Origin of the sequence: Cytobacillus dafuensis, assembly GCF_007995155.1 — a bacterium.
GTDB lineage: Bacteria > Bacillota > Bacilli > Bacillales > Cytobacillaceae > Cytobacillus > Cytobacillus dafuensis.
In genome coordinates this window covers 2,592,393-2,650,063 of sequence record NZ_CP042593.1, presented here as the reverse complement: position 1 = coordinate 2,650,063, position 57,671 = coordinate 2,592,393, and the positions used below count along the sequence as shown (strand labels likewise).

Here is a 57,671-nt window from a genome sequence, read left to right as displayed (position 1 = left end):
CCAAGGGATTGGATTGAATGTAGCATCTTTTGAAATTTTATATTTTACAATGAAACCATTCACTAATGCATAAAAAACAAGTGGCAGTAGGAATAAATGTTTCATTAATAACCCTTGTCCATATGAAACCATCCACGAATCAATATACCCGTCCACCATTATATCCATTAAGAACACACCACTAAGAATTGTAGCAACTAAACAGCCAATAGCGACCTGTGAAAACCAGCTTAAAAATTCAAGCCAATTTTTATGATTGAGTGAACACCAGCCAATCATAAGTAAAACCCCAACCCAAATACTGACAGCTGCTAAATGAATAAAATCGCTAATAATTCCTATTATTGGATCAACAGCGCTTGCATGGCTTGACCAAGCAACTGTTAATATTAATCCAAATGTTAGAAATGCTCCTAATATAGAGAAAATGTTCTTTTCATTAGATTTCGCTAAGGCAATTAGTAGTATTAACACACTAGAACCGAGAAGGGTAAAATCCCATGCAGTCCCAACTGTATAGGTTGTTAAAACAATTTTTAACGATTCAAATAAACCTAAGCGTGGAGAAATATATAATATAATTTCTAGTATAGGAATAAATGCGAAAACAGGTAGCATAATGGCGCTAATAAGTAATAAGCGCTTTGGAATTCTAATATCAGGACGATATTTGCTTGGGACAAGTAAAAGGATAAAACTTCCTACTAAGACCGAAAAGCATAAATATAAAAGCGTCTGACTAATAATTACTAATATATTCATTTATTATTTCTTTCTTTTAGTTAGTAAGAAGAAACCACCTGCTACAATGATAACTAAAAGAACAATAAGAATAGCTGACATAGAAGATGATTCTTTCTCTTCTTTATCCGCTGAAGCTGCTTTTTCATGATCTTCTGTCGATTTCTCAACTGATTTAGTTGTTTCTGACGGTTCCTTTGTTACTTCTTCCACAGATTCAGGAACTGGCGCATTTACAGTAAATGAGAATTCACCTTCTAATGGGTGACCGTCTGCACTAATAATACTCCAATTTACTTGATATTCGTCATTTGGAAGTGGCTCAACAACAGTACCTGTTAATGTACCATCACCAATAATAATATCTTGTAGTTTAATTGCTTTTCCCTCTGTCGTTTTTACATCTATATAGCTACCCTGTTCAATTTTACCATCAAATTCAAGAACTATTTCTTTTAATGGTTCCGTTACAACCTCACCATCTGCTGGATTTGATCCCCCTATATGCGAGTGAGCAAACGCACTTGTAGAAATAGACATTGCTAGTAAAACTGCTGCTGCTGCGGTAAAAATACGTTTCAAAATAAATCCTCCTAGACTTCAATCTATAATATAAAATAAATATTACTATTTATTTTCATCGATTAGTATATTACAAAAATGTGAATTTTGTATGAAGCAACTTTTGTTAAATAAAGGTCATTTATCCCCCAACTACTGTATCAATTTGTATAATAAATGTTCCCGGAATTAGCGTTGGTGGAGTAAGTGACTTAAATTCATTCAGAAGAACTTAACGATCATTATAAAACTGCAAAATTAACTAAGTGGTGAATTTAATTAATTCTCGACACTAGGTACTCCTGGAAGTGAGAAATTAAAACAGGATGTTAGCGGTATCTATATTATGGCAGGGAGAAAGAATTTTTACTCCTGGGTTGAGAGGGAAATTTCATGAATGTTTTTTTGAAAATATGATTAAGACTCCAGTTTATTTTCTTATTCCAGAATAGGGCGACATTCTTGAAGAAGGCGTTCTTTTTGTATCGGGCCAGATTGTGGAGTAACTTTATATTACGTAGTAGAACAAAATGTGAAATTGTTGAAATAAAAAAATGCTCAATTTTAGAGCATCAAAATAGCAAAGTTTATTTAGATTGCTTTTCAAGTAATTCAATAATTTTATCTAATTTCTTGTTAATATCATCAGAAGTACTATAATTCACCTTACTATTAATAAGCAGCCTTCTAATAAAAAGAGTAAATGAAACAGCACCCAATAGCAGTAATGAAATTATTAGAGCTAGAAAAAGAGAACTAGCCATATACATAATTTTCTCACTCTCCTCATGGAAGATTATACCATAACGAGGGCGATTTAATGTATCGCATTTCAACGATACTATGCAATAGAGAATCGATATTCAACAATCGGGCGCTTTCCTAGAGAACAAGGATCAGCGCTTATTTTCATTTTAGGACCAAATCTGGAATGGGGGGAAAATGGGGAGTTACTCAAGTAAAACATTTTGTTTGAAAAAGGATAATTGTTATTGATCCGGTGAAAATAAGCCTAAAATAGTTAGGTTGATGTAAATGAATAAAAAGTTTTCTAATTTATTGTTAATATCAATTATTTTAATTTATGGAGTAAATAATGAAACTGTTTTTGCTAATTCTGTAAAAGAAGAAAAACCACCTAAAAGCGTTTGTATAGAAGAATTTGAAAAAGAATATCAAGAATTTAATAATAAGGTGTTAAAAGATATTGTTAAAAGCTTTAACTTAGATTTATCAGAGTATCAAGAATTTATATCTGATGACTTGATGTTAAAAGTAGGGGAGAAGCTTAATGACCATTCTGACAAGATGTCGCTACAGTCTTTATTTGTCGGAAGTAGTAATGGTTCAAGGCGACTATTTTTAAAGAGCGGCTTAGAAGGAAAAGAAGGTTATTTTCTTTATAAGAAAATTGATGGAAACAATGTTAAAAAGAAGTTAAGTAAAATTGGTGAAGTATGGGTCGTTATGTCAGTGGATGAAAAGAAGGCCAAAAAGATTCGAATTAAGCGATTCAACTGGGATAAATGCTCTGAAAATTAGAATATCCCAGTACATAAATATTTTTTCAATTAAAGGGCGCGTTTATCTAGGAACGCCTCTTTTCAATTTAAGGGCCAGATTATGAAATATGCCATATTGAGCTAGAGGAAGAGAGTTCATCAATGTTATTGTTATGAAATGAATTAAGATAAGTGTCTAAATTAGGTCGATAATGATTAATGGAGGTAGCTATGAAATACGAAATCATATTTTTCGATATTGATGATACATTATTTGACTTCAGTATGTCGGAAAGAGAAGCACTAAATAAAGCTTTTGTAGAGTTCGGATTGCCTACGGGCTTGGCGGAATATGAAGCCAACTACAAAGAGATTAGCAAGGTATTATGGAGAGATTTGGAACAGGAGCTTACTACTTTATCAGAACTGGGAGTAGAGAGATTTAGGAGATTGTTCCTTACGCATGAGCTTGAAATCAACGCAGATACCTTCAACAGTATTTATCTCGGATATTTGGGCAAGGAAACACATCTTGTACAGGGAGCCGTAGAATTATATGACAATCTTGCAGGCTGTCGGCTGGCCATTATAACAAACGGATTCACGGATGTGCAGACATCAAGAATCGGGCGCTCTCCTCTTTGTAATACTTTTGAGCATATTATTATTTCTGAAGAGGCTGGATTTCAGAAGCCCGGAAAGGGTATTTTCGATTATGCGTTTTCCAAACTACAGATTACAGATAAAACCAAAGTGTTGATCGTGGGTGATTCTTTGACCTCTGATGTTCAGGGAGGAATAAATTACGGGATTGATACCTGCTGGTTCAATCCGCATCTTAAGGAAAACAATACAGGAATTAAGCCAACGTATGAAATCTGTGAGTTGACGGATCTCATAAAGATTATAGGTAAGATGGATAGTTGAGAGATATTAAAGCAAACCGTTCAAGAGGTTGCATAGTTGCTTCAGTATTTCTACTTCCTTGTTGAACGAACTGTTTGATAAGCACAAGCTCCCTTCAACAGCCTAAATAATATTAATTCTCTTCTATAATCGGGCGCGTTTATTTAGGAACGCGTCTTTTTTATTTAAAGGGACAGATTATTGAATATCGCGTTAAATTGTAAAGCGTAGATTGTGAATAAATGTACTTAAACTAATGGAGCAGCTTAGTTGATAGATTGTGGTATAATTTAACATATAAAATTAAAAGGGGATGTTTAGAATTAGAAAAATAATAGCCTCAGTAATTTTAATGTTAATAATTTTATCTGGTTGTTCTTCTGAAGCAAGTCTAACAACGAGGAAAAAGTAACAGGAGTAGTAAATAATTATTTAGAGGCTTTAGAGTCAAAAGATATATTAGCACTGGTTAAATACTCCGACGATTTAAGATTTCCTGATAAAGAGGAACAAATGAAAGAGTATTCAAATATTGATGATGATATAACTAATACAAAATTAGTAGAGGTTAAACAAGTTAGTGAAACTGAATTCAAGGCTACGGTTGAAATTGTTTCTGATGGGAACTTGAATGAACTTACATTTCCAGTTCAAAAACAAAAAAAGGGTTGGAAAATTATCGTTGGACAAGACGTTTAAAAAATAAATTGTATCTTTATTGAACTAACCAGGGCTTTAGTTTAACAAGTAAAAAATAGTAATCACTATCTTGTTATTCCACAAAACCAGCCAATAGTTGTCAACATTTTTCAATAAAAATATAAAAAATATCATGTTATACTAAATTTGTGCATACCAAATAACCGTCCAAACACTATATTTGGAAGGTTCTGGACTACTTGGTTAAATTGTTAAATCAAGCTAAATCTAGGAAAGATGTTTTGTTTTTTAAAAGTGCATAAATCCAATGTAAGAGTTTGTTTGAACAAGCTATCACAGCTACTCTAAAAGGTTTTCCTTCTTCCCGTTTTTTATCATAAAACGCTCGTAATTTCTTATTACGAGGAAGGATCTCATCCGTTGTTTTCTGTTTGCGACAGTCACGAATAGCACATTTAACAGCCATATACAAAGCTTGACGTAGTCTGCTAGAGCCTCTTTTGGTAATTCGATTGTAAGTACCTTTGAATGTGCCAGATTCAAAGACACTTGGATCAAGACCAGCAAATGCGACTAGTTTCTTAGGGTGATTAAACCTTTCAATTTCCCCAATTTCAGAAATAATCGTGGCTGCGATTTTTTCACCGATACCGGGAATTGATCGGATAATCTTAGATTCTTCAATACTTTTTGCTAAAGCATCTATCTCATTTTCAAGCATGGATAGATGTTTTTTGTATTCAAAGAGCATATTAATATACATATCTAAGCTAAGGGCAAGACTAGAGTATAAAGCCTTCTGAAAAGGGTTTTGAGCTGCGGCAGTCATTAGCTTTTCAGCCTGTTTGTTTGCCCATTGTAGTGAACGAGTATTACAGAATTCTTTTATTTTAGTTGTTAATCTTTCAGTATCACCTTTCAAGACATCTTCTGAAGTAGGAAATGCTTGTAATGTTTTTAAAGAAACATCCGAATATAAGTCTCCAAAAACCTTACTATATTCAGGAAAAACTTGATCCAATACTGCCTGAAATTGTAGTTTGGTTTGTACAAACATGCCTGTAATATTATCGTGCTGTCTCGTAAGATGACGTAAGTTCATAAGTTGGATACCGCGCTTTTTATAAGGTTCTAAATCCTCTTTATAATACAGCTCGCAGAGGTGATTGGCATCAATGATATCTGTTTTTACCTTTCGCAAACTAGAACTTTTTGCTTTATAAGAGATTAGTGGATTTACGATAATGATTAAATAGCCTTTTTCCTCAAAATATTGAACAACCGGTGTGTGATAATGACCCGTTGATTCCATTACAAGAGGGGGACGTTCTCCTGAAATATCTTCTATTTCTTTAATAAAATCTAATAAACTAGCTAACCCATCAAGATCATGTTTTACTTTGAAACTTTTCCTGTAGGGCTTCTTTCTTTCCAAGTATGCTTGAATCTGACTTTCACCTTTTGCCACATCCAGACCAACGACTGGATTCATTAAAATTCCTCCTTCAAAAATATAATAGCCGGTAACCCCTAAATCCTCCTCATAGTGTCATAGCTTCGCTTGTTATACGAGATCATTGTCCCAACCAGCCTCAAACATGTTTCTACAAGTAGGGGGCGAACTGTTTTGCGGACGGGGTCTTAGCCCCACGGGCGCGAACGTTCTACCCTGGCTACCGTTATCATATATCGATATAAAAAATGGTCAACCAGAAATATTTTCTGGCTGACCTTATAATACGATCGGGCGCGATTGTGGAACAAAACAAGTAGAATATGATTAAAATTTTTTATAAGAACTATATTCAAATCTCCAAAAGAGTAATCCATTTTGATCAATCTATTTTTCAAAATGGATTATTTTAATTGCCTTAAAATACGGGTTCGAGCGGAGAATCTTCGAATACATCCCATAAAAAATTAATATTCAAAATTCTAGAAATGCAGATTTCACTGCACTGTCTTTTTTGCATCCAGGGAATCTATTGCAGAGCCGTTGAAACCTTTAACTATGAGCCATACTGCTAAAATCATTTCATTAGCTGCTACAGGTAGGGCCAATAGACCACCTAAAATAGAAATTTGTTCAATAACACCGAACATGACTAACAAGGCACAAATAAAAACACAAGTTGCCCCTGTCATACCCAAGATGGAGTTAAACCTGGGCACGAGCTTGGATTTATAAAATAGATAACTGTACATCATCGTATTGATACCCAGCATGAAAAGTGGCCCAAGCAGAAAGGTCCAGTCATGTACTGCTTTTAATAAAATACCTGAAGCTTGAAAAGAGGTGCTATCCGGGGCTCCTGCTGTTACAAATTCCCGGCTTAAGGTCAACAGGGACAGAACACTGATTACACCAACCGTAATGATAACCGCTTCAAGAAATCTGAAGCAAACATGCCAAAGAGCAATTGTTTCATTATATTTTCGTAAAATTGGAAACATGGCCGTTGCCGTACCAACCACTGAAACGACAAGAATTAACTCCATAAGCGCTCCCAGTATCACTTGGTTGGCATGTTCGCTACCTTTAATCAGGTAATCGGGACCGTTTAGGATGGGATCGTATAAAGTTAGACCTATTATTGCCGTTACGGCTGCAAGTATAAATAGTACTCCCACAATTTTTGCCGCTTTTTTGTTTGAATTCATTTTATCTCCGCCTTTTAATAAATTCATAAACGTTAAAGCTATTTCTTAAACTTTGGTGTTGTCCCCATAAAAGAATACCTCTTCTAAAGGTAAGTTAAAGGCATGAGCAATTCGAAAAGCCAGTTCTAAAGATGGGGAGTAGTTTCCCTTTTCGAGAGCCACAATCGTTTGTCTTGTTACTCCCACCTTGTCAGCCAACTGCTGCTGGGTCATTTCATCATGGTTGAATCGTAATTTTCGAATATGATTGCCGACAAGATTTTTGCCCACTCTTACACTCCTCTCCGATAGTGATAAAATTTCGTAATGGAGCCGGTCACATCGGAAATGAATCCTGAAATGATCAGGATAATGAACATTACCTGTAACGGCTGATAAATGATCAGTGATCCCATTGCAATAAGAAAGCCGAGGATAAACACAAAAAAAGAATTTCGGAACGCTTTCAACTCAATCAATTTATCCAGTTCATCCGCAAATTTAGGTTCCTTTTCTCTCGTCGTAATTCTAAAGACAATGTTAAAAATAATGCTGATAATGATGTGCGCAACTATGGAAACTAGAGTTAAGATGAGGACGAAGGATCCCAAATAGCGAAAGGTTTCAATCGACTCCAGACCCTCTTCAGGATACTGAGGGTACATGTACAAGCAATAAGATACGAAAATAAGTGTGGCACTGATCAATGATACGATACTTTTCTTTTCTTGATAGGTCATGACTTACACCTCCTGTATGGTCGATTTTACATCTTGTAATGCATTGTATTCATAATGTAAGGTAAAGTTTACAATAAGTTTTGTGAATTTTACATCAATTTATGAAAAATTTGTAAAAAAAACAGACCGATCCCCTATTAGGGAGTTTTCCGACCAGAGAAAATCAAGAAAATTGATGGAAAATGGGTACTGTCAGTAGCCAACTTAAATAATGCAAAAGAAAATTTGACTATTCACTATGCCATGCAGGATCAACAATCTATTATCCAAGTTTTTACAGCCACTGCAAACCCAACATCATTAAATCAAACATTTTCATTGGATGGGACATATGAAAATGAAAATACTTTTGCACATCGTATGAAAATCATAGATGAAAATGGAAATGAATATTATTCAGGTAGTGGGTTTAATATGGACATAAAGAATAATGAAACGATTATTTCAACGAACTTCCCAATAACATCTTATAAAATTCCAAAAACCTAAAACTAATTGTAGAGGGAATTGGTGTAGTGGAGCTGCTTAAAAAGTAAATATCAAACAATTTGTAATTAAATATTCTTCTCGAATTGATATTCAGCAATCGGGCCATTTAATGGAGGAAGAATATCAAGACAGAATAAATACTTATAGTAATGATAGTATGGTGTTTATGAAAGATTGCACTTGTTGAATAAGGGGTGTGAGCTATGCTGAGGAGATTAACTGGAATATTGACGAAGAAATTTTTTAAAGACGTAGATATAAACAGGACGCTAGATGTAGTTATAAATAGAACTCCGGAACCGTTATTATAAAACACTTCTCATGTATCATCAAAGGTAAGATAATCAAAGGAGTGTGAATATTTAGAATGAAAACGCATTTAATAACAAGTCAGGTGCCACGGACATCCCCGGGGCCAGGTGTTACAGTGATCGGGGTCCTGGTGGCTCTGTGGTGCATTGCGTTTGCGGTGGTCAATATCGTCTTCGAGGTCACAGACTATTTCGCAAGGGGTCCACTTGCCGAGTACACGGCCGGTATCACGGTGATGAACTGGCTTGTCGTTGGATTTAAGACATTGGGCGCGGCTGTGGCGTTGTTGTCGGTTGTGAACATCCAGAAACTTCACCTACCGGCCATCATGACCGTGTTGTTGTGGGGAGCTTTCGCCACGCTCGGCTTATATGCCCTGGGAAGCGTGACGCAGGCGCTGGGCATGATCTCCGGGTTTGCGGGCACTGCCGACCAAATCGATCTGGCAGGCATCGGCTACGTAATTATGTTCCTGTTGGCCGCTGCTGGCTTTGGTTTCCTGGCCGTCTCCTACTCGCGGCGGTACGGAACACGAAGAGGCTACGCCGTCCTCGGGGTGGTTGGCGCACCTGTGGTACTTGGTTTGATTCTGATAGCGGTCCCGAAGCTACTGTTTACCTTCGGACTCTTGCCTGCATACTGATGACCTTTACCATGGTGATTCCTTTGACTCTATCAATAGAAGAAATCCCAGATATTCAACCGATTCTTATCGGATCGAACCCTGAGACACAAATGATGAAATGATGAGTGTTAATGATTAAATGAATTGAATTAGTTGGAACGCCGTATGCGGTGAAAGTCGCACGTACGGTGTGAACAGGGGGAAAAGCCAGCGATAACTTCAAAGGCTTACCTATCTGTATCAGGAAGGGATTAATGCCCTTATTGTTATAAAGAAGCAGTTTAGTTTAAAAGGCGATTCAGAACTAATTTAGGATTATGATGCAATTCATATCAAAATGGGGGTATCCAGATGTTTGGAAAGTTTAATTTTGACTTAATTTATCGTGAACGAGATGATTTCACCCCTCTGGTGGTAATGATGTGTGGCGTGTCTGGTTCTGGGAAGACTACATTCTCACAATTATTAGAAAAAGAAGGTTTTGTACGTCTTTCTATTGATGAAGAAATATGGGCTACTAATGGTCGTTACGGGATTGATTTCCCAATTGAAAAGATTGAGGAATACAAGAAAGATGCAGAAAGAAAATTGCGCAATCATTTAATCAAGTTAATTCACGATAAACAACAGGTGGTAATTGACTTCAGTTTTTGGGATCGTATAAGAAGGGATCAATATAAACAACTTATTGAAAAGTCTGGCGGTAAATGGAAACTAATTTACTTACAAGTTCATCCTGATGATTTGCGTCAACGGTTAAAGATTCGAAATAAACGAATGGATGCTAATGCGTTTCCTATTACAGAAGAAATTTTAGCTTCTTATCTAAATGGTTTCCAAACACCAAAAGGTGAAGGAGAAATTGTAATTGAAAATTAGACCTATTAAATCATAACCATTTAGACTTACTTCAAATAGATAATAATATTTTTTCTACTTAAACTAACGGGGGCATTAGTAAAAATATATAGAGGATGATCCAATAATAATGAATATTCAAGTAAAGCTTCAAGCTATTATTGAAGAAATGGAGATACAGATTGAAGAGTCTCGGACATTTCTGAGTATTAAAACTGGCGAAATAATTGTAGTAACATCTGATGACTTAAGAGCTGCTGAAGATGAAGAACCATTCGATCATTTACCTGATTGGGAACAAGAAGAAAGAAAAATTGCTAATGATGTAGTGGAAAACTTCGAGAATTACAAGGAACTCCCAACAAAATATGAACTAAAAGAATATGAGATGTTGGAAGAATTTTGCCTAACTGTTAGTGATCAAAGAATACAAGATATATTATTAAGTGTAATTAAGGGTAAGGGCGCCTTTAGGAGGTTTAAGGACAAAATCATTGATTTTGAAATTGAGGACAAATGGTATTCTTATCGTGATGAACGATTTAAACAAATTGCGATTGAATGGTGTCTAGACAATAACATAAATTTTAGTGAATAATTAATTTTTAAAAATACAACGAGATCAATGACTTAATCAGGTGATTACTCTTTGTTCAACTACAGGGCAGGTTAGTTGAAGAAGGAATTTCTCTAAACTTGGAAGAATTTAAATTCAAAAATATGTTAAGGAGCTTGTGAATTATAAGGAATCCATTAGCAAAGGCGAAGTGAAGCTACGAGATATCACAGAGGAAGATCTTCCTATCTTTTTCGAACAACAACTAGATTCAACGGCGAACTATATGGCTGCCTTTACAGCTAAAGACCCCACTGATAAGGACGCATTTTTTGACCATTGGACAAAAATTGTCGCTGACGAGACTATCACAATTAAGACTATATTATTCAATGGCATTGTCACTGGACACGTCTCGAACTTTGAACAGTTCGGCGAACTTGAAGTAAGCTACTGGATTGGGAAGGAATATTGGGGTCATGGTATTGCAACTAAAGCGTTGTCAGAGTTTCTGGAGTATATTAAGGTACGCCCGCTCTATGCTCGTGCCGCTAAAGATAACCTCGCCTCCATTAGGGTATTGGAAAAATGCGGGTTTAAAATCATCTCTGAAGATAAGGGTTTTCCAACGCAAGAGGCAAGGATGTTGAAGAATTTAATTTGAAGCTCGAATCTTATGATAGGTAATTTAATACCGTAATACGATTGGAGCGGTTCTTGACTAAGAAACCTTCTGTTGTTTAACTACCATGAAAATAAGTTTCTTCAAGAATAGAAAAATGACAATACTTAAGAAGACCCTGCTCAATCGTTTAAAAAAAAGAGGAGAGCGTTAATTAATAAGTCTATGGAATAGGGTTGACTGGATTAAGGTCAGTATCAGTATTGACACTTCCTACCCATTTTCATTCTCTGTGGTACTGCGCTGACTTTGTGCTGCATGGATGGCTAACAAGTGCAAGAGTTGAAGATCCATTTGTAAGCCATGTGGATCTTTTCTTGTTGAGCTAACTGGCAGTATAGTTTAAGAAGAATTAGAACTTTCAAGGAGGAGTAATCCTTTTTCGTATGGAATTAATAGGTAAAAAGCTATTTTACTATTTACTTAAAAAGGGAGACATTATTTCTATGATAATTGAAACAGATATATCTCTAGAAGGAAATTCAATTTCTCTTATTCCTCTCGAGATGAAGTATAAGGAACTATTATTTGAAGCTTTAAAAAGTCCTGACGTATGGAAATATACCTGGCGAGAAGTTAACACAGTGGAGGATTTAGAACAAATAATAATGATAGCTGTTAACAATAAAAAGGACGGTAAACAAATACCTTTTATTGTTAAGGATAAACTGACAGGGCAAGTAATAGGTACAACTCGTATTGGCGATATTGATAAAGTAAATCGTAATGTGGAAATAGGTTGGACTTGGCTTTCTCCAGAAGTTTGGAAAACAAAGGTAAACACAGAATGTAAATCTTTATTACTTAAGTATTGTTTTGAAGAATTAAAAGTAATTCGCGTTCAATTTTCAGTTAGTGGACAAAACTTACGTTCTCAAAAAGCAGTTGAACGAATAGGGGCAACAAAAGAGGGAACTTTTCGTAAACATAGGGTAAAGGCAGACGGTACCATTCACGACAATATATTTTACAGTATTATCGATAGTGAATGGGAGTCAGTAAAAGAAAGATTGATATATTTATTAGAGAAAAAATACTGATTGTCTTACCTCTTCTTTATTAAATAATTCTATTGGGAAGATGCTTAATTGTGTTTAACTATCAACAGATTGTGAAGGGTTGTAATTAAACTAACGGGTGCTTTTCTTGTATATCGGAGCAGTCATTTTGCAAGTTGTTTATTGTGTTAACGGGGCCGTATTGTTCAATAATCAAAGGGAAACATTGAGAAAAAATAGGTGGAAAGTACATGAATAATTATCCCCAATTGACACCGTTAGGGAAATGAGGAAGGAATTTAAAAATAATTTAATGCAAAATTAGTGAAATGATTCTTTTCTTCACTGGCAATGCTGGTATCTTATTATTATTTTAATCGTCCCTTTGTTAATACTAGAATTTGAATACAGGATATTGCAAAATAACGGAACATAGGAGGTATGAAGTTTGAAGATCCAAAGAATAGATCATGTGGGTGTAATCGTAAATGATCTCTCTGCCGCTAAAGAGTTTTTTCTCGATTTTGGACTTGAGGTGAAAGGGGAATGGGAAATGGAAGGAGAGTTGATGGGATATGCAGTTGGGCTTAATAACGTTAAAGTAGCGTGTATAGGATTGGGAACGCCAGACGGTCAGACTTGGATAGAGCTAATTAAATTTTATTCGCCGTCAGATGAAAAAGATATTCAGCAACCTTTAGCAAATACACTGGGTATCCGACATATTGCATTTACTGTTGAAGATATTGAAGCTGTTGTTGCCAAGTTGAAAAAGAAGGGTACGGAAATTTTTAGTGAGATACAGCAATATGAAGAGAGTTATAAATTATGCTACGTTCGTGGTCCAGAGGGAATTATTTTGGAGTTGGCTGAGGAAATCAAATAAGTAATGTTAATTAATATGAAAGTACGACTCTTTGTTACTTTCTATTTTTTTAGTTTGTGAAGAAATGTACTTCAACTAACAGGGGCTTTAATTCAATAATGATCTTCAACAATCGGGCGCTATCCTGGAACACAAGGATAATCGCTTATTTTTTATTTAAGGGCCATTTAATGGAGGTAGAATATTAAGAAAAATAGAATCCTTATGGTACTGGTAGTAAGATTTTTGTGAAAGATTGTACTTAAACGATCGGTGCATTATAGTTCAATAAATTTTACAAAAAGGAGCGTCAAAATTGAAAAGAGTAACAAAGAAAACAATTGTATTAGGTTTTTCAATTCTTTGTAGCTTTTTAATTTACCTATCGTTTAATCCTGGGGAATATACTGAATTTGCTCAGCATTTAATGATGATTTCTTTAATTATATTTTTTCCATTAGCTATATCTTCATTTCTTGTTGCCAATAATTTTAAAGCATTTTGGATAGCAACCTTGTTTTTTATTATCGGTTTATTTTTTCTTTATCGTGGAATTTATTTCCGAGATTCATTTTCTATCTTGGATTATTTTTTTGCGAGTGATGTGATAATTAGAAGGGAAGGAAATACAGAAATTTATGGACATCCACTTTCTTATTTGTGGATAGAGAGCATGGTAATTTACTGTGTATTAAGCATTGCTGGGTTAATTATAGGTTATTTTGTAAAAAAAAGAATATAATGATTTCTTAAACTATAGCTTGCGTTTCTACAATAAGTGGAGAAGCTTTTTTACTAACCCATCTAATAGAAGCACATCAGTTGTTCCATTATAAGGTGCTTGAGCAAAACAAGGAGCTGTATTTGCGGCTCCTTTCTCTTGTTTTTCACTAACTGGATAGTTGAACAGGCAGGTATTTTCGGAAGGACATCGAAGTAATTATAATAGCTGATAAGGGGTGGGAGTGAGGCAACTTGTTTTATGATAGTATTGGCTCTGTTATTTATGCTTTATTAATTTGGTGGGGAGTGTTTCTCTTTTTTCAAAGAATAAATAATCGCTACCCAAAAGGTAACACTTGGAAAAAGGACATCATCTTAACATTTATCCAAAGTGTAGTAGTTACCTTAATTTTTCCACCTATAGTGGGTATTTTACTTAGAAACTAAATTAAATATCAAATAAAGTCAAAATGAGAAGATGTAAATAAATTATCAGATTTTTTTCCTTAAATGGCATTCTTTTTAAGCCAGCAGGCTTTATGAGAATACAATATTTCACCTAGCGGATCTTTAGTGGAAGAAATAATAACTGATTTTATGATGGAAATCATATTTGATTATTCTATTATCAAGCACAATTCTTGAATAGGGATTGTGCCTTTTTCAATAATAGGGCCAGATTGTGGAGTAACACTTATTAAACTTTGTTGTGCGAAAAAAGGATGGAGACAAGTCTCACGGACATTATTCCATTACAATTATTAGGTTCTTAAATTGCATAATTTAAATCATTTGATTGGCGACATTGATTAACTCCTTTCGAGAATTCTCATCATTAGGTAAACCAAAAATATGAATATGATATTCTATATCATCTATTTTAAAATAAAGATTTGATGACGAGTATTTACCAATAATACCATTTTTTAATTTCACTTCATCATAATATTTGGGTTGGGTATATATTGAAATTGTATGCTCTAATTTTCAAAATTATCGGATGATCCTGAATCGCTTCTTTCGAATTAGCACTAAAAGTGACCATTAACTTTTTTCCGTCATTTTCTAAATCTTCTATAATAGTTGGTTTATAACCATCGGTTTTAAAAGGTATCGTCTTGGGTAATTTTATTTTAAATGGCAACGCTGCTATGCCATCTTTTACAGATGATGCTTCATATTTGATGTATGTTTCATCCCCCTGTTCATCCCAAGCAGTATTTATAATTTTTAATTTAGATGGGTCAAAAGTTTTTTCTTTATAGCCTTTGAAACCATAGAGAATTAATAAAAGGAGAACTGAAATAAATATCAATTTTTTCACAAAAAAGCACTCCTTTATAATTTATTATTCGTAACGTAAAATATATTTGAATATTCATAATAATATTTATTTTATTATAACACAAAAAAATATTTAAAATTACCCAATCTGGCTAACCCCTATAATACGAATAGGTGCTAAGCCGAAGATAAATTAATTGATTTTAAGATGATTTTCATACCGAGATCATGTTTTAGTTATTCAATTAAAGGGCACAATTCTGTAGCAAGAATTGTGCTCTTTCTTTATGTTAAGGGCAGTATAGTCGAATAAGACAGTTGTTAAGGGAACACTAAAATGAGGTGAAAAAATGTTTAGACTTCATACAGTTGTATAACACTCGGCAGATATTAATTTTTATTCATAGAGATTTCAAGGAATGTACTTAATGTATTTATAGGAAACTCGAGCATTCACCCCGCTGATAAAGGGAAACCCAAAGGGCATATTAAGATTATATATAAAGTGGGGGGATTAAATTTGAGTACAAAAGAGAATGCGTTATCTATCTTCGCTTTAGGCGGCTTGAATGAAATCGGGAAAAATATGTATGCAATCGAATATTCAAACGATATCGTGATTATCGACTGTGGAAATAAGTTTCCAGATGCAAGTTTATTAGGAATTGATTTGATTATCCCTGATATGGCTTATTTAGTAGAAAATAAAGATAAAGTCAGTGCTTTAATTGTTACACATGGACATGAAGATCATATCGGAGGGATCCCGTTCTTTTTAAAAAAATTGAATGTACCCGTTTATGCTACACGCTTTACACTAGGATTAATTGAAATCAAATTAAAAGAACATAAACTTCTCAGAGAAAGCGAACTTGTTGAAATCAACTCAAACTCAAAATTGAAAATCGGAGAAATGAATGTAAGCTTTTTCAAAGTAACCCATAGTATTCCTGATTGCTTGGGAGTGATCTTTCACACACCAGAAGGGAATATTGTACATACGGGGGACTTCAAGTTCGATTTAACCCCTGCGAATAATGAGCATGCGGATATTCATAAAATGGCTGAAATTGGCAAAGAGGGGGTCTTGCTTCTATTGTCTGAGAGTACCAATGCAGAACGTCCTGGTTTGACCCCATCGGAACAAATGGTAGGTGAACATGTGGAGGCAACTTTCATGAAAGCCGACCGCAAAGTTATTGTTTCTACCTTTGCTTCAAATATTAGTCGTGTACAGCAAGTCGTAAATGCAGCACATAAAACAAATCGAAAACTTGCATTACTTGGGCGAAGTATGGTTAATGTTGTAGCGGTTGCTATAGAACGTGGTTATTTAACAGTTCCTGATGGAATGTTAATTGCCCCACATGAGATCAATGAAATGGCTCCTGAAAAGGTGGCTATTTTATGCACGGGGAGTCAAGGAGAACCATTGGCTGCTCTTGCCCGCCTGTCCACAGGAAACTTTCGCGGTGTCGACATTTTGCCTGAAGATACGGTTATCATTGCGGCAGGTCCAATACCTGGGAACGAACGTAATGTCACGAGTATCGTAGACAACTTATTTGCACTTGGAGCCAAAGTGATTTATGGATCAGGAAGTACATCCGGCATGCATGTTTCCGGCCATGGTTATCAAGAAGATTTAAAACTAATGCTTACATTAATGAAACCAAAATATTTTATTCCCATTCACGGTGAATTTAGAATGCTACACCATCACCGTTTGTTAGCTGAGTCCGTTGGAGTAGAGAAAGGAAACACGTTTATCATCAATAATGGCGATGTGGTCGAGATTGAAGATGGCATCGCCCGCCAAACCCGGACCGTACCAGTTGGAAATACATACGTGGACGGCGGGGATGTCGGGAATATTGGTGAATATGTATTACGGGACAGAAAACAGCTTTCTGAGGACGGAATGATCATGATTATTTTAACGATAAGCAAGGCGGAAAGAAAGTTGATGGCTGAACCCGAAACGATTTCTCGTGGATTTACAGATCAAGATTTTTCGGAGCTACGCAAAAACATCAATGAACTCACGGTAAACACAGTAAATGAGCTACAAGAAGAAAATAGAAACTCAAGGAATGTAATGAAAAAACAAATAAAAAAATCAATACGAGAATACGTATATACACATACTAAGAAAAATCCAATGATCGTTCCTATACTTATTGAAATTTAATAGCAGGGAAGTTTTATAAAATTGAATTAATTCGATTGATCTTCAACAAACTGGCGCTATCTTGGAAAAACAAGGATAAGCGCTCTTATTTCATTTTAGGGCCATTGTGGAGGAAACACGAATACGGTAAATGATGTCAAAGTAGTTATTATAATGGATAATCTATAAGACCTTCGTTAAGAAACGCTTTTAGATTTATGGAAGAATTGTTATATTGCTATAAAAAATAAGAAAAAAGAATAGGAACCTTTAATATAAGAATTGTACTTACAACAGTCACGGATATAACTTTAATTAAATCTTTTTTCAAGAAAACACCACCCATAACTTTTGTCGTTATTTTCGAAATTCCTAAAAATCTATAATGATAATACTATCACTGTTTGTAAAATATTCCTACTAGGAGTTGTCGTGGTTCCATAATCGGGTGCGTATATTTAGGTCCTTAATTGGATTTGTGTTTGTTGTTCAATGTGACCGAAAAAAGGAAACTCCTACCAAACCGGTCACAAAGAAGAGTTCAATGTGACCGAAAGATGGAAACTCCCACCAAATCGGTCACAAAGAATAGTTCAATGTGACCGGAAAATGGCAACCATCACCAAACCGGTCACAAAGAAGAGTTCAATGTGACCGGAAAATGGCAACCATCACCAAACCGGTCACAAAGAAGAGCAACGATATTAGGGCAAACAATTTTTAATTGGATATTGAAATGGCTAAGTATGGTCTTAAAGAATCTAATACGATTATCTTTTCTGAATTAATATGGTACTCTCCCAGTAAATTAATATACTCCCATCCTAATGGAGCCGTGTAGAAAGAATAATTTAGGTTTTTTGAATTTTTTGTGACTATGACAAATGTAACTATTAGAAGAGGAATTAATATGACATCTTAGAAATATTAAACAAAATAGTTATATGAAATGAGGAATTTAATTGAACTTTCCACAACTGAAAATCTCGCATATGATGCCTACAGTTCCGATCCTCCAAGGTGGAATGGGCGTCGGAATCTCATTAAGCAATCTAGCTTCAGCTGTAGCAAATGCTGGAGGTGTTGGAATTATATCTGGTACAGGAATTTCAGTTGAAGAAATGCGCACACATATTAGAAAAGCTAGAAGTCTCTTAAAGGATACAGGGTACATCGGAGTCAACGTATTGTTTGCCATGAATGATTTTGCCGAAAAAATGAAAGCTGCACTTGAAGAAAAAGTTGATTTCATTATTTCAGGTGCTGGAATTTCAAGAGACATGTATGCTTGGGGGAAACAAGCCGGAATTCCAGTTATATCAATTGTTTCTTCTGCTAAACTTGCAAAAATTTCTGAACGACTTGGTGCTGCTGCTGTTGTTGTTGAAGGTTTTGAAGCAGGAGGACATTTAGGAACTGACAGGCCACTTTTTGACATACTTCCTGAAGTTGTCGAAGCCGTTTCCGTCCCAGTTATTGCAGCAGGAGGAATTATGACTGGCTCTGATATTGCTAAAGCTCTTAGAATGGGTGCATCTGGTGTTCAAATGGGAACAAGATTTGTTGCAAGCGAGGAATGTGATGCCCCTCTGTCTTTTAAGCAAAAATATGTTAATGCTCGTAAGGAAGATACAATTTTAGTTAAAACGACTGTCGGCTTACAAGGAAGAGCAATTACCAATAATTTCACTGATTTAATTAGTGGATCAGAGAAACTAAAAATTACGAAATGCCATGATTGCCTTAAAAACTGCTCTTATCGTTTTTGTACGCTCGATTCCTTGGTTAAATCCGTAGAAGGTGATGTTGAAAATGGTCTCGTTTTTGCTGGTGCAAGAGTAGATGAAATCAAGGAGATCCTTCCCGTCCAAAAAATCATTGAAAATCTAAAAGTGGAATATCAAAAAGCAATGATGTAATAAGATCGTGGTGTTAGAAAAGGCATTCGCTAAAGGACTTTGCGAATGCCTTTTTTATTCATTGGATATTAGCACGACGATTTTTCGCTAATATACCAACATATAAAAGGATAGAACAAAGGATAGAAACAGCAGATAGGGTATAGATTGCACTGTAGCCAAACCAATGAGCGACTTGCCCGAATAAAATCGCTCCTATCCCGACACCTAGATCAAAGAAAGAGAAGAACGTCGCATTTGCCATACCTCTGCGATTGCTTGGGGTTTCTTTTACAGACCAAGCCTGTAATGCTGGTTGAACAGTACCGAAGCCTAGACCGTAAAGAATAGCTGCAGTGAAGAGAACGAAGCTATTTGGCAGCCATGCGAGTAACCCCATCGCAATAAAAATTAAGATGGTGCCAGGGATAAAAACGGCTTGATGCCCCTTCTGATCATAGATTTTTCCCGCAAATGTACGTGATACCATGAGTGCTAAAGCATACAGCAGAAAGTACCATTGAATGCCTTCCACACCTTCTTGGACTGAATAGAGGGGCAGGAAGGTAGCAATCCCTCCAAAAGTAACGGTTATGAAAAATAAGAGCAAGGATGGAGGCAGTGCGCTCTTTTCATAAAAATCCCATTTTTTAAACGATACAGATTTTGGTTCGACCTTTTTATAACGAATGAAAGAGGATAAAATAAATGCTACTAATCCTAAAACGGCACAAATTAAGAATAATTGCTTAAAGGTTAAAACTCCTGCTAAGGTAAGGCCTAACGATGGTCCGAAAGCTAAAGCTAAATTACCTGAAAGTCCGTAATAGCCCATTCCTTCACCGCGTCTACTTGCGGGGATGAGATCAGTTGCAATCGTACCAGTGGCAGTTGTAGAAAATCCCCAGCCTAACCCTTGTACAATTCGCATAATAAATAGAAATATTAAGCTATTCACAAAGCCAAAAGACCCGAGAGAAAGTACAAAAATGCCTAACCCTGTTAAGTAGACAAATCGCCGTCCTTTTGATTCCAATGCATGCCCAGCATAAGGTCTGAGGAGAAGTGCAGAGAACGTAAATATCCCTACGAAAATTCCAATTAATTGATCATTTCCTCCCAGCTCTTCTACAAACAGAGGTATCGTTGGTAAAGTCATTTGAAAACCTAGAAAAACAAAAAAATTGGACAGCACTATTAATGAAAAATCTTTTGTCCAAATTTTCTCTGAGCTTGCCTTTTTTTGTGGAGCATCTTTTGTTAACTGCTGACTCATTCAGATATCCTCCAGTTGGTAACTCTCTATTGTAAATATTTAGAGATGCTAAATATATTCTTTATTGTACATGAAATAGGGTGAAAATTCTAACTAGATGTTTCTCAGTTAGTTTAAATCACCAATATGGCTTTATATAATAACAGGGAGTTACCAAATGGTCTATTATTTCACATGAGCAGTTATTCTCAAAACTATGCGATTAGCACTTAATAGTGGAATGGTCTTAATCATCACTAAAGCGATCTAACATGGTTATTGCATCTACAAGGTGATTGTTAAAAATTTGTTTAGCGACTTGAAGTAAATCAATAATTTGTGGATCTCTTAAAGAATAGATAACACGATTTCCATCCTTTGTACCCGTTACGATATTTTTTGACCTTAGAATTGTAAGCTGTTGAGAAACGGCAGAGCCTTCACTCCCGGCTAAAGTTTGAATTTCGTTAACACTTTTTTCGCCATCAGCAAGAATCTCTAATATTCGAATTCGAAGTGGATGGGCTAAAGCCTTAAAGAAATCAGCCTTAAATTTTTGCATTTCAAGGTTCATTTTCTTAACCTCTCTTTTTATCATACATTTTATTTAGAATATACTTTTTCTTTAGAATGATGAACACCAGTGGAAAGGGAGTTACACTCCTTAAAGGCGAAATGCTTGCAGTCAAGGCATTTATTATTGTTCAGCATTGTAAGTGCGTAATCTAAGGCGACCCCAGTATGCTCGAAGAAATGTTCTTCACCAATTGCTTCATACAAGCCAGTTTTTTTCAAAACATTCATTGGCTGGCGTTTTAAACCAGAAATGATCACTATTCCATCCTTCATGAAATCATGGACGAAGCTTGAAAGGGATACTTCCCCAGTTGTATCCATAAATGGGACATTTCCCATTCTAAAAAGTATAATTCTAGGCTTTTCATTTATTGTATTTATGATTTTCTGTGAAAAGATTTGAGATGTTCCAAAAAATAACGGTCCATCTACATTAATGATACTAATTTGTGGACAATCTCGAGTGTCTGTTACAATATGTGCTCTCATTTTACCATTTTTACTTTTGTGGTCAGGTAGAGCTTTGACTGTGACTAATGAATCGCTCATACGTTTAGTAAATAACAAGATTGCTAATAAAAGACCTATTTCTACAGCAACTGTAATATTCATAAAAACTGTCAGTAAAAATGTAACAACAAGGACGATGGAATCTTCTGTTTTTGTTTTTAATAATTGAAAAAATACATGTCTTTCACTCATGTTCCACGCAACCACCATTAGAATTGGGGCCATACTTGCCAATGGAATGCTTGATGCATAAGGGCCAAAGATTATAAGGATGATTAATACAATCATACCATGAATAATGCCAGAGATTGGAGACATAGCTCCATTTCTTATATTTGTAGCAGTTCTGGCAATTGCACCTGTCGCGGGAATTCCACCAAATAATGGAGTAACAATATTGGCTAAACCCTGACCGATTAGCTCTCGGTTACTATTATGTTTACTCTTTGTCATTTCATCGGCCACAACTGCAGATAGCAATGATTCGATTGCTCCTAGAATGGCGATGACGAAAGCTGGACCTATCAAATTCACAATCTTATCAAAAGTGATTTCGGGTATTGAAAACTCTGGCAAGTTGCTTGATATTTCTCCATACGTCGAACCAATGGTAGGAACTTGTTCGGGGTAGAAAATGGTTGCAATGATAGTTGAAGCAAGTAACCCAATAAGTGAACCTGGTATTTTTCGGAAAAATTTCGGGGTTATGATAACAATTATTAGACAAATACAGGCTGTTAGCATGCTGTAAAAATTTACTGTATTAAAATGATTAATGATTTCAATCACGTTTTTATGAAATTTTTCATGTCTTTCAATATTTTCTAAGCCAAAAAAATTAGCGACTTGCCCAACAAAAATAGTAATAGCAATACCTGAAGTAAATCCTATCGTAATTGGCCTTGGGATATATTTAATAAGCGTTCCTAATCGAAAAACACCCATTAGGAAGAGCATCACACCTGCAAGTAAACCGGCAATTAATAGATTTTCATATCCATAAGTCATAACAATCCCAAATAATATTGGGATAAATGCACCTGTTGGTCCACCGATTTGATATTTAGATCCTCCGAATAATGAAATAATAATCCCTGCAATAATGGTCGTATAGATTCCATATTCAGGTTTGACCCCAGATGCTATGGCAAAGCCCATACCTAAAGGAATGGCAATAACCGCAACAACTAAACCAGACAGAAGGTCCTTTTGGAAGCTTTGTAAAGAATATCCTTTATACCGCCCCGTGAAAAACCATTTGCTAAACACATAAACCCCTTCTTTTCAAATAATTTAATTTTAGTATATTTGAATATTTGAATATAGTATGATAAAAATCTACTCCTTATTCTTAAATCTGTCAAAGTAATTTTATTAATAATTAGTTGATTAAAAGAGTTTAAGAACCAATTAAAAGCGAAAAAAGAAAAAAATTCATACAAAAATGAGGAACTAATTTACTACTTGAATAATTCAGGATATATTCTTATCTATATCAAATTTAAATTTTTATCGGAATCACCTTAAATATATATAACTGGACGAAGGAATAAATTGATGTTTAAATGAAGGCAAGAATGATGGTCTCTAAACCTTTAGAAGGGAGTTCTAATAATGGATCAATTCATGAAAAAGGCTATTCAATTAGCAGTAGAAAATGTGGAGCAGGGAGGACAGCCTTTCGGAGCTGTACTAGTAAGAAATGGCGAGGTGATCGCTGAAGGAGTAAATGAACTTCATATCCGTTTTGATGTCAGTGGCCATGCAGAATTATTGGCGATCAGAAGGGCACAAGAAATGCTGCAAACTTTGGATTTAGGTGATTGTACTATGTATGCAAGTGGTGAACCATGTGCCATGTGTTTAACTGCCATGTACTTTGCGGGTATTAAAAAAGTCTATTTTTCAGCAACGGTCGATGATGCAGAAAAAGTTGGTTTAGGATTGTCCAAAATGATTTATCTAGATCTCACTAAAGAGAGACACGATAGAAAAATTGATATGATTCACATGCCGAATAACCAAACTCAACCTGATCCCATGAAAAATTGGAAGGAAAAAGGGAGGAACTAATCTGAGGGGGATTTCTTTTTAGAAAGTGGCATGCAATTAACAGCAATATTGATGAAGGAACATTAAAATGTAGATGGGATTTTTCTTGTTAGTGATTTTATGGCATTAGGTACTTTAAAAGCATTAAAAACACTTAATATCCATGTGCCAAAAGATGTTGCTGTCATAGGCTTTGATGGAATAAAGCTAACTGAAATTGTTGAACCTGAAATCACTACCATTGAACAACCGATTTATAACATTGGTGCAGCTGCAACGGATAAGTTAATTAGACTGATTGAGATCGGCTTTGAAGATATACCGAATTTTGACTTAAATGCGCGGCTAGTCAAAAGAGAATCAACATTAGGATTCCTGCAAAAAAATAAATAAATGATTGGATCATATTTTAAAGTCCTGTGTTGATGGGGCAGTTGACAAACTAATAGGATTTAACAAGACCTGTGTAGAATTTAATTATTCTATATCTAAGAATGAATTCATATCCTATATGCCTAAATTTAACGGAGAAGCTGTAGATATTAGTGGAATGAGATAGAATTGTTTTTTTATGTATTATATCCACCTTATTACATTACTAAATACCAGCTAATCAAGCGTTAGGTGATATTCCACAATCGGGCCATTTAATTGAATAAAAAAGGATATTTCACGAAACAATTGAACTAATAATTAATGGCTCAGACTCCAACTTGAACAATAGGAGGTGTAACAAATGGTCGATCTTCCGTAATCCCCAAGTAATTCTGTTCAGTTCGGATGTAGTAAGAGCAGCTACGTTTTACGAGAGTCTGGGATTCACCGAGTCCTTTCGAGTGCCAAACGATGGCGAACCGATTCATATTGATTTGGTTCTCGATGACTATAGAATAGGCATCGCATCTGTTTCCTCTACGCGCGACGATCACAGCCTCGCCCACGTGTCTCATGGGCAGCTTGTTGCAGTGATTTTGTGGACGGATGACACTGCTGCCGCCTTTGAAACCGTCACCTCGAATGGTGCCAAAGCCCTGGTCTCACCGCATGAATGGCTCGGTCGGCTGCTCATTGCTTGGATTGCAGATCCGGACGGTAATCCAATTCAGATTGTGCAAAATCTCTGACGATGCACTGTCATCTCAGGCAACGGTTAGCATTCTTCATTGCAGTTCTCCCTATGCTAACGAAGCAAGACGATAAAATACAACAGCTTTCTGATCTAGGGTATTTTTGCAAATCAAAAAAAGGGAATAAGGAGTACTTCGTAAAAATTAAGGTGGTACTCCATGTTCTTATATCTCGTTCAAGGGATTCTACCGATCCTTAGCAATCGTGTGCTATTCCCTTACAAGGATTAGCGTCTATAAATTACATAGATGTATAAAATAAAATTCGCATTAGGACGATAATGCTAAACAGTTATTGATTTTAATGAATGTAATTATTTACTATATATAAAACTCTTTTCCTATAATAGTAAAAATACGCTATTATTTAAGTGTAACTTTTAATGGGAATGGGGTTTTAAAGGTGAAAAAAGAGAGTGATCATTTATATTTCATCGATAATATAAAAATAGCTTTAATTATGCTTGTAGTAGCTCACCATGCTGGACAAGCCTATGGACCAGGTGGTTGGTGGTATTTTTTGGATGATGAATCTATCAACTGGTTGGGTAGATTTTTCTCTGTAAATGCAGCATTTTTTATGAGTATGTTTTTCTTTTTATCAGCCTATTTTCTCCCTCAATCAATCGCGAGAAAAGGGCCGAAACGATTTTTAAAAGAACGATTTATTAGAATTGGTGTTCCATTACTACTGGGATTTCTCGTGATAATTCCTATTCTGATGTATTTATATTACATTAATTTCAGAGATTATGAACCCATCTCATTTTTTTCTTACTATGTTAATATATTTTTTGGACTTGGTAATGAACCTACGAATTGGTCTGGGCCATCATGGCCTGATATGCAATTTGGCCATTTATGGTTTTTAGAGCATTTACTTGTGTATGCGGTTGTGTTTTCGGTCTGGACCTTCTTTACATCTAAGAAATCCACAAAAAAATCTTATGGAAACATTAAGGTTTATCAGATTCTCTCCCTGTGGTTGGTCGTTAGTTTAGTGACTTTCATTACAAGGATATGGTTTCCTATTGATCATTGGTCAGCTTTCTTAGGATTTATTCAAACAGAATTTGCACATGTACCACAGTATGTGAGTTTCTTTTGTTTAGGCATTATGGCTTATCATCGCAAATGGTTTTTAACTTTGAGTGCGAGAGCAGGATACACCTGGCTTGCTATTGGAATATTTATAGTAACTATTTTGTATTTTGGAGGGAATACGGTATATCCTTTTCTTTTAAAGGGTGGTCAAAACTTCGGTTCGTTGGCTCGATCATTTATTGAGACGTTACTGTGTATTTCGCTTATTATTGGTCTTCTCATTTTATTTAGAGAAAAAATTAACGGCACTAATCGTTGGTCAAAGATGTTATCAAACAATGTATTTGTTGTTTATTTCATCCATGTCCCAGTAGTTGTCTTCTTCCAATATACATTGAATGACCTACCAATATCAGTCTGGGCTAAATTCCTTATAACAGCATTTTTAGGAATTATATTAAGCTTTTTGCTAAGTCATTTTGTATGGCGAAAGATTCCATACCTCAAAAAAATGATGTGAACGGAAATAATATTTAAATAAGTAAAAAGTCAAAAAGCCAGCAATAATGCTGGCTTTTATCTTAGTAGGAAGACGATATGCAGTAATCTTATTCAACAATCGGGCGCAATTCAGCAGCAAGAATTACGCTCTTTCTTTATGTATAGGGCCATTTAATGGAATTACACATCTAAATTAAAAAGGGGTTTTATTTTATATATGTGTTGGTTTGCGAAACATTGTACTTAGGCTAACGATGCAGTTTAGTGGAAGAAGGGTATCGAATAATACCCACTATTAATTTTCGGATTTTATTTATTCTTCCCATTTATCTATAAAAAAATAGACTATATTTCTATAGTCCATACTTCACCACTATACAAAAAAGCTAATGTTACTTATCTAATCGTTTTTACACTTTGTCGATATATGAAAACACAGCTTATTATTCCAAGTCCACCAAATAACAAAATCCATTTGTTATTGAAAAAAAATCCATACGCCAGAATTGCACTACCCATAATTCCACTTGAAAATGCACTGAATACTATGGATTTTTTAGTTGGTTTAGTGAATCGAATAGAGGTTCCCAGATTTTTATTTCCCCATTTACAAGCAGCATCCATTATCATATACATTTTATCTAACATCTTTTTCCCTCCCTTTTCTCCTAATTTTAAAATACGATGAAAAAAGCAAAAGTGTTAGACAGAGCACCCAAAAAAGCTAACAATGAAATTGATAAACAAACCATTCCGACAACCTTTTTCGTCTTCTGTTCTCTATTCTTTTTGGATATTAAAATTAACCCTGAAATTAGTAGGACGATCGCTACACTGATATTAAACACGATAAAGAAAGGTGCTGTTTCTTTAAGAAAGTCTATAATACTCCAAAATAAACTCATTGCTATCCCGCCTATTCTATATTTGAAATAGATCCTCTACTCAAAAACACTTGCTACCATCTGTTTAGTCATAAATTTAAAAGCAGCTAAATGATCACAATTCTTTGAAATCCCTTCTTTACTTGCAATACTTGAAAGAAGTACGGAGAAAATAGAAAAAGCTAAATTTTCGGGAACTTTTAATTTGAGATCTGCTCGCTTGATTGCAATACGAAAAAGATCATTACTATCAAATGTTAGTTTTTCTTTCATTTCCTCGGATAATTTACTATAAAATGATGTGAAATCGGTGGTTTTTACGTCATAAAGAAATGGTTTACTTTCGTATTCATAGTAAAGCTGAATTATTGCTGTTTCAAAGCCGGACTTTTCAGGGCGTTGTTTAATTCGCTCAATAAAATTTCCATAAATAGTTTCTTGAATGTCATACAAAACTTCAAAAAAAAGTTCTTCCTTACTTGAATAAAATTTATAAAAAGTACCTGTTGATATTTCAGCTTTCTCACACAATGCGCTAATACTTGTTTCTTTATAACCCTTAGAAATCCAAAATGCCATACACTCATCTTTCAATTTACGTTTAATAAGAATATTATCTTCTTCTGAAAAAACCTTTTTTCCTCTTGCCATAGGTGAACCCCCCTTTTTTATGAATATATAATACGAATATTCATGTAATATATTCATATATTACCATCAACATTGACTCTTAACAAGGGATTAAAGAATATATAATTTCCTTTTTTAGCTGTAGCTTTAAAACAAAGTCTAGGACCGATAACAGCTGAGGGCCATTAATTTGTACTTGAGTTAACAATCGAGGGTTGTTTTTCAGAAGTATTAGTTTAAATAAAGATGTCGTTCTTATTAAACTATCGGGCGCTTTAATGGAGCAACGAAAAAAGCCTAATTTCTCAATTTTAATACTGAGAAATTAGGCTTTTTAATATTAGAATTTCCTTAACGTTGTAAATATACGGTTCCTGACACTACCTCAAGTTGGATGTGCAAAATACCGTCAAAAGTGACACGTCCTTTTTGAACCAGAACGATCGTGTTCAGAAAAGGACGAGTTTTGGAACATAGATGGCAGATGTACAACCTAAAAATCTACGTAGTGAAAATTCATTGAAATTTACTATTAAAAATGTAAAGGAAGCACTTCATGAAATAACTCTTTTGAGTTTTCTGTCAGGAAAATGCAAGTAAGTTTTGATGATATTTGGTTTCTTTTATTAATCTAAAACGGGAGTATGATCGATCCAATGAATAAATTGCTGTAAATAACGCTGAAGATATCGTTGTGTTTTTTCGTCAGTAAGCACTTTCTGATCAGAGTCAATTTTTTGATGTACTTGCGAAATTAGTACTTTTTGAAACGGAAGAACATGAACTTGCATAGCTTCTAGTATTTGTCTGATTTGCATTTGAGAAGAAGCTGTGCCCAATCCTCCTGGAGTTGCTCCAAGTACTCCAACTGGCTTTCTATGTAGAACCGAAGACTTCGTTGGTCTTGAAGCCCAATCCAGCGCATTTTTTAATACACCCGGAATGCCAGAATTGTACTCTGGGCTTACGATGATGATACCGTCAACTTCTTCAACGGAAGACTTAAATAATGTTACAGACTCTGGATCACCGTCTACTTCTAAATCTTCATTAAATAAAGGAAGATCTTTTAGTTCGATCCAGCGAAATTTGATGGAATCATCCATGTCTATCAGCGCTTGAGCAATAATTCGATTATAAGAATCTTTTCTTAAGCTACCACAAATAAGGCCAATGCTTTTGGTCATTTCGATTTCCCCTTTCTTTTTCAAATCATTTTCATCATACTATAATCTATTAGGGGATAGGAAGGAATGCAGAAATGGAAGAAAAGAAAGTTACGTGGTTAGAGCTCTTTTATGATTTGCTATTTGTGGCAGCTGTAGCGACTGCAACTCATGTTTTACTTCATGTTGAAAAGGGATATATTCATCCAGAATATTTATTGAAGTTTGTCTTAATGTTTATCCCGATCTGGTGGGCTTGGGTAGGACAAACGATGTTTATTAATCGGTTTGGACAAGATTTTTTGCATCAACGCATCTTTATGATTCTTCAAATGTTGTTTGTCCTTATTATGACATCGAGCTTATCGGTTGATTTCGATCAATACTATCTCCCTTTTCTTATTGGCTATATTGGATTAAGAGCACTAACAGCGATCCAATATCTAGTTGTACGGAGTTTAGAAGAAGGGGATAGGAAAAAGGTAGCTCAATATTTAGGAACGCGTTTTTGGATTGGAATCATCATATCATGTTTCTCTATCTTATTTGATTCATGGATTCGATATAGCGTATTGTATGCAGGAATTTTTATTGATATTATTGTGCCATTTTTCGGACGTAAGTATTTGGTGAAAGCTTCGTCCAATACTGTTCATTTATTAGAACGTTTTGCTTCATTGACATTAATCCTTTTCGGAGAATCCGTCGTCAGCACCCTTTCTGTGCTACAGCCACAAAAAGGGGATTGGGATTCAATCTCATTTTCGATAATATCATTTATTCTAATCATTTCGATGTGGTGGCAGTATTTCGAAAATGTGGAAAAGAAAGTTGACAAATCGATCCAAACATCCGGCCAAACCATTATTTACGGTCATCTGTTTATTTTAATTTCTTTGAGCATGATTGCAGCTTCTATCAAGCTGTTGTTTTTACATGAGGTCCATTATTCATTTATGTTATATTTTGTATTTAGTTCTGTACTGCTCTACTTCATTGCAACTTCTATTGTTTTTCATCAATATAGGTACGAACAACACCGTTTGAAAATTTATCATTTAGGGTTATTCTTAGGGATTTTAACAGTCTTTTTTATTTTTAACTTGTTCATAGTTGTTCCAAACATAGTCATAATGGGGGAATTAACCTTGTTTTTTATCATTTATGCTAAATTAACAACCACTTAAATAAAATCCGGAAGTTTTATAATGGGGTTTATCTCCGAGAAATAAAAATTTTCAATGTTAGGGGTAGAGCTTCACAACTTTTTTATAAACATCGCAACTTTATTCCAAAGCTACAATTAAGAAACCCGGCTAATCTTCTCATGTGAAGGTATCTGGGTTTTAAAGTTAGGTGTGCAAAATAGCACTTAAAATATGCGCAAAATATCTCCTAAAGTGACAATGAAAAATACTAATAAAACTCAGTGTCTAAAATTTTTAAATTATAGAAGAGTTTTGGAACAAATAATAACTTATTATGGAATGTGTGCTTTTTTAATTTTGTTCAGCAATCGGGCCAGATTGTTGAATATCATTCTTTTATGAAAGGTTACCAAACGAGGGTTTGGGGACAAATATTAGAAAAATATAAAACGACTTGAATACTAATATTTCAAGTCGTTTTTGTATCTACAATCAAGTTAAAAGGCACGATATTTTTTTAAGCTAACAATATTTAATAAGGTGTACCTAAATCCAATAATAATTTGTGGGAGATATGAAAAAGTTTAACATTTTTTCTTTTTGCATTTTTTATTATCGGCGAATATTGCGATAAAGGTACCAGACAAAACAGTCATCCATAAAATGAGATCCATTTTTTCACCTCCAATCGTTAGTTTAATATACGTCCGATAATAAAAATAAGTTTGGGAAACACAGTAATAATTACCATTCAAAATGGGAACAAGTTACTTCGTTAATGAGGGAAATGTAATTGCGGATTATCGAGGAAAAATAAAAAGTTAATGTCACATTACGTCGACATTATACAGTAGCTTATTCCATTATAGGGCGCAATTCTGTAGCAAGAAATGTGCTTATTTTTTATGTAAAGGCCAGTTTAGTTCATAAGCAAAATGGATTTTTGATAATCTTAAATGGGGAATTTATTCAAAAATGGAACCCCAATTAGTTTCAAACGTATTAAAAATAAAGTAGCAAGTTAGATATATAAGAATACATGAACTGACTAACAGGGGGCGTGGTTACTAAATGAATAAATCAAGTAACGTTATTGGTATATTATCTATTCTTTTTTATCTTCTATTTCTATTTTTATATATTCAAGATATCATCAATGAATTTCTATTTTTATTTATATTGTTTATAAGCTTAATTATCTTGCTGATTATGTTTGTAGTGTTTCGAAAAAACCATGTTACTAAAAGGAAAATTGCAATTGTAACTTTCATCATCTTTGTATTGTTTTGCTATGAGATGCCACTAATAGGATACTACACATCACCCTCACACCTTGCTTACGCATATTCGGAACCCACTGAGGTATTAGAAGGTTCTGGAATCTATTCTATAGGGGTAAATCAATTAACCTTAGAAAATGAAAAAAGTAAACAAGCGGTTGAGGAACTTTTGACCAAACAACATGTAGATGTACTGTCCGTTATTGAAGTGAATAATAAAACTATATATGGTATTAAGAATAGACAAATATTAGAGTGGCTACATCTTCGAAAAGAACATTCACCAGAAGAGACGAAGGAGAATGTGGCTCTATATTTAGGACGTGAAGATGAATGGATTAAAAATTTCCTTAGTCGTAGCGATATTGGAGGAGATAGTTCAGGTCTTAGTCTAGCATTAAGTGGTCGAATCAAACAAGGTGATTTCCATAATCAATTACCCATTGCAGTTACTGGTTCAATTAATAAAAATGGTAACGTTTTTAGAGTTGGTAATATGAAAGAAAAAATACAAATTACCGAAAAAACTGGCATTCCTTTTATGATCATCCCAAGTGAAAATGCTGAAGAAGTAGCAGCAATACAAAAAGAAATAAAGGCAAACGTTGAAATTTTTGATGTGTCACATGTCGATGAAGCTGTTCAATTAATACACGATTTAAACGAAAAAACTTTAGATAACAATTAAAAGTATTAAAAGTAATAAGTACTAATTTCTTATTCAACAATCGTGCGCAATTCTTGAAGAGGAATTGTGCCTTTTTCAGTAATAGGGCGAGATTGTGGAGCAACACAGTTATGGTATTATACTAAAATTAGGAATATATTGTGAAGAAATGTACTTAAAGTAACGAAGCAGGTTAATTTAAGTACATTTCTTCACAAAGTAGAAAAAGCTGATCTTCCAAATTAGGAAAATCAGCTTTTTTATTACTCAAATGTACGTCCGGCTTGAAAATTGCACACTGAAGCGTTCATCCCATATACAGCCGCTGTATCCCATTTTCCCGGGGGATTATATATGCGTTTTCAAACATCAAATATACTTCTTTTAACATCAACAGTACTTTTTCTAACGTCTAACTATCAAACGATCACTTCGAAAAGGATTTTGATTAATTACAGCATTCTTTTTTAAATCGTAGTATTGTTCACTTTATGCCATTTATTTTTCTTAAATAAAAAAAGTTTACCCTTCCAGAAGGAACTTTTCAGGCATATTTTATTGTAGTCCAACGGTCTATGATTGAGCTAATTGTTTACCTCCAATAAGAAGGAGGAAACCGGAATTTTCCTCTTATTACATTGTTCAAAGTAATGCAAAAACGTCTAAATGGCTTAGGAGGTAGGGAGATGAAATTTAAGATTTTACCATCAAAAAATACAGAAGCATACGAATTGTTAAAGATTCAAAGAGAAGCGTTTTATTCCGATTTAATGAAATATAAGGATTACGATACAAATCCAGCAACTGAATCATTGGAATATTTTTTATTTAGAATGGAAAACTCATTGCATTATTCTATTTTTGTTGAAGATAAGCTTGCAGGCGGAATCTGCATTGTCATACAGACCTATACTCATTATTATTTGTTTTCGATTTTTCTTAGCTCTCGATTTCAAAACAAAGGTTTGGGTTCTAAAATAGTACAGGAGCTAGAAAGACGATTCCCTCATGTACGAAAGTGGTCGCTTCATACCCCAAAAGATGATCATCGAAATCGCCATTTTTATGAAAAACTCGGGTTTGAAAAAACAGGGCAGGAACCAATAAACCAGTACTTGACACTTATAAATTATGAAAAGAATATGCGGTAAATTTAGCCGTATTCATAATACTCCCTTTAGGATTGTCAGAAGAAGGATCACTGCATTTATTAAAATTAATTGATAAAGGCATACACGTAAAAGCAACAGGTTTTGGGCGTGTGGAACAGAATGTTGAAAATGCTTTAAAATCCATATATGAGACAAATCCTGATGCACTTATGTTTGGAACAGATTTTCCATCTACAAGAACAAAAAGATCTTTTGAGTATGGAGATATTGAATTGATTCAGCACCTATTTGATGAACAGGCTACCGATAAAATCCTGTACACGAATGCTTTAAAATGTATTTCTAGTAATTCAGCTTTAATTAGATTTAGAATGAAAATTGTAAAGTTTGTGAAGAAGTGTACTTAAAGTAACGGGGAGAATTTCTTCATTCTAACCAAAGAACTGGTAGAAAAGAGTTTTAATTAACAATTTTGATGATCTTGGGATAAAACTTGGTTTTAGTTATGACACATTGTGGTAATCCAGTAAATCGATCTGACTCTGTTCAATCCAATAAATCTAAACATTTGGTCATCCATAAAACTGTGGAGGTGATTACTACGAACAAGACAATTTACGATCACGCTGCTGAGATCACCCGAGATGTTATTAAAGCAAGAGGAGAGGCTATTGACGGAGATAAGGATATAATTGAAATCTTCCTAAGTGATCAAGCCGTTACCAACTTATATAAAAAAGTATTTAGAGGGCTAAATGAACAGTTATTTTTATATGAGAGTGCTGTGTGGAAGTATAATTTCCTCCCACCATCGAGCTGTTACCATCCTAATGTATTTCAAAAACAACAGTGGCCTGTCGTGTGAGGGGTAGAGCCCCTAACGAAAAGAAACGTGTGGATTTCATATTTGACCAAAACTTTAACATATCAGAAGAGATTGTGAATAAATGTACTTAAATTAAAGGGAACGCAAAGTTCAAGAGACCCCGTCCTTCTTGGCTTCTCTGGCATACAACTTGAATTAGTACTCATCTATGTTAACCAAAATGAATATCTATTGTTGAAACCACATTAACTAGGGAGGAATCTTCATGGGATACTTTGTTATTGTAGAGCCAGGTGTGAGCTTATATGTAGAAGATATTAACCCGGAAGGAAATAAGACCATCGTATTTTTACATGGCTGGCCGTTAAGCCATAAACAGTTTGAATATCAGTTTAATGTTCTTCCAGCTATGGGCTATCGCTGTATTGGTATAGACTGGAGGGGTTTTGGCAATTCAGATAAACCAATGAGCGGCTATACTTTTAACAGACTTGCAGATGATATCCGCACAATAGTTAGTACACTTCAAATAAACAATTTTACTCTTGTAGGTCACTCTACAGGCGGGGCTATCGCAATTCGTTATATGTCTCGTCACAACGGTTTTGGGGTATCAAGGCTTGTTCTTATTGATGCAGCAGCTCCAACTGGATTTACCGTAGAAACTGCTAATAACTTTCTAAAAGAAACCTTAAATGACCGGCCTAAAATGATGCAGGACGTAACAGATGGATTTTTCTTTCAGTATATAACTAAACCATTTTCGGACTGGTTTTTACAAATGGGATTACAAGCAGCAAGTTGGTCGACAGCTGCTATTATAACTACATTAAGAGATGAAAAGCTAAATGCGGATCTTCCAAAAATTAATGTCCCTACTTTAATCATTCACGGTATTCATGACAAAGTTATTCCATTTGCACAAGCTCAGGAACTAAATAAAAAAATAAGAAATTCACAGCTTGTTCCGTTTCAATATAGTGGTCATGGGGCTTTCTGGGAAGAGCGTGACAAGTTTAACCAAGTATTGACACAATTTACTTAGTTGAAACTTTGACCAAAATTCAAATAAACGGAGAACGTTAGCACAATAATAGAGTACACTTCACGGACATTAAAATATTTGCTGTAATTATTAGACTCGATACATTGTTGAAGTAAAAGATTTGTTTGTTCAACAAGCTATAGGGCTACAATTATAATCATTATCTTGATCTTCCGCAATCGGGCGCTTTTCTGTAACAAGGATCAGCGCTTATTTTCATTATAGGGCCATTTAATGTAGTAAGAATCTTAAACTAAATTTGATATTTATGTTAATGTTTGTATGGAGTTTATTAAAGATTGTACTTAAACAATTGTGGCAGTTCTATTAAACAAGAATCTTGTGTAAAGATTGATGTCCTCAAGAATATATAACATATAAAAAATGTAAAAACAGCATACTTAATCACTACGGATTTAGTATGCTGTCTTGCTTTGACCATCTAATTTTCTCCATAAAATGAAACTACTTGCCTTTAGATGCTTTTATTCAATTCGGCTTTAATATACTTTATCTCCATTAAAAATAGAGTTTTTGACAATAACATAATCTACGTGACGAATGGAATCTAAAGTGGTTCCACCAGCATATGAAATAGAAGATTGAAGATCTTGTTCCATTTCAGTTAACGTATCCTGTAAGGAACCTTTATGTTCAACGTACATTTTTTTACCTTCTACGTTCTTCTTTTCACCCTTTTGAAATTCAGAAGCAGAGCCAAAATATTCCTTAACAAACTTTCCGTCTTTTTCGATGGTTTCTCCTGGTGATTCTTCATGTCCGGCAAAAAGGGAACCAATCATGACCATCGATGCACCGAAACGGATTGATTTAGCTATATCACCGTGTGTACGTATTCCACCATCAGCAATAATCGGTTTACTTGCTGCCTTTGCACACCAACGAAGTGCTGCCAACTGCCAGCCCCCAGTCCCGAATCCAGTTTTTATTTTTGTGATACATACTTTACCAGGACCAATCCCAACTTTTGTCGCATCCGCACCGGCATTCTCAAGTTCTCGCACAGCTTCAGGAGTACCAACATTACCAGCAATGACAAAGCTCTTTGGTAGGTATTTTTTTATATGCTTAATCATATTAATGACAGCATTTGAATGACCATGTGCAATGTCGATCGTTATGAATTCAGGGGTAAGCTCTGCCTTTGCAAGCTCTTCAATGAAGTGATATTCTTCTTCCTTCACTCCAACACTTATGGAAGCGTAGAGACCTTTTGCCTGCATATCCTCTACAAATGACGGCCGTTTTTCTGGCTCAAAACGGTGCATAATATAAAAATAATTATTTTCTGCAAGATAAAGGGCTATCTTTTCATCAATGATTGTTTGCATATTGGCAGGCACAACAGGAAGTTTAAATTGACGGCCTCCTAGTGTTACAGTAGTATCACATTCAGAACGGCTGTTAACCACACATTTATTTGGAATTAACTGAATATCTTCATAATCAAATACATTTTCCATGATGCACACTCCTAAAAGAATAATTTTAATAGTAATATTCCTCAAAATCATAAAATAACAAAAAATCCTAACTAAAAATGGGTAGAGTAATCCCACCCATTCGTAGTTAGGATTTTTGGCTCCTAGTAGAAACTCTTAGACCATATTTCTAAGAATATACGAATGATGTTAAATAATTTATTTAAACACAATTTTGATTATAAACGAACTTTTATTATCTGTAAACGTATAATGTTCGGTTTTTGATAAAAAACTTGTTGGGTTTGAACGGTATCAACAAAAAAATCAGGTTTTCTTAAAAAGGGGAGAATATTAAAACAATTTATTTTATAATTTTTTGTTTTTCTAGAACATCAGCTAACTTATCATTATCAGAATCATTGATAGAAAATGATAAAAGTATTTTGTGAAAATCAAACTTAAATCTGCTGAAGAAGAATCCATTTTAATCATCTTTTATAAAAATGGATTCTTCTTATTTACCATAAAAAAGGGTTTGTATGGAATTCTTGATCAAACTTTATTTAACCGCAAACTCTTTAGAAGATTTTTCTTTAGTTTCTGGTATGACTAAATTTAATATTACGGTTGCCAAGGCTCCTACTGAGATCCCTGACGATAAAATATAATTTGCCCAATCAGGCGCACTGTATAAAACTTCCTTAGGCAAGAAAGTAACGGCCATTGTTAAAAGAATTGGAATTCCAATGACCATCATATTGCGGTCATCAATGACAATAGGTTGGATAACCTTCATACCGTTCGTTACAATTGCCACACACACGATACCAAAGATCCCATTGATCACTGGCTCAGGTATGCAAGTAATAGCCGTTGAGAGCTTAGGTACAAGGCCTAGACAAACAAGAATTAATCCGCTCGCCATAATCGCTAATCGACTCGCTACTCCTGTGATGGCAAGAAGTCCTGCATTAGAAGAATAACCTGTCATTGGTGTACTGCCAAAAATGGCACCTACAAAACAGCCAAGGCCTTCGCCAACAGAAGCACGATTCAATCGTTTTTCATCGAGCTCTTTACCTGTTACTGTTGAAACAACAAACCATGTTCCTGTTGTCTCAATTAAGATAATAAAATAAACAAAAACCATTGTTATAATAGCACTTACATTGAAAACCGGCTTACCAAATGGAAGGAATGAGGGCAAAGAGAACCAATCAGCCTGTTTGACTGGAGAAAAATCAACGCCACCAAAAAAGCTGGCAGTTAAAGTTCCAGCAATAATGGCAATAATGACAGACACTAAACGGAAAAAGGTACCGATTCCATGCGTTTTTCTGCCAAGAAGCATGCATATGATTAAAACCCCTGCAGAAACGCTCGCTACTATGATATTATCGCCGATATTTCCTGGAGCATGAAAAACATTATTCAGTCCTATTGGCATTAAAGCAATTCCAACAATAATAATGACCGTTCCTCCGACGAGTGGTGGAATAATCCTTTTAACGACCTTTGCAAACCATTTCAGCGGATAACCAATGAGAGCCACAATAATCGCGCCTGGAATTAAACTTCCAGCAATTGCTCCTAATCCAAGTTTTCCTCCAATTGCAGCAATCGCCCCGATTGGAACATACGAGGGTCCTTGCACAACAGGCAGCTTTATGCCAGCACCTGTCTGAATTAATGTCGCAATCCCTGTTGCCAAAAAACACATTTGGATGAAGAAAGAAGTATTTTCAGTTCCTAATGAAAGTAGTCCTGCGATGATGATTGGTGCGATATACAAATCCATTGCAAGCACATGCTGTGCTCCAAGAAGGAGCGCTTTTCCATAACTAATTTTATCATCAACGCCGATGATGATCCCGTTATTCGGTTTCTGTTCCAAAAGGTATTCCTCCTCAAATTTTCGCAATATTACTCTTTTCAACAGGATTATATTAAAAAAACAATCGTTTGTATATAAAAAACGAACATTTTTTTTATTTTATTATTTTTCGTTCGGATTTTGTGTTGACCAATTGATTATCTCTTATTACAATGAAATCAGATAATAAGAAAATGGTTGGAGGTATACAACTTGATACAAGACAAAGTTTTACTAAATGACTGGATTGTAGCTTGCCGTTCTGAGGATGTTAAAGATAAACCGATTCAGGTCGTTTTAATGGGAGAGCGTTTGGCAGTCTTTAGAAATAACGAAGGAGTTCACGCTTTTAAAGATTTATGTATTCATAGAGGAGCAGCACTTTCGCTAGGGGAAGTTAAGAATGATTGCCTTGTTTGTCCTTACCATGCTTGGGAGTACAACCATGAAGGCGAGTGTGTGAAAATTCCCCAGCTGCCAGAGGGTAGAGTGATTCCGAAAAAAGCGAAAGCTGAAAGCTATTCATGCATAGAAAAATATGGGTTTATCTGGGTGAACTTAGCCAATAATAAACCTGATTTATTCCAGTATAGTGAGATGGAGTCGAAGGAATTTCGTAATGTTATTTGGGGACCACAGGAAGTCAATGCAAAACCGCCAAGGATTATTGAAAACTTCCTTGATGTTGGCCATCTTGCAGTTGTTCACCTTGGATTTTTAGGAACAGAAACACATAGAGTGATAGAAGACTATAAAATAAATAATATAAACGGCAGGATCTATTCTGATGAAATTGCCATTTTTCAACCGGACCCCGATGGTTCAGGAAAGCCGAAATATGTTTATTATACGTATGAGATTGTTCGTCCTTTAACAGTAAAGTTTACGAAAAGAGATCGAGAAAATGACTCAGAAATGACGATTTTATTAACAGTTCGTCCTGTTGATGAAAATACATCAGTTGCATACGGAATCCTATCCTTTAATTATGATACTGGTACAACGGATGAAGAAATTATTCAGTTTCAAAATGAAATTTTTGCTCAGGACAAGCCAATCGTAGAAAACCAAAAACCAGAAGAGCTTCCGCTTGATTTACAAGTTGAGCTTTCACTTGTTTGTGACCGTATGAGTATTGCATATAGACAATATTTAAAGGAACTCGAAGTTAAATTAGGGACTGCTTAAAGAATGGAATGGGGACCAAATAATGAAACTTGGTCCCCATTATAAAGGCAATTCGTTTTCATTATTTCTGCACATTTCCTGATTGAGGACGAAAGAAGCCATGAACCAGATAAAATCCCCGAGACCTGTCCTGATTGAGGACGAAAGAGGCCACGTACCAGCTAAAATCCCCGAGACCTGTCCTGATTGAGGATGAAAGAAGCCATGAACCAGCTAAAATCCCCGAGACCTGTCCTGATTGAGGACGAAAGAAGCCATGAACCAGCTAAAATCCCCGAGACCTGTCCTGATTGAGGACGAAAGAGGCCACGAACCAACTAAAATCCCCGAGACCTGTCCTGATTGAGGATGAAAGAAGCCATGAACCAGCTAAAATCCCCGAGACCTGTCCTGATTGAGGATGAAAGAAGCCATGAACCAGCTAAAATCCCCGAGACCTGTCCTGATTGAGGACGAGAGAGGCCACGAACCAACAAATAACCCCTCGACCTGTCCACATTAAGCATGAATAAAGCCATCAACCAATCAAATACACCATCACCTATTTTCATTGAGAACGAAAAAAACCTCTAAGTACTTCTTTTTTTATTAGTTGAATTCTAAAAAGAAATACTTGTAAATTGTCACGGATTACTTACATAATTAAACCAAAGTAAATGAAATAGCTGATCGTGAATTTGCTATTATTGGGGGAATCAAAATGAATATATACAGAGAATTAGTTCAAAAACAGAGGGCATTTTTTTTACAAGGTAAAACGAAGGAAGTTTCTTTTCGGTTAAAGAATTTGGAAACATTACGAGAGTTGATTCGCTCGAATGAGCAAGAGCTGATGGAAGCCCTTAAAGTGGATTTAAATAAAAGTGAGTTTGATGCCTATTTAACCGAAATAGGTATTGTTTTAGAAGAGATTCGTTTTACAATAAAGAATCTTAAAAAATGGGCAAGGCCTAGAAAAGTAAAGACGAGTTTAGCAACCATCGGGTCAAAAAGCTATATTTATCCAGAGCCATATGGTGTTGCGCTAGTGATTTCTCCTTGGAATTATCCATTTCAATTGGCGATTGCGCCTTTAATTGGTGCAATGGCTGCCGGGAACTGCACGATATTGAAGCCATCTGAATTAACACCGAGAACATCTGCTATTCTAGGCAAAATAATTAGTGAAAATTTTCCAGAGGAGTATATTGCAGTTGTTGAAGGCGGCGTGGAAGTGAGCAACGCACTTTTAGAAGAAAAATTAGATTATATTTTCTTTACTGGCAGTGTATCCGTAGGTAAAGTCATCATGAATGCAGCAGCGAAAAATTTAACACCAATTACATTAGAACTCGGTGGAAAGAGTCCATGTATTATTGATAAAGATGCAAACTTGAAGTATGCCGCAAAAAGAATTGCTTGGGGGAAATTCATAAATGCTGGGCAGACATGTGTGGCCCCAGATTATTTATATATTCATAGTCAAATAAAGCAGCCTTTTCTAGAAGAATTAAGAAAAGCCATTCAAGAAATGTATGGGGAAACGATTTTCGAATCGGGTCATTATACAAGAATTGTGAGTGAGAGACATTTCAATAGACTCGTTGCGTTCCTTGATAACGGAAAAAAAATCTTTGGTGGGAGTTATAGTTTTGAAGCATTATCCATTGAACCAACCATTCTCGATCATATTACCTGGGATGACGAGATCATGGGTGAAGAAATTTTTGGACCAATTTTACCCGTTTTAGAATACAATGACCTTGAAATCATGATGAATGAAATAAAAGTCAGGCCAAAGCCGCTCGCCTTGTATATTTTTTCTGAGAATCAAGAGGTTCAAAACAAAATATTAAATGATATTTCTTTCGGTGGCGGCTGTATTAACGATTCTTGCTATCATTTAAGTTCCCCTTATTTACCTTTTGGAGGAGTAGGAGAAAGCGGGATCGGTTCTTACCATGGGAAGGGCAGCTTCGATGTCTTTTCACATGAGAAAAGTATATTAAAGCAGACAACGAGATTTGATCTGCCCTTTAGATACCCAAATACGAAAAATGCTTTAAAGTATGTAAAGATGTTCCTTAAATAAAAATAAAAGGTAAAAAATGATCATTTAATATTTGTCATATTATTGGTAAACTTGTATAGGAATTTATTGATTACTTTTTCCATTATATATATATAGAAAGGAGAGAAGAGAATGGAATATTTTATTGGGTTGGCTGTAAGTATAGCGTGTTGCGTGTATTTGGTTATTGATGCACCAAAGCATGGAAAAAGCCCTGTCTTATGGGGAATCCTCGGTTTTATCTTAGGACTACTTGGATTAGGGATATATTTAATTGCGACAGGCAGAAAAGTGCTAGGCTGGATTATTGTTGCATTATTTATTCTTTTTATCATCGTCATTATTATTCTAATTGTCTTATTTTTTTCATTATTTATGAGTTTTTCAGGTTTTTAATGAGTAAAATCCGCTTCCTTAATGGGAGCGGATTTTTTTTACCATACTAACCTACAAAACATATAAAAACACACAAAGGAAATGAGCCATGCTTCCCATCATAATAAAAATGTGAAAAATTTCATGAAAGCCAAAATATTTAAATTCTAGAAATTTAGGTTTAACAGCATAAATAACTCCACCAATTGTATATAGAATGCCACCTAGCAATAATAATAGGAGTCCTTCAGAGCTTAAAGTCTTGGATAGAGGTGAAAAGGCAAAAATGATGACCCAGCCTAGTGCAACATATAGGGCAGTTGAAAGCCATCTTGGACAGTTAAACCAGATCATTTTAAAGAAAACGCCAACTACCGCTACAATCGTAACGATTGAGAAGATCACCCAGCCTGTTACGCCATGTAAACTAATAAGACAAAACGGTGCGTACGATCCTGCGATTAAGACAAAGATCATGGAATGGTCTAAGCGTCTTAAGAATGCGATGACCTTGTCTTTTGCTATAACCATATGATAGGTCGCTGACGCTGAATATAGTAAAATCATACTGATACCGAATATCGCGACGGATGTAATCACTAGCGCTGATGTAGTTGTGGATGCAGCTTTAATGACCATGGAAAGAAGGCCAACAAAGGATAAAATAGCTCCAGCTAAGTGGGTAAGACCATTGATGGGTTCTCTAATATAAGTTGTCATCATCAATCCTCCTAATATGTCTGTATGTAGTTTTAATAACTACTTAAAATAATATAACCATTTCATTATGTAGTCAACATTTACACAAAACTTTTTTTCGAGTAAAATAATTAAAAAACTACAGAGGTTTATGTGTATGGAAAATCTTCAGAAAATAATTAATTCACTTAATTTAGAAAATCAAATTAGAATAGAAGACATCCCGCAAATTGATTTATATATGGATCAGGTTATCCAGCTGTTTGAAAATAAATTTAGCGGGTCGAAACGTAACGATGAGGATAAGGTACTCACCAAAACAATGATTAATAATTATGCGAAAGGGAAGCTATTTTTCCCTATTAATAATAAAAAATATTCAAAAGAGCATCTCATTCTCATAAGCCTTATTTATCAATTAAAAGGTGCTCTTTCGATTAATGACATTAAAGAAACTCTTTCTGGTATAAATGAGAGAGTAATGAATCGCGATATTAATATAGATCAATATTATGAAACCTTTCTTCATTTAACGAGTAAAAACAATGATGCTTTTAAAGAAGACATAGAGATAAAATTAAAAGAAGTAAAAGAAGAAGTGATGGAGCTAGAAGATAGCCATTCAGCAGAACTAGAAAATATCCTCATGATCGCTTCGCTTGCCCATATGAGTAATTTATATCGTCGAGCAGCAGAAAAGCTTGTTGATGAAATGGGCGATAATGGAGTAGAAAATAAATAGTAGAAACTTCAATTTGTAATCAATATAAGGCTCTGTTTTGTGTAACGGGTTCGGTTGATGGGGAGAAGAGTAATAATTTCAGTAAAAACGGAGTGCCATTCGCACTCCTTTTATTTCTAAAAAAACATTGTCATTAGCAATATTATTAGAACTTAATTATTTACTAAAAGATCCAGCAGTTTTTCTGACTTAATAATAAAAGTTTTCCAATCGTTACTGATGGTCATATCCATTCCAAAACCTACATTTTGAAGTTTTGATTGTAAATCTTCAAAATCATTTTTGTCACTCTGAGTTAATACATCAAACTTATACAATTCATCATGAGGGTATTGTCTTAATGCACTATTTAGACGCTCCATTGTCATTCGCTCATCGTTTGAAAGCCAGCCTGAGTATTTACCACTATTTGTTGCAACATCTAATCCATTTAAAACATCACCTAATTGAGTTGTAACGAGGTTGGGGTCAGACCAATCGTTCTTTTTTTGATGTTCTATTAAACCATCAAGTTCTACAAGTTTATATTGTACTTCTGTGTAAAATAATTCTTTATGAACTAAACTCATTTTTAAGTATCCAATAACCAAACAAACTATCAAAAGTGAGTTTACTACTAATGAAATAACAAAAATGGTTTTCTGTTTTTTACTCACTATACTCCTCCTTGTTTTTTATTTATATTAACATAAAAATTCCAATTCTCTTCAAAAAATAAGCCAGCTTCGTATTTAGCGAACTACCTCAGATAAATTATTTCTTTTAAATCCAACTTTTTATCGCAGATTAACTGGCAGTAAGACCCCCACTTCAAGGTTGCGAGAGAATTAAAGAAATTTAAGTGGGGGATCAACTGCCCGTAAAGGCCCGACGATGGACACGATGTCCTAGTCAGGCGAAAGCCACAGGACGTGGCGTTTTGAGCGTGATTGGTTCAACTAACCATCAGTGGGGGATGAAAGAAAACCCCCACTGATGGAAGTTTCACTTTATTTGTAATTCCCAATCGTTGTACGGGTTTAGCACAAGTATCAACAACACCGCATAAATTTACGAGGTTTTGTTATTTTTTATGCGTATTGATATGTTAATTAGTGTGTTAAATCTATCAAAGTGTAGATATAACAACAAAAAAGGGGACACCAATTCATATATGAATTGCGTCCCCAATTAGGCGGTTATTTATTGTTTTCTCACCGATAATCGAAGCTGTTCCGATTTGTGAAGGTTTTTATTGATTTTTTTAAACGATATCAATGCCTTTTAAAAATTTCGGAAACAAGTTCAAACGAACGAAGGCGATCGTCGTGATTAAAAATTTGAGCATTGATCATGAATTCATCTGCCATCGTTTCAATGAGAAAATGTTGCAGCTTATCTTTTACCATTTCTTGATTGCCAACAATGGAGGATCCCAGCTGTTTTTGAAGAAGTGCCTTCTCATACTCACTCCAAAGATTGTCCATATTATCAACTGGTGGCTTTAATTGACCAGGAGTATTGCGAATCAGACCAAGAAACTGCTGCTGCATCGAGGTTGCAAGCCATTTTGCTTTTTCATCTGTATCTGCTGCAATCACATTAACTCCTACCATGGCATAAGGTTTCTCCAGAATACTTGATGGCCGGAAGCTGCGACGATATAAGCTGAGTGCAGGTAATGTGTTTTCTGGTGAAAAATGACTTGCAAAAGCAAATGGAAGCCCAAGCTGACCAGCGAGCTGCGCACTGTATCCGCTTGAACCAAGCAGCCAAATCGGAATTTTCAATCCCTCACCAGGGACTGCTCGAACATGAAGAGGTTCTGAAGCTCTTGATGGATCGAAATACATCCGCAATTCCTCTAACTGTTCTGGAAAGTCAGAGCCATCACTTCTGCGATCACGCCTTAATGCCCTTGAAGTTAATTGATCCGTTCCAGGTGCACGTCCAAGGCCAAGATCAATCCTTCCTGGGTACAATGATTCGAGTGTGCCGAATTGCTCTGCAATGATTAAAGGAGCATGATTTGGTAGCATAACTCCTCCTGAGCCAACACGAATCGTGGATGTCCCATTTGCTACATAGCTAATAACGATAGACGTTGCCGAGCTTGCAATCCCTTGCATATTATGATGCTCTGCTAGCCAGTAACGGTGATAACCCCATTTTTCTGCATGTTGTGCTAAATTTAATGTTTTTTGAAGCGATTCAGCTGCTGAACCGCCAACAACGATAGGAGATAGGTCAAGAACAGAATATCGTATATTTTTTAATGATTTATTTTGTGAAAGATAAGACATAAACTCAGCCTCTTTCTTAAAAAGTTCACTTTAAAGATATATTTGATTGTCATTTTATCAATTTTTTATCATACGGCAAAACAAAACGAACTGAACTTAAATTTGAAAGAGTATTTTAAATTATTAATGACAGGTTTATAACAACTAAACTATAATGGGAATATCTGAAAAAGGGAGTGGATTTTTATGTTAAAAGAGGTACTTGTTTCCTAGTTTGAAACGAAGGCCCTTATGATTTAATTGATCTTCGTTTCAGACTTTATTTATGCACTAATAAAGAGATTGAAACGGAGGAACTACTTTGGAAGCAAGAAAAGTTTATTATCGATTAACAGGAATACGTGCATTTTTATTTCAAGTCATTTTTACCGTGAATGCCATTTATTTTGTAACAGTGGCAGGTTTGAACCCGCTGCAGCTAGTCCTAATTGGGACAATAATGGAGATATCCGTATTGGTATTTGAAATACCTACTGGTGTAATCGCCGATCATTTTAGCAGGAAATGGTCGATTGTAATAGGAACGGTTATTCTAGGTTGTGCTCATTTACTTGAAGGCAGTATACCGCTATTTTTATCGATTGGCGCAGCATATGCGATTTGGGGTTTAGGCTATACTTTTTTTAGTGGAGCAGAAGAAGCTTGGATTGCCGATGAGGTTCAAGGAAAGGACTTGGATAAGCTATTTCTGACTGGCTCTCAGATGGCCTCAATTGGGAAAATTATTGGTATTGCCGCCAGTGTAGCAATCTCTATGCTGTTTTCCGTGCAAATCGCCATTATTGCAGCGGCATGTTCGTTTTTTATACTTGCTTTATGGTTAGCTATTAATATGCCAGAGAAGCATTTTGTAAAAATGGAACGTACAAGCCATTCTCAAATTCAGCAAATGGCGTCAGTTATTATTTGTGGATTTCAAAAGATAAAAAATAATGTCATTCTGTTAAGTATGGCAGGGGTATCTATTATGTGGGGACTAGCAAGTGAAGGCTTTGACCGCTTATGGGAAGTCCATTTCCTTGAAGATATACAGTTGTCTGCAAGCTCCGCTATCATTTGGTTTGGCTTAATCAACGCGATTGCATTATTGCTAAATATCGGATTGGTGAAATGGATTGAAGTAAAGGCTTCAGCAACAGGTGAACTACGTTTTGTCTGGATACTTCTCATCATCAATAGTATATTGATTGTTAGTATTTTTCTCTTTGCTATAAGTGGAAATCTATGGCTTGCCCTTGCTTCTTATTGGATTAGCTCGAGCTTGAGAGGATTAAATGCTCCGCTGTATAGTATATGGTTAAATCAAAGACTTGAATCTAAGGGACGTGCCACAATGCTGTCAATGTTTGGCCAGCTTGATGCCTTTGGTCAAATTGCTGGAGGACCTCTAGTCGGCTGGATTGCTTTATCGATCTCTATACCTGCTGGCTTAATTACGACAAGCCTTCTCGGTGTTCCAGTAATATTTTTACTTTGGCTAGCAAAACGTAAGATGGTAGGAGAGATAACCTCTGTCCCAATGAAACAAATATCAGAATGAAAAAATGGACTATCCTTTTGGGATAGTCCATTTTTTTTAGAAGAATACAAGATAAATGACTAGTGCTAAAACAATTCGATAAATTGCAAATGGAACAAGTTTGATTTTATTGATCATTTTTAAGAAGAAACGGATCGAAATAAGGGCAAATACAAATGCACTTATAAAACCAGCAATGAAAAATGGCAGTGCATCTAGTGTGATATATTGCCAATTTTTCAAAAGTGAAAGGAAGCTAGCTCCAGCCATAATCGGAACAGCCATAATAAATGAGAAATCAGCTGCTGCTCGATGGCTTAATCCTAATAATACACCACCAGAGATGGTTGATCCTGAACGGGAAAAGCCTGGCCATAAAGAGAAGCATTGAATAAGACCAATCGAGAGAGCTTGCTTATAAGTGATTTTGTCAACCGTGTTAACCTTTGGGCTCTTTCCGCCAAAAATGTCTGCCATGATCATGAAAATGGCGCCGATGACTAACCCGATTAATACCGTTTTAGTGGAAAATAAGTATTCATCAATATAATTCTCAAATAAAACGCCGAGAACACCTGCAGGTATCAAACCAATAATAACATGAGTAAGCTTTAAATGGCCTTCCCCAGAGACATTCTCCTTTTTTCTACGACCCAGACCTAACATCTCAAAGAATCGATCCCTAAAGATGATAACCACTGCTAGGATAGATCCTAACTGAATAACCACTTTAAACGTATTCGCTGTCGGTGTTCCCAAAAACTCCTTTGAATGAAGCCACATATCATCCACTATAATCATATGTCCTGTAGAAGAGACAGGCGCAAATTCTGTTAAGCCTTCGACAAGCCCAAGAATAATTGCTTTAAGAATATTAATGAAATCTATTTCCATATGCAGTATAGCTCCTTTTACTATTATTAATATTTTGTTTTCCCCACAGAATAGACGAAAATAGGGGGGAATAACCCTACACTCTCATATTATATATCCCCAAATTAATGCTGTTAAAGTATAACATAGATAATAGAAAAATGACTAAGAAATTATTGAATGCCTTAAAGGTAAAGAAAGAATTAATATTGCCTGTACATTTAATGGATAGCAACCAATTCCTTTATTTGTTGTAATTGAAGGAAATACGATCAATAAGAAATTCTCTTTATTTGTTTCCGTAAAAAGAAGCAAAAACGGTCATTTAAGGTAATATCATAATAATCTGGTAAATTATTGGTTGAATTATGTAAAACTATGTAATATTATCAATTATTTAACAATTGTTTTAGCCATAATAAGGAAAAAAGTGATATAATAACCATGTTGTTTTCCATTTAAAGAAAAATTTATTGTCCATGATAATTGGAGTGAAACAGGAACGAAGGTGTGGTTGAAGTGGTCAGATGAACCAGTTACAGTTATTTGAGGAATTTCCAATTAAAAGCTTTAGATACATCCTTTCTTGATAAAATTTCTTTCAAGTAAATTCTAGTTATTTGGAGTTGTGATGTAATGAAAAATAAGAGTTGGTTATTAATCCTAAGTATTTTATATATTTTTATAGGTGGGTGTTCAGACAAAAGGGTTTCTTTTGCAGAATTATATAATGGGGACTTGCAAGAAATAACCAAAGTAACTATTACAGATGGATCAACTGGTAACTTGCATGTAATTGATTCCCCTGAGATAATATCAGAATTGACTAGAGAGTTAAACAATATTACATTTACTCTCTTAAAAACAAATAAAGAAGAAATAAATGGTGTTTTATACGGTATTGCATTCTATGAAGATGAAGAAGAACCTTCGGTAACAATGACTACAAACATTGTTGGAGAGAACGTTTTTAAAACAAATGAAAATTTAGAAGACGTATTTAAGAAATATTATAGCCTTGGACAAGATTTAGAATAAGGATAGTCAAAAATATAAATATAATTGTTTATAAAAAAGGACTCAAGATTTTTTAAAACTGAGTTCTTTTTTAATTTTATTCCTACCTAATTGCAATATCTATTCTAGCATACGCATAGGGTAGATAATCATTACCAATAAAAATATTAGCGCTAATCGAACTTTATTAATGATACATACAAAAATTTAGGGACTTCCTTAAGAAGTCCCATCTAAATTACACTATTCTCACATATGTTTCGTCAGGTTGTTTTTTAACTTTCGGTCTACCGCTTAATGTTAAATACGTACAAATTCTCATTAATTTTTCAACTGGACCCGTTTTAAATATTTTTAAATACCAATAACTCATAATTAGCTGGCATCCATAAATGAAGAGAGATAAAAGCACACCGTAGAGCACACCGAGTTTTCCAAAGAGACCAAAGCCATAGCTATAAAATATTGTTGTACAGATTACAGTTTGCAAAAGGTAATTAGACAGTGACAGTTTTCCGACAGATTCAAATGCCTTAAATAGTAGAGAGTTATGCATAAGTGAATAAATAGATGCAAATAAACAGATATACCCGAGTGATAAAATATTTGCGCCAAGCATGTTTAACATGCCTAACCAGCCTAGATCAGGGAATAAATATACTCCGCCTTTCATCAGCAATCCAAGAATTGTAATCATTATTCCATACTTAAAATAAAACTTTGACTTATTTTTCACATCATGAAATTCCTGATTTTTTGCAGCATACATCCCGAATAAAAACAGTGGGGCTGTTACAAACGGCATAATGATGAACATTATTAAATAAATATAATCTGGAAGTCCTAATGGATCTACATTATTGCGATGATACTTAATTTCTTCATAAGTTCCACTTCCGTATACTGCATACGTGTCCTTTACGTATTCAGCCATTCTTGTTTCATCTTCCAATGGTACAGGTTCCTTCATGCCAAGACCCATGAATGAAGTTAAGATCAGAAGAATAATTCCCCAGATTACAAGTGTTTTCTTCTTTCGATTCATAAACATAAGGAGGAAAAAACCCATTATTCCATAGGAGAGCAAAATATCTCCTTCCCATAAAAAAGTACTGTGAAGTGCACCCAAAATGATTAGCAGAATATATCTGCGTGCAAGATTTCTTTTTGGTTTTAACCCCTTTGCTTCCAGACTTTCTTTCATTTTTATTAATGAGTAGCCAAATAGAAAAGCAAATATGGGCATAAAGCTTCCTTCGACAGCAATTTTTAAAAATGTATGGACTCCTTTATCAAATGCCGATACTGAATAGAAATCCATCTCATCTTTTCCCATGATTCCATATTGAAAAATAAGCATATTAGCGATCAATATCCCTAAAAGACTAAACCCTCTAATTGCGTCTACAACTTGTATTCGTTGGTTTTGTGTATTCATTGCATTACTCCTCTAAATGATTTATCTATTATAGAATAATAAATAAAGATTGCAACAAGACTAACAGCACATTATCATTTCATAAATTATTTAGTAATCAGGTAATATTCTGGTAATGTAGTTGTGGTAGGATATGATCGAGGTGCAGGTATATGGAAAATACGAAAATATTAATTGTCGATGATGAGAAATCCATCGTGAAAATGCTGGAAACAGTTTTAAAAAAAGAAGGCTTTCAAAAAATACACACAGCTTATACGGCAAACGAGGCTTTGCAATGTATTGAAGAGAATGAAGTTGATATGATCCTCCTCGATGTCATGCTGCCTGATCAAAGCGGTTTTGATCTATGTCCAAAAATAAGAGAAAAAACGAATGCATATATTTTATTTTTAACTGCGAGGGTATCCGATCTAGATGTCTTAACTGGGTTTGCGATTGGCGGGGATGATTATATCACGAAACCATTTAATCCATTGGAAATTGCTGCGAGAATTAAAGCCAGACTGAGGAGAAGAAGTCAAGTATCTGGAGGGACAATCATCAAGAAGGATGATAAAGCAAGGTATGATTTCGGTCATTTTGTCCTGGATGAGGAAGCAGGTGAATTACTTGTGAATGGAAAACTGATTCCATGTCCAGCCCAAGTCTTTCTTCTCCTGCAATATTTTTGTAAGCATCCGAATATTGTATTTTCAAAGACACAGCTCCTTGAGGCTGTCTGGGGCTTCGATAGTTTTGTAGATGATAATACAGTTACCGTACATATTAGAAGAATAAGAGAACGAATTGAAGAAGATCCAAGTAGGCCGTATTATTTACAAACTGTTCGTGGACTTGGATATAAGCTCGTTAAGGAGAGAGAAAATTGAAATCTTTACGGAATAGACTAGCGATCCATTTTTCACTTCAGTTCATTCTCTTAACGATTGTCATTGTTATCACGTTTGTCGTGCTTTTTACATTATTATTACAATTTATTATGAATGAAGAATTAAAGCGTAATTTCCCTTTGGGAGCTCTTGATGCGATATATACGGCAACAAATGTGACTGAAGACAAAGTAGAATTCCATGAAAAGTTGAAAGTACATTTAGAGAAAATGGGTTTTTGGGTACAAGTAATTAATAATGAAGGGGATGTAATTGGATCTCATAATACTCCGAGCAAGCTGCCTAACCACTATACGGTTAATGAAATCATGCAGATCGAAAATACTAAACAATTTCAAGGGTTTTATATTTATTCTCAGCTTGATACCACATATGAGAAACCATTTCTATTTTTTCTTGGTTACAAAAATAATCATTTAGATATGCTACAAAACTGGTTTTTTACATTTAGTCAAAGTGGTCTAATCAAAGAAAGCCAAGTAATAGGGCTTGAGAAGGAGCTTGCTTCTATTCATGGATCACTCCAAGTATTAAATGAAAATGGCGATGTCATACAATCTATTGGAGAAGAAATGAAAGAAGAGAAGTACGAGCCTTTAGATGTACTAATAAGAAGTCAAGCCCCAGGAATAAATGAAAATGACAGTGTTGTTTATAACGATTCTGCTTCAGGAAATACATGGATACTGCAATTTCCTAGGAACGGAGACGGTTTAAGCAGTGGTTCGTTTCTTGGTGATTTCATTCGTGTTTTCATCATTATAGGAGCTGCTTTCCTCGTAGTAACCGTTGGTATATCTATTTGGCATGGATTCCGTTACGGACAGCCACTACTAATCTTCTCTGGATGGCTCGAAAGAATGGGACACGGCTTATATGACGAGGTTCTAACTGAGAAGGAGCGTAAGAAGATTTTCCGTAAAAATGGGAAGGTACGAATTAAATATCGACTCTATAAGGAAGTCTTTAATGCTTTTTATCAAATGGCAGAAAAGCTTGCCTCTGCAGAAAAGGAGAGAAATCGTTTAGAAAAAACAAGAGAAGAATGGATGACAGGGATATCACATGATTTACGAACACCACTTTCCACCATTGAAGGATACGGTCATTTGCTTGAAAGCGGTCAATACACATGGACGGAAGATGAATTGAAGGATATGGGGAAAATGATTCGAGAAAAAGGGGATTATATGACAGATTTGCTAGATGATTTTACCCTAACCTTCCAGCTGAAAAATAACTCACTGCCACATTCTTTTACTAAAAGCAATGTGAACGAGCTTGTAAGAGCTAATATTTTGAAATTTGTAAATGATATGACTCTCCAAGATACAAGATTTTCTTTTCAAGGCACAGAAAAAGAGGTTAGTATCCTAGCCGATCAGCGCTGGTTTGAGCGGATGATTGATAACCTCATCTTCAACGCGATAAAACATAATCCACCAGGAACAGAGATTTCGGTATCATTAGAAAATGCAGGAGATTCTGTTTGCATTTTGATCGCAGATAATGGTATGGGGATAGATGAAGAAACAATTGAGCATTTATTTGATCGGTATTATAGAGGGACTAACACGGATGAAAGCTCAAAAGGAGCTGGCTTAGGTATGAGCATTGCCAAAGCCATTGCTGAGCTTCATCATGGCACGATTATCGTGCAATCCAAAAAGAATATGGGTACGACAATTAAGTTGTCATTCCCAATTATTTGAGCAAACAAGATTAGATTGGGATATCTCATAAGCAGTGGCTATGTTAAATAGGAGTATTCCAAGAGCAGGTTAATATTACTGCTCTTTTTTTATTGAGTAAGAAAAAATTGATTCGGTTTAATTTATTCCTCTTTTTTATGATACTAGAAAAAAATTCATCATTTTTCCCATTTTAAGTTAAAGAACAGAAAATATGGAGAAAATAACATTTATAGAAAAATGATGGAGGCTTTCGACATTGGTTATTGCAATTGTGTTTTTTATGATTATGTCCTTTTTTTTATCTGGAAGTGAAACGGCTTTAACAGCAGTTAATAAAATGAAGTTAAAGTCAAGAGCTGATCATCATGATATTAAATCTAAAAAGCTTTTAAAACTTGTTTCAAAGCCGGATGAGCTCATTTCAGCTATTTTGATTGGAAATAATATAGCGAATATTATGCTTCCAACTTTAGTTACAGTTATTGCGATTAAGTATGGGTTCAATGTCGGTGTGGCGACAGGTATATTAACCGTTGTCCTGATTATTTTTTGTGAAGTTCTGCCAAAGTCAATTGCAGCCTCATTACCAGAAAAAATTGCTTATACTGTGTTCCCAATCATTCGAGTTCTAGTATTTATTTTAAAACCATTAACCTTTTTATTATCAAAGTTCACGAGCAAGATTATTAAGCTCTTTGCAAAAAATGTGAATAATACGGTCTCTGTTTCAAAGGAAGAATTAATGACATTGGTAGATATTGCGACAAATGAAGGGACATTTAGAAATGAAGAAACCATTAGAATCAAAGGAGTTATCGATTTTAATCGTTTATATGTTCATGATGTCCTTAAAACACCGAGAATGGATATTGAAGGGATTCCTTACGATTCGACGTTTGATGAAGTTAGGGAAATTATATTAAATCATAATTATTCTAGGTATCCTATATATAAAGAGAATTTGGATCATATTGTCGGCGTTTTTCATGCAAAACAATTACTCGCTTGGTCAGTGGAACCAAATAATAAAATGGAAGAATTCGCAGACAATAATCCAATTTTTGTTTTCGAATTTCATTCTATTGAAAAGGTTTATAAATTAATGATGAGAGAAAGGAAACATCTTGCCATTGTTCTTGATGAATATGGTGGTACAAAAGGGATCATTAGCCTTGAAGATATTATAGAAGCGATGCTTGGCCAGGAAATTGAGGATGAAACCGATGAAGACACAGAATATCGGGATGTAAAATCACCATTATTAGAGTTGAAGGAAAAAGAGAAATTATAAGTGGGGGTTGAAAGAACCCCCACTTATAGAAGTTTGACAATATGTCAATTAATCATTTTTTAATGAAGTTTTCAGTATAATATGGTTGAGATTCATCGTTAAAGGAAACACCGACACCTAATAACTCATATTCCGGCCTGAGTATATTTTCACGGTGGCCGAGTGAGTTCATCAATCCTTCATGGGCAAAGATGCTGCTAAATTGACCTGTGGCAAGATTTTCTCCTGCTACTGTAAAGAAAATATCATCCTCACTCATTCGGTCAAATGGTGATTGACCTTCTAAATTTGTGTGGGAAAAATAGTTTTTCTCAGCCATATCATTACTATGCTTTCGTGCAGTTTCTTTAACATGATCATCCCATTTTAATGCAGGGAGATTATTTTTGACCCGGTCTGCATTCGTTAGATCAAATAGTTGATATTCAAAGCCTTCCTTTAATTGTTTACTTTCTTCTGAATAAAAACCTTTCTTGTTTTGTTCAAGATCCTCATCAATGACTTGAATGGCTGTAACCGTATTATTTTTGTGTTTGTCGTAAAAAATAGTAATATAGCTGTTGTCTATCTTGAAAACATCGTAATCCCGATTATTCTCGAATTTATAAAAAACAAGACCTTTTCGTATTTCGTTTAAAGGCTTTCCAAGCTGTTGATAAACCATTTCCTTGGGGGTTCCAAGCTTTATGCCGTTTGCAGAAGAAATTAAGTCCTGATTTGTAAATAATCCATCAACTTTATTTTTCGAATCATAAGAAACCATCATAAAGTTGTGATAATGATCATGATAAGCATACCAGTTCGTTCCATATTCATTCATTGATGACCGTTGAGGTGCTCCTAGCTGCTTTTCAACTTCTTCTTTACTTTCTCCAAGAATAATATTATAGACAGAAAAAACCTGGTCAGTTGGTACAGCCAAATCTTGCTGTTTAACTTGATTGCTTTCATTCCCGTCTTCATTTTTAGGGAGACTTTTAATTTTCCCTGTAAGCTCATGAATTGTTGTGGATATCGTATCGATTGCTGCAGAAACATGAGGATTTTCTGTTATTGATTGAATCTCCATTTTCATGTTTTGCAATATAGGATCGTACTCCGTTTTTTCAATTTGTTTTTCAATAAAAGGCCATGAAATAAATAAAAGGAGCATTAAAAATAATGTTCTAAATATTTTCCTCAATGTTTCATCTTCTTTCTATTTATATCTTCAATTATTCCTTTTCATTATAAATAGTAAAATTCAATTATTAAAATCAAATACACTTAGTTATTTTTGGCAGAAATTTTGATTTATCCCGCATTAACGGGCAGTAAGACCCCCAACTCAAGATTGAGAGAGAAGCGAGGAAGATAGGTGGGAGACAACTGCCCGTAAAAGCCCGATTGGTTCAACTAACCATCAGTGGGGGATGAAAAAATCCCCACTGATGGAAGTTTCACTTTATAGAACATTTCACTTGTACAAATTTTTCAATTAATAATGGGTAATATAACAATATTTAAAAAACATAATGGTTTGACATGTTAAAAGGGGGTATAGACTTGAATTTAACTCCAGAACAAAGAATTGAACTGCATGGTTTTAATAATTTGACAAAGACATTAAGCTTCAATATGTACGATATTTGTTTTACGAAAACGAAGGAAGAGCGAGAAGCGTACATCGAATATATAGATGAGGAATACAGCGCAGAAAGATTAACGAAAATATTAAAGAGCGTTGCGGATATTATTGGAGCACACGTTCTGAATATTTCACAGCAGGACTATGTTCCACAAGGTGCAAGTGTAACGATGCTTGTTTCTGAAGGGCCGGTTGTTGAAGTTCCAACTGAATCCTTTAATGAATCTCCTGGTCCACTGCCTGAATCCGTTGTGATGCAGCTAGACAAAAGTCATATCACGGTCCATACCTATCCTGAATTTCACCCTTCTGAAGGAATAAGTACTTTTAGAGCTGATATCGATGTATCAACATGTGGAGAAATTTCACCATTAAAGGCGTTAAATTTTTTAATTCATTCATTTGATACAGATATTATGACAATTGATTATCGGGTTCGCGGCTTTACAAGGGATAAGAATGGACATAAGCTTTTTATTGATCATAACATAAGCTCCATTCAAAATTATATTCCAGATGAGATAAAAAACGAATTCGATATGATTGATGTTAATATATATCAGTCAAATATTTTTCATACGAAATGTAGAATCAGATATTTTGATTTGAATAATTATTTATTTGGGTATACAAAAGATAAGCTAAAACCTCATGAGTTAGAGGAAATTACAGAACGTCTAACAACAGAAATGGACGAGATTTTTTATGGGACAAATATTAAATAAAGTGGAAAATCTAGTTGTGGATGTTTACTTCCGAAGCTTTTTTGTCCTGTCGCATAGTCTGCACGATACATCCTATGCGACAAAATATTAGGAAGGCATAATTTGAGTGATTGTTTTTCTTATTGCCAAAATTTCCACCATGGCTTCGTTTTTTGTTCTGCAGCAGCTGCGGCACTTCGAAAATTAACAATCATGTCTTGGAACATCATTTCTCTTTGATTAAGCTCATCCCAATATTGTTCTCGTTCGCGGTTTATCGTTTCAATATATATTTCTCTGTCTGAGTTTAATGTTTCGATAAGAGCACTAATTTCAGTATGTGTAACTTCAGCAGAGCTAGATATATAATGGATCATGGTCTTAAATTCTTCAGATGCGGCTTCAGAGGATTCTGTAACGCGATTCGCTAAATAACGAATTTGTTCGGAAGTACCTTTTGAGGCTTTCGCAACCCTTTTTGTCAACGTTCCGAGAGATTCAGAGGTTTGTTCCGAAGCGTTATGTAAATGGTTGGAAAGCTCATGGATTTCAAGCTTTGTTTTTTCATTTGCCTTATAAATGGAATCTGATAAGCTTTTCACCGTGTGTAAAGATCCTTTTGAAACTTCTTTTTTCACTTCCTCTAACACATCCTTTCGAATGCCTGTACGGATCTCATTTCTAACGTCATTAATTAATTGCTCTTTAAATGTATCCATTGCCAAGAGGAACAAAGCCGCTTGATCCTTTTCAGATTCTGTTTGAATATCATTTGAAATAGGTGATAATGAGGTGATATGGGGGACAGAGTCAGTATCCGAAACGAGATTCCTTTGCAATAACTCTCTGATCATATCTTTACTTAAATTTTTATCACGCATTTGTTTAATGGTATCCAGCAATTTTATTTCATCATCTGTATAAAAAC

The 57,671-nt window shown here is 35.0% G+C and carries 55 protein-coding genes, 2 pseudogenes and 1 riboswitch (2 of these 58 cut by a window edge); of the genes and pseudogenes, 33 read left to right on the top strand and 24 right to left on the bottom strand.

Annotated features, from left to right (window positions below):
* From FSZ17_RS12570 to FSZ17_RS12560, 3 genes are all read right to left on the bottom strand, one after another.
* On the bottom strand, positions 1 to 762 hold the 5' portion of the coding sequence (locus FSZ17_RS12570) for a copper resistance D family protein (RefSeq protein WP_057776856.1). 330 nt of this gene lie to the left of the window's left edge; 762 of the gene's 1,092 nt are visible here — the first part of the coding sequence; it begins with the start codon at positions 760 to 762; its stop codon lies off the left edge, out of view.
* Between the two features lie 3 nt (positions 763 to 765).
* Positions 766 to 1,323 carry a copper resistance CopC family protein gene (locus FSZ17_RS12565; RefSeq protein ID WP_057776855.1) on the bottom strand — a complete coding sequence of 186 codons (558 nt, stop codon included), beginning with the start codon at positions 1,321 to 1,323 and terminating at the stop codon, positions 766 to 768.
* Positions 1,324 to 1,889: 566 nt separating this feature from the next.
* Complete coding sequence (locus FSZ17_RS12560; protein WP_082625457.1) at positions 1,890 to 2,072, bottom strand: DUF4083 domain-containing protein; 183 nt, start codon at positions 2,070 to 2,072, stop codon at positions 1,890 to 1,892.
* Between the two features lie 265 nt (positions 2,073 to 2,337).
* Here FSZ17_RS12560 and FSZ17_RS12555 point away from each other — a divergent pair, with 265 nt between their 5' ends.
* The 3 genes from FSZ17_RS12555 to FSZ17_RS12545 all read left to right on the top strand — a co-directional run bounded on the left by FSZ17_RS12555 (position 2,338) and on the right by FSZ17_RS12545 (position 4,409).
* A complete protein-coding gene (locus FSZ17_RS12555; protein ID WP_146846460.1) occupies positions 2,338 to 2,844 on the top strand; it encodes a hypothetical protein in 507 nt (168 codons plus the stop codon).
* Between the two features lie 191 nt (positions 2,845 to 3,035).
* Positions 3,036 to 3,731, top strand: a complete 696-nt coding sequence (locus FSZ17_RS12550; protein ID WP_057776854.1) for a YjjG family noncanonical pyrimidine nucleotidase — start codon at positions 3,036 to 3,038, stop codon at positions 3,729 to 3,731.
* Between the two features lie 492 nt (positions 3,732 to 4,223).
* On the top strand, positions 4,224 to 4,409 hold the full coding sequence (locus FSZ17_RS12545; RefSeq protein ID WP_057776853.1) for a hypothetical protein: 186 nt from the start codon (positions 4,224 to 4,226) through the stop codon (positions 4,407 to 4,409).
* A gap of 217 nt (positions 4,410 to 4,626) precedes the next feature.
* Here FSZ17_RS12545 and FSZ17_RS12540 read toward each other — a convergent pair whose 3' ends face one another.
* The 4 genes from FSZ17_RS12540 to FSZ17_RS12525 form a co-directional block, all read right to left on the bottom strand.
* Positions 4,627 to 5,862, bottom strand: coding sequence for an IS110 family RNA-guided transposase (locus FSZ17_RS12540; protein WP_057776996.1), 1,236 nt, complete (start codon positions 5,860 to 5,862; stop codon positions 4,627 to 4,629).
* Between the two features lie 458 nt (positions 5,863 to 6,320).
* A complete protein-coding gene (locus FSZ17_RS12535; protein WP_057776395.1) occupies positions 6,321 to 7,031 on the bottom strand; it encodes a DUF4386 domain-containing protein in 711 nt (236 codons plus the stop codon).
* A gap of 45 nt (positions 7,032 to 7,076) precedes the next feature.
* The gene (locus FSZ17_RS12530; RefSeq protein ID WP_057776397.1) at positions 7,077 to 7,301 is read right to left on the bottom strand and encodes a helix-turn-helix transcriptional regulator; all 225 of its coding nucleotides are present in this window, start codon (positions 7,299 to 7,301) and stop codon (positions 7,077 to 7,079) included.
* Between the two features lie 2 nt (positions 7,302 to 7,303).
* A complete protein-coding gene (locus FSZ17_RS12525) occupies positions 7,304 to 7,750 on the bottom strand; it encodes a hypothetical protein (RefSeq protein ID WP_057776399.1) in 447 nt (148 codons plus the stop codon).
* A gap of 225 nt (positions 7,751 to 7,975) precedes the next feature.
* Between FSZ17_RS12525 and FSZ17_RS12520 the strand changes: the two genes are divergently transcribed.
* The 8 genes and pseudogenes from FSZ17_RS12520 (at position 7,976) to FSZ17_RS12485 (ending at position 13,877) form a co-directional block, all read left to right on the top strand.
* A complete protein-coding gene (locus FSZ17_RS12520; RefSeq protein WP_057776401.1) occupies positions 7,976 to 8,239 on the top strand; it encodes a hypothetical protein in 264 nt (87 codons plus the stop codon).
* Positions 8,240 to 8,606: 367 nt separating this feature from the next.
* A complete protein-coding gene (locus FSZ17_RS12515; protein ID WP_057776403.1) occupies positions 8,607 to 9,194 on the top strand; it encodes a hypothetical protein in 588 nt (195 codons plus the stop codon).
* Positions 9,195 to 9,527: 333 nt separating this feature from the next.
* The gene (locus tag FSZ17_RS12510) at positions 9,528 to 10,055 is read left to right on the top strand and encodes a P-loop nucleotide/nucleoside kinase family protein (RefSeq protein WP_057776405.1); all 528 of its coding nucleotides are present in this window, start codon (positions 9,528 to 9,530) and stop codon (positions 10,053 to 10,055) included.
* Between the two features lie 109 nt (positions 10,056 to 10,164).
* On the top strand, positions 10,165 to 10,632 hold the full coding sequence (locus FSZ17_RS12505; RefSeq protein WP_057776407.1) for a UPF0158 family protein: 468 nt from the start codon (positions 10,165 to 10,167) through the stop codon (positions 10,630 to 10,632).
* Positions 10,633 to 10,768: 136 nt separating this feature from the next.
* Positions 10,769 to 11,277: pseudogene (locus tag FSZ17_RS12500) on the top strand (GNAT family N-acetyltransferase).
* A gap of 381 nt (positions 11,278 to 11,658) precedes the next feature.
* Positions 11,659 to 12,312 (top strand): GNAT family N-acetyltransferase, encoded by a 654-nt coding sequence (locus FSZ17_RS12495; RefSeq protein WP_228460186.1) that lies wholly within the window; start codon positions 11,659 to 11,661, stop codon positions 12,310 to 12,312.
* A gap of 406 nt (positions 12,313 to 12,718) precedes the next feature.
* Positions 12,719 to 13,156, top strand: a complete 438-nt coding sequence (locus tag FSZ17_RS12490; protein ID WP_057776409.1) for a VOC family protein — start codon at positions 12,719 to 12,721, stop codon at positions 13,154 to 13,156.
* A 295-nt stretch (positions 13,157 to 13,451) separates the two neighbouring features.
* Positions 13,452 to 13,877 (top strand): hypothetical protein, encoded by a 426-nt coding sequence (locus FSZ17_RS12485; RefSeq protein WP_057776411.1) that lies wholly within the window; start codon positions 13,452 to 13,454, stop codon positions 13,875 to 13,877.
* 921 nt (positions 13,878 to 14,798) lie between these two features.
* Here the strand turns inward: FSZ17_RS12485 and FSZ17_RS12475 are convergent.
* Positions 14,799 to 15,182 carry a hypothetical protein gene (locus FSZ17_RS12475; protein WP_057776415.1) on the bottom strand — a complete coding sequence of 128 codons (384 nt, stop codon included), beginning with the start codon at positions 15,180 to 15,182 and terminating at the stop codon, positions 14,799 to 14,801.
* A 480-nt stretch (positions 15,183 to 15,662) separates the two neighbouring features.
* On the opposite strand from FSZ17_RS12475, the gene FSZ17_RS12470 reads away from it, so the two are divergent.
* Positions 15,663 to 17,333 (top strand): ribonuclease J, encoded by a 1,671-nt coding sequence (locus tag FSZ17_RS12470; protein ID WP_057776418.1) that lies wholly within the window; start codon positions 15,663 to 15,665, stop codon positions 17,331 to 17,333.
* Positions 17,334 to 18,304: 971 nt separating this feature from the next.
* Positions 18,305 to 19,231 (top strand): NAD(P)H-dependent flavin oxidoreductase, encoded by a 927-nt coding sequence (locus FSZ17_RS12465; protein WP_185150723.1) that lies wholly within the window; start codon positions 18,305 to 18,307, stop codon positions 19,229 to 19,231.
* Positions 19,232 to 19,289: 58 nt separating this feature from the next.
* On the opposite strand, the gene FSZ17_RS12460 is transcribed toward FSZ17_RS12465, so the two are convergent.
* The 3 genes from FSZ17_RS12460 to FSZ17_RS12450 form a co-directional block, all read right to left on the bottom strand.
* Complete coding sequence (locus FSZ17_RS12460; RefSeq protein WP_057776422.1) at positions 19,290 to 20,486, bottom strand: MFS transporter; 1,197 nt, start codon at positions 20,484 to 20,486, stop codon at positions 19,290 to 19,292.
* 226 nt (positions 20,487 to 20,712) lie between these two features.
* Positions 20,713 to 21,039, bottom strand: a complete 327-nt coding sequence (locus FSZ17_RS12455; protein ID WP_057776423.1) for an ArsR/SmtB family transcription factor — start codon at positions 21,037 to 21,039, stop codon at positions 20,713 to 20,715.
* Positions 21,040 to 21,068: 29 nt separating this feature from the next.
* Positions 21,069 to 22,820: a SulP family inorganic anion transporter gene (locus tag FSZ17_RS12450; protein WP_057776425.1), complete on the bottom strand. Its 1,752-nt coding sequence runs from the start codon at positions 22,818 to 22,820 to the stop codon at positions 21,069 to 21,071.
* A 345-nt stretch (positions 22,821 to 23,165) separates the two neighbouring features.
* On the opposite strand from FSZ17_RS12450, the gene FSZ17_RS12445 reads away from it, so the two are divergent.
* The 4 genes from FSZ17_RS12445 (at position 23,166) to FSZ17_RS12430 (ending at position 26,294) form a co-directional block, all read left to right on the top strand.
* Complete coding sequence (locus FSZ17_RS12445) at positions 23,166 to 23,624, top strand: nucleoside deaminase (protein ID WP_057776427.1); 459 nt, start codon at positions 23,166 to 23,168, stop codon at positions 23,622 to 23,624.
* 78 nt (positions 23,625 to 23,702) lie between these two features.
* Positions 23,703 to 23,996: a substrate-binding domain-containing protein gene (locus FSZ17_RS12440; protein ID WP_228460351.1), complete on the top strand. Its 294-nt coding sequence runs from the start codon at positions 23,703 to 23,705 to the stop codon at positions 23,994 to 23,996.
* A gap of 320 nt (positions 23,997 to 24,316) precedes the next feature.
* Complete coding sequence (locus FSZ17_RS12435; protein ID WP_185150617.1) at positions 24,317 to 24,727, top strand: VOC family protein; 411 nt, start codon at positions 24,317 to 24,319, stop codon at positions 24,725 to 24,727.
* 406 nt (positions 24,728 to 25,133) lie between these two features.
* Positions 25,134 to 26,294: an acyltransferase family protein gene (locus FSZ17_RS12430; protein WP_057776433.1), complete on the top strand. Its 1,161-nt coding sequence runs from the start codon at positions 25,134 to 25,136 to the stop codon at positions 26,292 to 26,294.
* Between the two features lie 377 nt (positions 26,295 to 26,671).
* Here FSZ17_RS12430 and FSZ17_RS12425 read toward each other — a convergent pair whose 3' ends face one another.
* The 4 genes from FSZ17_RS12425 to FSZ17_RS12410 form a co-directional block, all read right to left on the bottom strand.
* Complete coding sequence (locus FSZ17_RS12425) at positions 26,672 to 26,923, bottom strand: hypothetical protein (protein ID WP_057776435.1); 252 nt, start codon at positions 26,921 to 26,923, stop codon at positions 26,672 to 26,674.
* Between the two features lie 26 nt (positions 26,924 to 26,949).
* Positions 26,950 to 27,180: a hypothetical protein gene (locus FSZ17_RS12420; RefSeq protein ID WP_057776436.1), complete on the bottom strand. Its 231-nt coding sequence runs from the start codon at positions 27,178 to 27,180 to the stop codon at positions 26,950 to 26,952.
* A 36-nt stretch (positions 27,181 to 27,216) separates the two neighbouring features.
* Entirely contained in the window at positions 27,217 to 27,810 is a 594-nt protein-coding gene (locus FSZ17_RS12415) for a TetR/AcrR family transcriptional regulator (RefSeq protein WP_057776438.1), read from the bottom strand.
* A gap of 605 nt (positions 27,811 to 28,415) precedes the next feature.
* The gene (locus FSZ17_RS12410; protein ID WP_057776440.1) at positions 28,416 to 28,976 is read right to left on the bottom strand and encodes an NADPH-dependent FMN reductase; all 561 of its coding nucleotides are present in this window, start codon (positions 28,974 to 28,976) and stop codon (positions 28,416 to 28,418) included.
* 74 nt (positions 28,977 to 29,050) lie between these two features.
* Between FSZ17_RS12410 and FSZ17_RS12405 the strand changes: the two genes are divergently transcribed.
* The 6 genes and pseudogenes from FSZ17_RS12405 (at position 29,051) to FSZ17_RS12380 (ending at position 35,033) form a co-directional block, all read left to right on the top strand.
* Entirely contained in the window at positions 29,051 to 30,142 is a 1,092-nt protein-coding gene (locus FSZ17_RS12405; protein ID WP_057776442.1) for a low temperature requirement protein A, read from the top strand.
* Between the two features lie 1,032 nt (positions 30,143 to 31,174).
* Positions 31,175 to 32,071, top strand: coding sequence for a S16 family serine protease (locus FSZ17_RS12400; RefSeq protein ID WP_057776444.1), 897 nt, complete (start codon positions 31,175 to 31,177; stop codon positions 32,069 to 32,071).
* Positions 32,072 to 32,736: 665 nt separating this feature from the next.
* Positions 32,737 to 33,201 carry a GNAT family N-acetyltransferase gene (locus FSZ17_RS12395; RefSeq protein WP_057776446.1) on the top strand — a complete coding sequence of 155 codons (465 nt, stop codon included), beginning with the start codon at positions 32,737 to 32,739 and terminating at the stop codon, positions 33,199 to 33,201.
* A gap of 26 nt (positions 33,202 to 33,227) precedes the next feature.
* Positions 33,228 to 33,569: pseudogene (locus tag FSZ17_RS12390) on the top strand (hypothetical protein); the annotation flags it as partial.
* 98 nt (positions 33,570 to 33,667) lie between these two features.
* Positions 33,668 to 34,027 carry a hypothetical protein gene (locus FSZ17_RS12385; protein ID WP_146846456.1) on the top strand — a complete coding sequence of 120 codons (360 nt, stop codon included), beginning with the start codon at positions 33,668 to 33,670 and terminating at the stop codon, positions 34,025 to 34,027.
* Positions 34,028 to 34,253: 226 nt separating this feature from the next.
* Positions 34,254 to 35,033 carry an alpha/beta fold hydrolase gene (locus FSZ17_RS12380; protein ID WP_057776450.1) on the top strand — a complete coding sequence of 260 codons (780 nt, stop codon included), beginning with the start codon at positions 34,254 to 34,256 and terminating at the stop codon, positions 35,031 to 35,033.
* 500 nt (positions 35,034 to 35,533) lie between these two features.
* Here the strand turns inward: FSZ17_RS12380 and guaC are convergent, their stop codons facing one another.
* A complete protein-coding gene (gene guaC, locus FSZ17_RS12375) occupies positions 35,534 to 36,517 on the bottom strand; it encodes a GMP reductase (protein WP_057776452.1) in 984 nt (327 codons plus the stop codon).
* Between the two features lie 83 nt (positions 36,518 to 36,600).
* Positions 36,601 to 36,699: riboswitch (purine riboswitch) on the bottom strand.
* Between the two features lie 338 nt (positions 36,700 to 37,037).
* Positions 37,038 to 38,372, bottom strand: a complete 1,335-nt coding sequence (locus FSZ17_RS12370; protein ID WP_057776454.1) for a uracil-xanthine permease family protein — start codon at positions 38,370 to 38,372, stop codon at positions 37,038 to 37,040.
* Between the two features lie 192 nt (positions 38,373 to 38,564).
* Here FSZ17_RS12370 and FSZ17_RS12365 point away from each other — a divergent pair, with 192 nt between their 5' ends.
* From FSZ17_RS12365 to FSZ17_RS12355, 3 genes are all read left to right on the top strand, one after another.
* Complete coding sequence (locus tag FSZ17_RS12365; protein ID WP_057776456.1) at positions 38,565 to 39,539, top strand: aromatic ring-hydroxylating dioxygenase subunit alpha; 975 nt, start codon at positions 38,565 to 38,567, stop codon at positions 39,537 to 39,539.
* Positions 39,540 to 40,239: 700 nt separating this feature from the next.
* The gene (locus FSZ17_RS12360) at positions 40,240 to 41,610 is read left to right on the top strand and encodes an aldehyde dehydrogenase (RefSeq protein WP_057776458.1); all 1,371 of its coding nucleotides are present in this window, start codon (positions 40,240 to 40,242) and stop codon (positions 41,608 to 41,610) included.
* Positions 41,611 to 41,721: 111 nt separating this feature from the next.
* Entirely contained in the window at positions 41,722 to 41,985 is a 264-nt protein-coding gene (locus FSZ17_RS12355; RefSeq protein ID WP_057776460.1) for a hypothetical protein, read from the top strand.
* A gap of 51 nt (positions 41,986 to 42,036) precedes the next feature.
* Here the strand turns inward: FSZ17_RS12355 and trhA are convergent, their stop codons facing one another.
* Complete coding sequence (gene trhA, locus FSZ17_RS12350) at positions 42,037 to 42,684, bottom strand: PAQR family membrane homeostasis protein TrhA (protein ID WP_057776462.1); 648 nt, start codon at positions 42,682 to 42,684, stop codon at positions 42,037 to 42,039.
* 136 nt (positions 42,685 to 42,820) lie between these two features.
* Between trhA and FSZ17_RS12345 the strand changes: the two genes are divergently transcribed.
* A complete protein-coding gene (locus FSZ17_RS12345) occupies positions 42,821 to 43,405 on the top strand; it encodes a DUF1836 domain-containing protein (protein WP_057776464.1) in 585 nt (194 codons plus the stop codon).
* Positions 43,406 to 43,557: 152 nt separating this feature from the next.
* Here the strand turns inward: FSZ17_RS12345 and FSZ17_RS12340 are convergent, their stop codons facing one another.
* Together FSZ17_RS12340 and FSZ17_RS12335 are read right to left on the bottom strand one after the other, a co-directional pair.
* Entirely contained in the window at positions 43,558 to 44,061 is a 504-nt protein-coding gene (locus tag FSZ17_RS12340) for a hypothetical protein (RefSeq protein WP_057776467.1), read from the bottom strand.
* A gap of 597 nt (positions 44,062 to 44,658) precedes the next feature.
* Entirely contained in the window at positions 44,659 to 45,687 is a 1,029-nt protein-coding gene (locus FSZ17_RS12335; protein ID WP_057776469.1) for an LLM class flavin-dependent oxidoreductase, read from the bottom strand.
* Positions 45,688 to 45,988: 301 nt separating this feature from the next.
* On the opposite strand from FSZ17_RS12335, the gene FSZ17_RS12330 reads away from it, so the two are divergent.
* Complete coding sequence (locus FSZ17_RS12330; protein WP_057776471.1) at positions 45,989 to 47,227, top strand: MFS transporter; 1,239 nt, start codon at positions 45,989 to 45,991, stop codon at positions 47,225 to 47,227.
* Positions 47,228 to 47,263: 36 nt separating this feature from the next.
* Here the strand turns inward: FSZ17_RS12330 and FSZ17_RS12325 are convergent, their stop codons facing one another.
* Positions 47,264 to 48,094, bottom strand: coding sequence for an undecaprenyl-diphosphate phosphatase (locus FSZ17_RS12325; protein WP_057776504.1), 831 nt, complete (start codon positions 48,092 to 48,094; stop codon positions 47,264 to 47,266).
* Positions 48,095 to 48,715: 621 nt separating this feature from the next.
* Between FSZ17_RS12325 and FSZ17_RS12320 the strand changes: the two genes are divergently transcribed.
* On the top strand, positions 48,716 to 49,117 hold the full coding sequence (locus FSZ17_RS12320; RefSeq protein ID WP_057776473.1) for a hypothetical protein: 402 nt from the start codon (positions 48,716 to 48,718) through the stop codon (positions 49,115 to 49,117).
* 217 nt (positions 49,118 to 49,334) lie between these two features.
* Here the strand turns inward: FSZ17_RS12320 and FSZ17_RS12315 are convergent, their stop codons facing one another.
* A complete protein-coding gene (locus FSZ17_RS12315) occupies positions 49,335 to 50,534 on the bottom strand; it encodes a DUF418 domain-containing protein (protein WP_057776475.1) in 1,200 nt (399 codons plus the stop codon).
* Between the two features lie 152 nt (positions 50,535 to 50,686).
* Here FSZ17_RS12315 and FSZ17_RS12310 point away from each other — a divergent pair, with 152 nt between their 5' ends.
* The 3 genes from FSZ17_RS12310 to FSZ17_RS12300 all read left to right on the top strand — a co-directional run bounded on the left by FSZ17_RS12310 (position 50,687) and on the right by FSZ17_RS12300 (position 54,412).
* Complete coding sequence (locus FSZ17_RS12310; protein ID WP_057776476.1) at positions 50,687 to 51,406, top strand: response regulator transcription factor; 720 nt, start codon at positions 50,687 to 50,689, stop codon at positions 51,404 to 51,406.
* Positions 51,403 to 53,139 (top strand): sensor histidine kinase, encoded by a 1,737-nt coding sequence (locus FSZ17_RS12305; protein ID WP_057776478.1) that lies wholly within the window; start codon positions 51,403 to 51,405, stop codon positions 53,137 to 53,139. The genes FSZ17_RS12310 and FSZ17_RS12305 overlap by 4 nt, the downstream gene beginning before the upstream one ends.
* A gap of 238 nt (positions 53,140 to 53,377) precedes the next feature.
* Positions 53,378 to 54,412, top strand: coding sequence for a CNNM domain-containing protein (locus FSZ17_RS12300; RefSeq protein WP_082625436.1), 1,035 nt, complete (start codon positions 53,378 to 53,380; stop codon positions 54,410 to 54,412).
* Positions 54,413 to 54,464: 52 nt separating this feature from the next.
* Here the strand turns inward: FSZ17_RS12300 and FSZ17_RS12295 are convergent, their stop codons facing one another.
* Positions 54,465 to 55,595, bottom strand: coding sequence for a CAP domain-containing protein (locus FSZ17_RS12295; protein WP_228460184.1), 1,131 nt, complete (start codon positions 55,593 to 55,595; stop codon positions 54,465 to 54,467).
* 362 nt (positions 55,596 to 55,957) lie between these two features.
* On the opposite strand from FSZ17_RS12295, the gene speD reads away from it, so the two are divergent.
* A complete protein-coding gene (speD, locus tag FSZ17_RS12290; protein ID WP_057776479.1) occupies positions 55,958 to 56,764 on the top strand; it encodes an adenosylmethionine decarboxylase in 807 nt (268 codons plus the stop codon).
* A 119-nt stretch (positions 56,765 to 56,883) separates the two neighbouring features.
* On the opposite strand, the gene FSZ17_RS12285 is transcribed toward speD, so the two are convergent.
* On the bottom strand, positions 56,884 to 57,671 hold the 3' portion of the coding sequence (locus FSZ17_RS12285) for a MerR family transcriptional regulator (RefSeq protein WP_057776480.1). The gene runs 136 nt beyond the window's last position; 788 of the gene's 924 nt are visible here — the last part of the coding sequence; its start codon lies beyond the right edge, outside the window; it ends in the stop codon at positions 56,884 to 56,886.

What these genes read in the sequence shown, in the direction of transcription:
- FSZ17_RS12560 (WP_082625457.1), bottom strand. Translation starts at nt 2,072, where the DNA reads ATGTATATGGCTAGTTCTCTTTTTCTAGCTCTAATAATTTCATTACTG.
- FSZ17_RS12555 (WP_146846460.1), top strand. Translation starts at nt 2,338, where the DNA reads ATGAATAAAAAGTTTTCTAATTTATTGTTAATATCAATTATTTTAATT.
- FSZ17_RS12550 (WP_057776854.1), top strand. Translation starts at nt 3,036, where the DNA reads ATGAAATACGAAATCATATTTTTCGATATTGATGATACATTATTTGAC.
- FSZ17_RS12545 (WP_057776853.1), top strand. Translation starts at nt 4,224, where the DNA reads ATGAAAGAGTATTCAAATATTGATGATGATATAACTAATACAAAATTA.
- FSZ17_RS12540 (WP_057776996.1), bottom strand. Translation starts at nt 5,862, where the DNA reads ATGAATCCAGTCGTTGGTCTGGATGTGGCAAAAGGTGAAAGTCAGATT.
- FSZ17_RS12535 (WP_057776395.1), bottom strand. Translation starts at nt 7,031, where the DNA reads ATGAATTCAAACAAAAAAGCGGCAAAAATTGTGGGAGTACTATTTATA.
- FSZ17_RS12525 (WP_057776399.1), bottom strand. Translation starts at nt 7,750, where the DNA reads ATGACCTATCAAGAAAAGAAAAGTATCGTATCATTGATCAGTGCCACA.
- FSZ17_RS12515 (WP_057776403.1), top strand. Translation starts at nt 8,607, where the DNA reads ATGAAAACGCATTTAATAACAAGTCAGGTGCCACGGACATCCCCGGGG.
- FSZ17_RS12510 (WP_057776405.1), top strand. Translation starts at nt 9,528, where the DNA reads ATGTTTGGAAAGTTTAATTTTGACTTAATTTATCGTGAACGAGATGAT.
- FSZ17_RS12505 (WP_057776407.1), top strand. Translation starts at nt 10,165, where the DNA reads ATGAATATTCAAGTAAAGCTTCAAGCTATTATTGAAGAAATGGAGATA.
- FSZ17_RS12495 (WP_228460186.1), top strand. Translation starts at nt 11,659, where the DNA reads ATGGAATTAATAGGTAAAAAGCTATTTTACTATTTACTTAAAAAGGGA.
- FSZ17_RS12465 (WP_185150723.1), top strand. Translation starts at nt 18,305, where the DNA reads ATGATGCCTACAGTTCCGATCCTCCAAGGTGGAATGGGCGTCGGAATC.
- FSZ17_RS12460 (WP_057776422.1), bottom strand. Translation starts at nt 20,486, where the DNA reads ATGAGTCAGCAGTTAACAAAAGATGCTCCACAAAAAAAGGCAAGCTCA.
- FSZ17_RS12455 (WP_057776423.1), bottom strand. Translation starts at nt 21,039, where the DNA reads ATGAACCTTGAAATGCAAAAATTTAAGGCTGATTTCTTTAAGGCTTTA.
- FSZ17_RS12445 (WP_057776427.1), top strand. Translation starts at nt 23,166, where the DNA reads ATGGATCAATTCATGAAAAAGGCTATTCAATTAGCAGTAGAAAATGTG.
- FSZ17_RS12425 (WP_057776435.1), bottom strand. Translation starts at nt 26,923, where the DNA reads ATGTTAGATAAAATGTATATGATAATGGATGCTGCTTGTAAATGGGGA.
- FSZ17_RS12420 (WP_057776436.1), bottom strand. Translation starts at nt 27,180, where the DNA reads ATGAGTTTATTTTGGAGTATTATAGACTTTCTTAAAGAAACAGCACCT.
- FSZ17_RS12415 (WP_057776438.1), bottom strand. Translation starts at nt 27,810, where the DNA reads ATGGCAAGAGGAAAAAAGGTTTTTTCAGAAGAAGATAATATTCTTATT.
- FSZ17_RS12410 (WP_057776440.1), bottom strand. Translation starts at nt 28,976, where the DNA reads ATGACCAAAAGCATTGGCCTTATTTGTGGTAGCTTAAGAAAAGATTCT.
- FSZ17_RS12405 (WP_057776442.1), top strand. Translation starts at nt 29,051, where the DNA reads ATGGAAGAAAAGAAAGTTACGTGGTTAGAGCTCTTTTATGATTTGCTA.
- FSZ17_RS12400 (WP_057776444.1), top strand. Translation starts at nt 31,175, where the DNA reads ATGAATAAATCAAGTAACGTTATTGGTATATTATCTATTCTTTTTTAT.
- FSZ17_RS12395 (WP_057776446.1), top strand. Translation starts at nt 32,737, where the DNA reads ATGAAATTTAAGATTTTACCATCAAAAAATACAGAAGCATACGAATTG.
- FSZ17_RS12385 (WP_146846456.1), top strand. Translation starts at nt 33,668, where the DNA reads ATGACACATTGTGGTAATCCAGTAAATCGATCTGACTCTGTTCAATCC.
- FSZ17_RS12380 (WP_057776450.1), top strand. Translation starts at nt 34,254, where the DNA reads ATGGGATACTTTGTTATTGTAGAGCCAGGTGTGAGCTTATATGTAGAA.
- guaC (WP_057776452.1), bottom strand. Translation starts at nt 36,517, where the DNA reads ATGGAAAATGTATTTGATTATGAAGATATTCAGTTAATTCCAAATAAA.
- FSZ17_RS12360 (WP_057776458.1), top strand. Translation starts at nt 40,240, where the DNA reads ATGAATATATACAGAGAATTAGTTCAAAAACAGAGGGCATTTTTTTTA.
- FSZ17_RS12355 (WP_057776460.1), top strand. Translation starts at nt 41,722, where the DNA reads ATGGAATATTTTATTGGGTTGGCTGTAAGTATAGCGTGTTGCGTGTAT.
- trhA (WP_057776462.1), bottom strand. Translation starts at nt 42,684, where the DNA reads ATGACAACTTATATTAGAGAACCCATCAATGGTCTTACCCACTTAGCT.
- FSZ17_RS12345 (WP_057776464.1), top strand. Translation starts at nt 42,821, where the DNA reads ATGGAAAATCTTCAGAAAATAATTAATTCACTTAATTTAGAAAATCAA.
- FSZ17_RS12335 (WP_057776469.1), bottom strand. Translation starts at nt 45,687, where the DNA reads ATGTCTTATCTTTCACAAAATAAATCATTAAAAAATATACGATATTCT.
- FSZ17_RS12320 (WP_057776473.1), top strand. Translation starts at nt 48,716, where the DNA reads ATGAAAAATAAGAGTTGGTTATTAATCCTAAGTATTTTATATATTTTT.
- FSZ17_RS12315 (WP_057776475.1), bottom strand. Translation starts at nt 50,534, where the DNA reads ATGAATACACAAAACCAACGAATACAAGTTGTAGACGCAATTAGAGGG.
- FSZ17_RS12310 (WP_057776476.1), top strand. Translation starts at nt 50,687, where the DNA reads ATGGAAAATACGAAAATATTAATTGTCGATGATGAGAAATCCATCGTG.